The following is a 57,671-nucleotide window of genomic DNA, read 5'->3' on the forward strand; positions in this document are numbered from 1 at the left end:
GGGCAGAGCAGATCAATTAAAATCTATTGGAACCAAGGACCTCTCGACTGCGCTCGAGGGGACAGGTTCCAGGTAACCCAAAAACCGCTATAGGTTCCTTATTCAAATACCAATTGTTCGATGCAAGTCCAATCCTTGTCCGTTCAAGGGCAGAGCAGATCAATTAAAATCTATTGAAACCAAGGACCTCTCGACTGCGCTCGAGGGGACAGGTTCCAGGAAACCCAAAAACCGTTATAGGTTCCTTATTCAAATACCAATTGTTCGATTCAAGTCCAATACATGTCCGGTCGAGGGCAGAGGTGATCTATTAAAATCTATTGGAACCAAGGACCTCTCGACTGCGCTCGAGGGGACAGGTTCCAGGTAACCCAAAAACCGCTATAGGTTCCTTATTCAAATACCAATTGTTCGACTCAAGTCCAATACATGTCCGTTTAAGCGCAGTGGGGACCTACTAAAATCAATTTGCATCAAAGACCTCTCGACTGCGCTCGAGGGGACAGGTTCCTTATTCAAATACCAGTTGTTCGATATACCCTATTGGCCTACTATTCAAATCAAGTCCAATGCATGTCCGTTCAAGCGCAGTGAGGACCCACTAAAATCATTTGAAACCAAAGAACTCTCGACTGCGCTCGAGGGGACAGGTTCCAGGTAACCCAAAAACCGCTATAGGTTCCTTATTCAAATACCAGTTGTTCGATATACCCTATTGGCCTACTATTCAAATCAAGTCCAATGCATGTCCGGTCGAGGTCAGAGGAGATCTATTAAAATCTATTGAAACCAAATACCTCTCGACTTCGCTAGAGGGGATAGGTTCCATTTTTGGCCGATATTCCCTTAAACAACCTCAAGCCTATAAAACTGCTCCAATTGGGAGTTACAGCTAAAATTGACATTAAGATCTTTGACAATTCCCGTTCCAACACCATAAACCCATCCATGAAGGGAAAGGTCTTGACTTCTTTCCCATGCATTCTGTACGATTGAGGTTTTCGCCAAATTATATACCTGTTCCATGGTGTTGAATTCGACAAATCGGTCAAAAAGATCAGCATCTTTTTTTATTACCCCCAACGCAACTTGGTGTTGCCTATAAACATCCCTTATATGACGGATCCAATTATCCGCCAAACCATAAGATTTACCCCCCAAGGCAGCCTTTACGCCACCACACCCATAGTGTCCGCAAACAATGATATGTTTGATCCTAAGGACATTGACAGCGTAGTCAAGGACACTTAGCATGTTCATGTCGGAGTGCACCACCATATTGGCAATGTTCCGATGTACAAAAACCTCCCCCGGTTTCCCCCCTATGATCTCATTAGCGGGTACACGACTGTCGGAACATCCGATCCATAATAATGGTGGCTGCTGTCCTTTTTCCAGTTTTTTGAAGAATTCCGGATCACTATCCAATTTGGACCGAACCCATTCCTTATTATTTTCGATTAAACTTTTATAAAAATCTGATTTCATGCTATTTTCTTTTTAATATCAATGCTCCATTTGAAATACTTGATGCCCAAAATATTTTCTAAAACTTTCCGGATTGTCCAAGGTTTCCTTTTCCGCAATCATTTTAATATTGATGTTATTGTTTTTCGCCTTGATTGAAAATTCATCCAAATACTCCAGGATATCATAATCCAACACCTTGGTTTTCCTAAAATCCAATTCTAGATAAGCCCCTTTTTTCAAGGCATCCAACTCCTTAATGATACGTCCCTTGTTGATGAAGGTAACCTCCTCGGCAAAGTTGATATGAAAAAGATTTTTTTTCCCTTGGTACTCTTTTAGCAGTAAATGGTGCGAATTATAGTAGGATTTTAAAAGAACGGTGATCAGTCCTATGGTCAGTCCTATCATTATCCCTTTTAACAGATCAGTGGTCACAATACCAATAACCGTTACGATAAAGGGAATAAACTGGGTCTTTCCCAATTTATACATTTGGACAAAAGACTTGGGATTGGCCAGTTTATAACCGATCAAAAGAAGAACGCTGGCCAAAACAGCTTGAGGTATAAGGTTGAGCAATGTGGGTATCACAATTACACTTAACAAGATCAGGAGTCCGTGCAAAATAGCTGAAAGTTTCGTTATTGCCCCACTCATCACGTTCGCCGAACTACGCACAACCACTTGGGTTATGGGTATACCACCAATCAAACCTGAAACAGTGTTCCCGACCCCCTGTGCAATCAATTCCCTATTTGTAGGGGTCTGTCTCTTCATTGGATCTAGCTTGTCCGAAGCCTCGACACTCAACAAGGTCTCAAGACTGGCAACGATTGCGATGGTAAAAGCAGTAATATACACTGCGCTATTGCTTAAAGCGGAAAAATCAGGTAGGGTAAACTGCCCCATAAAAGAAGACACATCCTTAGGGACGGGTACACTGACCAATTGACTTTCATGAAGGGCAAAAAAACCGGATGTTCCCAAAGTAACATAGACAATGATTCCAAAGACCACAGCGATCAATGGGGCTGGAATGAGCTTGAATATTTTATTCTTTTTGGCGAGGATACCATCCCAAACCACTAATATACCCAACGAAATAAACGTAATCAATATGGCACCCGGCGTTATCTGATCGTGAAGTCCACTTAAATTGATCCTATCGGTGTTCACTTCACCACTAAACCCTATTGCTAAAGGTATCTGTTGTATAAAAATCATGATTCCTATCGCACTCAGCATTCCCTTGATGACTGCTGAAGGGAAATAATAACCAATGACACCCGCACGGAATATACCCAGTAAAATTTGGATGATTCCAGCTAAAATTACGGCAGTAAGGAAAAGCTCATAGCTTCCCAATTCGGTTATGGCGTTAAAAACGATTACCACCAAACCGGCCGCAGGTCCACTCACCCCTATTGACGAACCAGATAGGTAGCCCACCAAGACCCCTCCTACCAAACCGGCGATTAGTCCGGCAAACGGAGGTGCCCCACTGGCCAGGGCTACACCTAAGCATAAAGGCAATGCGACAAAGAAAACAACGAGACTTGCTGGAATGTCTTTTTTCCAGTGTTTAAATAAATTCATGGATTTATAAGTTTAGAATATAAGGTATCGAGACCATCCCGGATCAGTAGCAAACGGGTGGTCGTATTAGTTAAAAAAGCAGCGATGGCCACTTACCTTGACGTTCTGTTTTACGGTAAGGGCGAGGTGAATTATTACCCTATATATTCCGGAGGTGGAGTGGGTTGGGAAATTCGTATTATTTGAATATTCAAATTTAAATTGGTAGCTATAATGCCCCTATTTTCATTTGAGAAATCCTTCAACAAAAGTATTTGCCCATTTGGAAGATTATTAAAATCAAGTTCATCAACATCGGCTTCTGAATCATCTTGATGATCCTGATGATCCAACTCCAATACCATGGCGGTATCCGAAGCATATTTTATCGTAACCCCCTGAACCAGTCCCAACATAAAAATGAGGAACAGAAAGCTTGATAGCATATGTTGCGTCTTAATTTTCAATTTTTTACAACAAATATTAATATTCATTAAATTATTCACATCAAATTTATAATTATATCGAATTTTTTACATAAAAATGGTGTTAAATAGAATGTTAATTATATTATTCCTAAAATCAAGTATGTATTTTGGAGGTACAGGAATATTTTGAATATGTAAAGTCAGAATTCTTTAATTTCGACCTTTAAAAAAGGTTGTACAATGGGGAAACCCGTCGTTATCCTGCCTATTTCAAGGGAATGGGACTACACATGCATCAGGATACGGTAATGGCCCTAAGTGAACAGGGCTAAAACATGGGGTATTACATTGGGATACCTAAGTACCTATATGTTCAAAGGAATGGACAACCCCATGGATATTCACAGAATCAATTCCCGCCTATTTTTTTGAAATAAAAAATAAACACAACAGGCTATCAATAAAGCCATGGCAGCCGAAGCCCCATAAATGGATTTATAATTATCGGAAATGGATTCCATAAACGAGGATAGGAACTGACCTTCGAAAACACCCATGGAAAACAATCCCAGATTTTGATATGTAATACACTCAACTAACATATGGTGTAACAACGGAATGGCAAACCCAAAACCAGTACCGATAAAAACGCCTCTTAACACCAAAAAGGGCAAACTTGACGTAGTTGCCAAAACCAAATAGCCCAACACAAAAAACAAAAACCCAGAGCTACCGTTTTACCTCCTCCCAAAGCCTTTACCATTTTAGGTATTTGGCTGGAGGTAATAATGGAAACTAGAAATGAAATGACCGGCATCGAAACCGTAAGACAATATTCGCTAGAGCACTAGCTATAAAGAAAATCATCGTCAAACCGGCCTTCTTGGTTTACTTTCTTATCTTGTAAAAATATTTCAGTGGATATATCCGTCGATAGTAACCATTTGGTGCTATCGGATAAACGTTTATCCAGATACCATGTTCACCAACCAAAATACTCGAAATGAAAAAATACTTATCCCTGATCATGGGAATTTTAGCTTTGGGAGCCGTAATCTATAGTTTTATCGGTAATGCACCCACAAGCAAAATAATCGGGATGGAAGTAAATATTTGGGTTTACAGATTATTTTGGTGCATTCTTGCCATTGGGTTGTTAAGTGGGTATTGGAAAATGAAAAACAAATAATCTTTTTCAAAATAGTTTCACAAGGTCCTAAAGTGATGACATCCATCAATACGCCGATCATCATGGTTTAATTATCTTCTTTAAAAAAGCATGACCCTAGAAAAACAAATCGCAAAAACGTTCAATTTAGAAGGAGATAATTGGGCAAAACATGCCAATCCTTGGTCTATTTGGACAAGGTTTGCGACTTTGCCCTTTTTAATTTTAGCCATTTGGTCTAGGATTTGGATCGGTTGGTTTTGTTTACTCCCTATTCTACTTCTTATTATTTGGCTAAAAATTAATCCGACCCTGTTTAAAAAACCCAAGAATTTCGATAATTGGGGTTCAAAATCGGTATTGGGAGAAAAATATTGGAGCGAACGAAAAAAAATATCCGTTCCCAGGCACCATTATCTTCCCATTCGCATCCTTACACTATTGCAGACTATTGGGGGTGTAATATTGATCATTGGTCTCTGGAAACTCAGAATCGATTTAACAGCTATCGGCACAATCTTAATCTATATGGCCAAGATGTGGTTTCTAGATCGCATGGTCTGGATCTTTGAGGACATGAAAAATGAGCGCGCATCTTCACATAAAAACAATCCTGAATAACTACTAAACCGAAAAGAAGGCGTATAATAGCTTACACGATCATTGCTGAGATATTACGAACCATGGAACAAACCCCATCTAAAACTACTAGTGACCCTGCACTTAACGAACATTACACACTTTATGTCTTGTTGAAGGACAAAACCGTATTCGAATCCGAATTACGGCAAAACGGAATCCTATGGCGATCCGACTTTGATAATCAACCCAACATCGATGATGGAATCCGATATTATCTAAGTGAAATCGATATGCAAAAGATTGACCAGATCATTATCGAAAACGGAATTGAAGCGCAAAAAGACACTCCATTGGCGAATGATTTCAAAGACAAGAAGAAAGTAATGAAAATGTACCTTGTCGTTGCTATGGCGGTAGTGGTCCTTTTACTTCTTATGGTACTCGTTGAATATCTATCGCATTAACCCCCATACACTGTAGGACCTTAAAGAAAATACCCCCACTTTCTAGGTTACCAATACTATCGATTATCGGGCTATTTCAACAATTTGCACGCCCGAGTTTGCTTACTACCCCTTTTTATAGGAAATTTGGCCACCAAAGAAGGTTTTAGCCAATTGTTATTCGACATCGGCTATTCAAAAACAAACCCGTTTGCACAACATTTATGGAGAAAGAAATAATTTCCGAATATGAATTTGAAAGCAAACAGTCCAATTTAGGCTTGGAGATAATCCCCTTAAAAAAGGTCATTGATTTCTCCAATCAGAATGGATATGATCCGCATCGCCTGAATTTTTATCAACTTATTGTTATCACAAAGGGCCGTGGGATCCACGAAGTGGATTTTGAAACCATTGCCTATGCCGAGAATACGGTTATACCGGTGGCCATGGGACAAGTACAACGTTTTACAAACAACCCCCAGCTAGAAGGTTATGCGGTGCTTTTTACCCCCGATTTCCTGATCAAGGAAGAGCAGGACTATCATTACCTTTACGATTATACTATTTTCAACCACGCCATTAACCCTCAAAGCCATATCGCAAACAAGGAAGTACTGACGCTCTTGCAGGAAATGATTACCGAACAACAAAAGGGGCTGCTTTTTGACTCCGGTGAATACCAACGCAATCTGCTTAAAAATTTTCTGATCCAAATAGAACGCAACAAACGGGAACGGGTTGAAATAGTGTGTAACGATTCGCTCAACCTATACATGAGGTTTCGAAAAACACTGGAAGAAAACATCAACTATAAAATACGGGTTGCCGATATTTGCCAAAAGCTGAATGTAACCCCCAAACAAATAAACAAGGCCCTAAAGTTATACACGAACACTACCGCAAAACAATATATCGAGGACCGGGTGATATTGGAGATCAAACGCTTATTGGTCTATTCCACGCTCACCATAAAAGAAATTGCCTATGAAATTGGTTTTGACGACCCTACGAATTTCACCAAATACTTCAAGGCAAGGGTAAACACGTTACCCACCGATTACCAAAAACAGCATCCTTTATAAATTTACCATAGGGCGGCAGTTTTTTACCTTTTCGCCCCCTACCTTCCACTGTACTTTTGTTCTGTAAAATTTAAACATTAAAAAATTACAGTTATGAAAATTGCAATAACAGGGGCTACAGGCCAATTAGGAAGCATTGTTGTAGAACAACTGAAAAATAGGGTGTCTGCGGATCGTATAGTAGCATTGGCCCGCAATACGGAAAAAGCATCGGCCCTAGGGGTTGAAGTCCGTAAATTTGACTACAGTCAACCGGAAATCCTTACCGAGGCCCTACAAGGGATCGATCGCCTACTCCTCATTTCAGGCAGTGAAATCGGTAAACGTGCAGAACAGCATATCAATGTTATAAACGCAGCAAAGGAAGCCGGGGTTACATGGATCGTTTATACCAGTCTCTTACATTTGGAAACCTCAAGCCTCAACTTGGCAGGGGAACATTTAGCCACGGAAAAAGCACTGAAGGAATCGGGTGTCGATTATACCCTTCTTCGCAACGGATGGTATTCCGAGAACTACACTGCATCAATTCCCGGAGCAATGGGCGGAGGTGCCTTTTTAGGTAGTGCCGGGGATGGGAAAATAGCATCGGCCCCACGTGCGGACTATGCAGAGGCCGCAGCCCTTGTAATTACCGATGAACGCAATAAAGGAAAAACCTTTGAACTGGCTGGGGACACCTATTATACCTTGACCGACTTGGCGGCGATAATTTCCGAACAAAGTGGAAAAACCATTCCCTACAACAACATTCCGGAAGAGGAGTATGCCCATATCCTTAAGAACATTGGCCTACCTGAAGGTTTGGCCTTAGGTTTGGCCAGTTGGGACGTTAGCGCCTCAAAGGATGACCTATTTGATGATTCCCATGAATTATCCAAAATTTTAGGGAGACCGACAACACCAATCGTTGAATCCGTAAAAATGGCCTTAGACTTGGCATCGGTCTAAAATCCGGTCTTATAAACAAAAAGGGGCAGTCGATATTCGGCTGCCCCTTTTTTATTGCCCAAATCATATACCCCTAAATTGTCCTTCAATAAACAATCCTTTTTTATTACCTCCATACAATTTTAAAAAGCGGTATAATTATTGATAAAATTCCTACAAGATTTCAATATCAAAAAAAGGAACCAAATGAAAATAATTTTGCTGACCCTAACGCTTTGTGGACTTTCTTTTACCACAATGGCCCAAAACGCAAGTGTAGAACAATCTACTTACGGAATCCAGACTGGATTTCTGGGAATTTGGGGACATCAAGAGACAAAATTATCCAATCTAGTCGCACTGCGGACAGAACTTGGTTTCGATACAGGCATTTGGGGCGGTAGTTACTATGATAAAACCGGGTTTCTATTAACTCCGGTAATCACCCTAGAACCACGGTGGTATTACAATCTAAACAAAAGAGTGGGAAAGTCCAGACGTATTGACGGGAACAGCGGAAATTTCGTTTCCCTAAAAACAAGTTACCATCCAGATTGGTTTGTCATTTCCAATACCGATAACATCAGTGTTATAAGTGATATCTCTATAATTCCAACTTGGGGTATACGAAGAAACGTTGGTGAACACTTTACATATGAAGTCGGTATCGGAATCGGGTATAGATATATTTTTGCCAAACAGGCCGGATATTTAGAAAACGAAAGCGAAACAACTGCCAATCTGCATGTACGGTTAGGATACAGGTTTTAATTTAAAACGGTGTACAACTTCAATTAAGACCCCATCATTCATACTGAATATTAAGTCCCTCAAATTTGGTTACCTCCGAATATTATCAGAAATTTATGGGAGGTAATGAGATGATGTGCAATACCTAAATCCCCAAATTAGGCGTATTGCATAAAACGGTTTAAAATCTACGAAGAGGTTCGAATTACCAAATTCTTTTGAAACTGAAAATATATTGTATACCCATGGAAAATAAGAATCTACTTTTCCTATCCGTTGGACTTGGTATCTGTTCTGCCACCCTTTTGATTGAACGATTCGTCTTTACCATTCCCGATTGGGCGGCCATTGCGCTACTCTTATTGGCTAGTATAGCCTTGATCATCCATATTTTCACTTATAAAAGAAACCACCATAAACATTGATGGTTTTGTACGGAATCGAAAATATTCCGCCCATCTTGAAATAGTATTTAACGGCCCTAGCAGTCACACTACTGAAGGAGACCAACCTTAAAATATATTCCGGTCCCAATTTCGACAAGTTCGTTGAAGTCAACACCTCCATACGGTTCGTAAAGCGTATCGAAATGTTTTCCTGCCTACTTTCTTTTTAGTAGCAAATCAATGGCATAAACCAAACAAAAAGCCCCAAGAATGGTCTTGGGGCTTTTCGTTGTTTTCAAATCAGGGGATTATTTTCCCCCGTCCAATTTATCCTGCAATTTTTTTAATTCCGCCCATTTTCCTTGATCGGCCAATTTAGCCTGTTTTGGCCATGAACCTGGTTTATGCATGGTATAACGGGGTCCGGCTTCCTTTAAGATTCCTTCAAGCTTTGCAGCCGAGGTCGCACTTAACTTTTTAAAAGTACCGATACCTTTTTCCGTTAAAATAGAGGCTATCTTCGGACCTATCCCCTCTATTTTTTTCAGATCATCCTTTTTGGCCTTCTTTACGGGTTTTTTCACGGTTTTCTTGACCGTCTTTTTTACCGCTTTTTTTACGACCTTCTTTTTCTCTCCCACGGTGGTTAAATCGACCACCCCATTGTCTATTCCTTCATAGGGCGAGGGTACATAAGCATCCGCTGCGTGGTCATTGAACCATCCTTTGTCTTCACTCAAATAACGATACTCATAGCGTTTACCGTTCTTTAGTTTTATACGCTTTACATAAGTATCCCCTTCTTTTTCCATTTGGCATGAACTATCATTGGTCTGCCAATCGTTAAAGTCACCCAAAAGTAGAATGGGGGCCGTACTTGGAGCCTCATGCTCCGCAATCGTAAATGTTACCTCAGTTTGTGAGCCTTTTGTTTGTTTTGTTAATGCCATCTTTATAGTGTTTAATAGTACTATAAAAGTACCATAGAAATTCCTCCTATTCAAAAGATTAACGTAACAAATTGTATATTTAATTTTAGGGTATCCTAATTCACGTTCCTTTTGGGATGTAACACTGAAAAAATTCAATTAAAATACCACATGATCCCGCTTATCATCCTTACCGTACCCCCCAAAAAACCATACATTGCCCTACTTCGCGATATAGGTATCCATCACCATGATTTTTTCTTTCAATGCCTTGAACTTTTTGGTCTTCAATACCGGTAAGATCGATTCCCGAATATCATATCCGTAGCTTTAATACACAAAGGATGATTCTCCTTTTACAATTAACCTGTCATTCCGATTGAAGAACGAAGAGGAATCACACTAGCATAGGAGTATGGGATTTCCCGTCGCTCGTTCCTCCCTCCGTCGAAATGACAAGGTCCCAGGTGCTATGGATGCCTTCCTAAAACCAAAGTGGAAACCCTTTGATTTGCCACGAAAATAAAAATAGGCCGTAAAACCCTTTAGTAAACATAAAAACAGGTCTTCCATAGTTTTTAATAAAGAATGAAGCCCTCTTTATGTTAGCCTGTCATTCCGAATGAGGCACGAAGAGGAATCACACTAGCTTAGGAGTATGGGATTTCCCGTCGCTCGTTCCTCCCTCCGTCGAAATGACAAGGTCCCAGGTGCTATAGACGCCTTCCTAAAACCAAAGTGATAAAGCGAAGATGTTATGCCGTTTTATTAATGGGACAATCGCAAAAGTTTTGTATGAATTATACTAGAATTGCATGGAAATTAATCAATTTATTCGGCTTTTTGTTTCAATACTTTTTTCCATTGATGAAAAAAGTATCCAAAAAAATCTAGGCTGATTTTCCTTTTCTTGAAATCTACGGAATTTCCACTGCCACAGCGCCCAGGCCGCTTTCATTAGCGTGAAATGCTCTATGGACGCCTTCCTATTGCCTATGTGTAAATTCCTCGATTTACTGCGAAAACTAAAATAGGCCAAAAAACTTATCGATAAACTTCCCAAACCAAATGAAGACATTGATTTACAACGAACTGTCCGAAACTTGAGATGGTATATTTCGGAATCGGCCTCCTTCTGTAGTGCAGGCGATAGGGCCGTAAAGAATTATTGAAGCCTTGGAAATAATTTAGGCCCTATCGGCGGTCACAAAATTCCTTCTATTTTGTGGGCACCTAATGAAGGAGTGTCGTTTCTTTTGTTTCGTTTTCTTTAGACAAGTAAAGAAAATGAAAGAAGAAAGCATTCATGAACCTCCTTCGTCGGTTTAATTGGACAAGTAAAGAAATCGAAGATTCACGAAAATCGATAAAAAAACAATAATAACCACTTGAGTAAAATGAAAGAAGAAAGCATTCATGAACCTCCTTCGTCGGTTTAATTGGACAAGTAAAGAAATCGAAGATTCACGAAAATCGATAAAAAAACAATAATAACCACTTGAGTAAAATGAAAGAACATTGAAAATAGATTCGAATTATGGTTCCTGTCTAAGAAGGTTCTTTCCCATACCGATGACAGATGGATTAATTTACTCATTGCTTTAATTTCAGCTTCTTTTCTTTTTTGCATCGCCCAAAAAAGATTAGGGCCGAAAAACTAAGGTAGAATATACCTTGGTTTAGAGGAGCCAGCCGTAGCCTGGCCACTTTGTTGAGACCCATATTGAGAAAAGCACGTAAATCCACTGCCACAGCGCCCAGGCCGCTTTCACTAGCGTGAAATGCTCTATGGACGCCTTCCTATTGCCAATGTGTAAATTCCTCGATTTACTACGAAAATAAAAATAGGCCGTAAAACTTATCGATAAACTTCTCGAACCATATAGAAACATTGATCTACAAGGCTCACATTCTTTTAAAAATCAGCCTGTCATTCCGAATGAGGAACGAAGAGGAATCACACTAGCATCGGAGTATGGGATTTCCCGTCGCTCGTTCCTCCCTCCGTCGAAATGACAAGGTCCCAGGTGCTATGGATGCCTTCCTAAAACCAAAGTGGAAACCCTTTGATTTGCCACGAAAATAAAAATAGGCCGTAAAACCCTTTAGTAAACATAAAAACAGGTCTTCCATAGTTTTTAATAAAGAATGAAGCCCTCTTTATGTTAGCCTGTCATTCCGAATGAGGCACGAAGAGGAATCGCACTAGCTTAGGAGTATGGGATTTCTCGTCGCTCATTCCTCCCTCTGTCGAAATGACAAAATACGCCGTAAGATTACAAATCATGTTTAATTGTAGGACAAAATCATTACTGAAAACGGAATCGTGGCGAGTAAAGAAACACCATTGATTCCCGACTTTAGCAATCAGTGGAAAATAATGAAAACCTACCTTCCCGCAAACCCCAAAAAACCAGACATTGCCCTACTTCGTCATATAGGTATCCATCGTCATGATTTTTTCTTTCAATGCCTTGAACTTTTTGGTCTTCAATACCGGTAAGATCGATTCCCGAATATCATATCCGTAGCTCGATTTACTGGTAAGAATGATCGGCGGACTCTGCACCCTTTTAAAAACGTTTTTTTGAATGGTATCATAGAACCATTCCAGATCCCTCAAAAACTCCTTCGGGTCATCAATATGCCATCGCAACATCATGTCTAACCCAATACCCAGTTTTTCATGCAGGTTCCCCTCGACATACCAGGTCATGATATCCTCAATACTCTTTTTTCTAAAATTGGTTATCCCTTCCAATAATTTACAATGGTATCCGAATTTCATCGGATCTACCTGGTTGCTTTTCAATTCGGCGGTCGGTTGTATCTGCGCTTCCCCAAATCGCCATAAGGCATCGGGCAATAACAGTTCGGGAATGATTTCCTTTCCGAATACCTCATCGTTGATGTAGTGGCACATATCGGCAACTTCGGTTTTGGTCAAATCCCCAATGGGTGTAATCGCACCTCCCCAATCGCCGTACAGCGTGGCATACCCAAGGGCGATCTCCACCTTATTGCCATTGTTCGTAAAGAAGTACCTGTATTTGGCGGACAGGTTGGAAAGTATGGAAGCCCCACGTATTTTCGCCTGTACGTTCTCCAGATTGAATTCACTCAACGGTTTCCCGTCCAACTGTAAAATATGGGTGTTTGACTTTACCATGTCTTCAATCGGAAGTATCAAGTATTCAATTCCCAAATTTTCAGCCAGTGCCTTTGCCGCCCCTTTGGTCTTATCGCTATTGTATTGGGAGGGCATATTCACACCAACGACCTTTTCCTTCCCGAAGGCCAACACCAAGAGGGTCGCCACCAAGGAACTGTCGATACCGCCGCTTAATCCGATGACAAAATGGGGGTCATCGCCCAACATGTTCCTCGAATTTTTCAATCCGTTGAAAATGGCGAGGAATTTTTCCCTAATGGTATTACCCATAGGCCTTTTTTTAGGTAAAAAGGAAGCCTTTTCATCAATGACCATTAAATCCTCTTCCCAACCTTTTTCGGATAAGATACACGGGTCGCCCTCTTCATTATAGACCGTGGACCCCCCGTCGAAGGTAATCACGTTCTTCCCGTTGTTCTGTACCCCGACACAGTTTACATAATAGTACTTTACAAAGGATCCCGATTGTTCCCTTAAATACTTTACACGCCGGTCCCTCGCATTGTTTTTCATAAAGGTCCATGGAGATGCCGATAGGTTTACAATGCTTTCCGCCCCGGCTTCAATGAGTATTTTGGTGATGTTTATGGGTTCTCCGTCGGCCCTATAGTCATGGCACCAAAGATCTTCGCACAACTCCATTCCAATAGGGATTCTTTGGTCGCCTTTCGAAATCAAAAACGGGGACAATAGTTCACTCAGGTCTTTTCCATAGTCAATGGCGACATCGAATAAGGAGAAAAAATAGCGTTCATCATCGAAAAACCGATAATTGGGCAATAGGGTCTTGGGTTGCACCCCCATGGGCAGTATACCGTTCTCCTGAACACGATCGGCATAGGTGCCGTTTTGCATCACATATACGGCATTGTATTTTCTACTACGCCCATCCTTGTTGGGATGATGGCCCTCGGTGGACCCATTTACATAAATATTGCCATAGGCTATGGCGATGTCATTGCTGGCCGCCAGAAGTTCCTCGTTATAACTCATAAGCTCTTCGCAATACGCATCCTCAAGGAATTTATCGCCCAATAAATAACCGCCCACACACATTTCGGGAAAGCAGATCAAATCAACGGATTGCTCCTTCGCTTTCTGGATCATGCGTAGCATGTTGTCTACATTCAATCGGGGTCTCCCGGGAACCACATCCATTTGTCCCAAGGCTATTGTAAGTGTATCGGTCATTCTTGTGTCGGATTAAGAAAACGTATTTCAGTTTACAAAAGTAAGGAATCGATACACACCGAAAGGCTATGGGCAAATACCCTACCCAACCCGTTATCGTTTTTTTTAAAAGTTAATCGCTATCGATGCGGTCACCTCATTTATTTATAAGAAATTTATGGTAGCATACTGGTGTGGTCGGCACCTGGACAATAGCCCTCCGCGCTGCACCAAAAAAAACTAAAGACACCATGAAATATGGCATTTCCACTATTCTTTTCCTGATACTGATACATAGTTGCTTCGCCCAAAATCCTTTTATTACCCATATGTATACCGCCGACCCTTCTGCAAGGGTCTTTAACGACACCCTATACGTGTACCCCTCACATGATGAGGATACGGCTACTGGGTTTTCGATGAAGGACTGGCATGTATTTTCGACTACCGATATGGAAAACTGGACGGACCATGGGGTAGCTTTTTCCCTAAATGATATCAGCTGGGCCGAAAAAAAGGCCTGGGCTCCGGATTGTATCCAAAGAAACGGCAAATACTATTTTTATTACCCTGTCGAAAAAAGTATGATCGGCGTTGCCGTAAGCGATAAACCCACCGGTTATTTTAAAGATCCGCTCAATGCTTCATTGATCAACATAAACACAAAAGGTGTGGTCTGTAACCGCGATTTTATAGATCCGGCCGTTTTTATCGACACTGATGGCCAAGCTTACCTCTACATGGGCCAATTGGTCGTAAATGCGATAAAACTCAACGAGGATATGATCTCTTATGATGGGGATGTTCATTTGCTTGAGGGAACCGATGACTTTTTCGAAGCCATTTGGATGCATAAATACAACGGCACGTATTATCTCTCTTATGTTGGGGCAAGTGGGGAAATAAAGTACTGTATGAGTAATGACCCTTTGGGACCCTTTGAATATAAAGGTGTAATACTTCCCAAAATGAACAGCGGCACCAACCACCACTCGATTGTTGAATATAAGGGGCAATGGTATATGTTCTACCATAATTCCGATCTATACTATAGCAACCACCCCGATGTACCTGAAAAATTCGGTTGGGGCCATGATGGAAGTCCACATCCTTATCGCCGTTCTATATGTTTCGATAAGTTATATTACAATGAGGATGGAACCATTATACCCGTAATACCGACGAAATAATCAAACGGATGACCATATAGTACTGTGTATATGTAATGACGGGGGAATGGTGTACTTTGATTCTTTTTTTAAGACTTTGAAATCCCGACAAACAACCTTTTTGCACATAGCATTTTCCTAACAACTATCGATACGGTATAAGGCAGTGTTTTTTCAAAATTCAATCAAAATTAACCTCTCAACCCCTTATCGTTTTTTTCTCCAGGTTATCCAGGCTGAATTACCTATCGTAATATTTTGTAGGAATCTTACAATAAAATACAATAAGGACAACGGAATTTATGTTAGTATATTCTAACCAATACTTTATACCCGTATGACCGAAATATCGAACGCCATTTCCGATTTGGTATATAAAAAATACGACAAGATCAGAATCGCACAGGAACTTTTAAAAAGAGGATATTCGACCAAGGAGATCAAGAGTGCTTTGGATAAAAGTAAAATAGGAAAAACGAACATCAATGCGATAATTGGAATCCTGTTGATAGTAGTCGGACTCTTGGCTAATTTGTATACCAAATCAACGTATTTCAACAATCACTTTCGATTTGATTTTTTCTCACAGGCAGACTTTATGCTCTTTAATGAAAGAATATTGAAACCGACCATTACCCTATCCATGATTTTTTTGGGTATTAACCTTATCCTGAATAGAGCTAACGTCCATAAGATTGTCAAGGTCTTTTTGTTTATCCTCCTGGGGATATTCACCGTTACCATCACCGCTTACTATTCTTCCCTCGCCTTTGTCTTTAGTTTAATATCCTTGATGTTGGTATTTCTTATTGAATTACCCCAAAGAACCAAAAATCCTGAAATAGCGATAATATTCCCTTATTTAAAAAAGGTCTGGAAAGGCAGTGCTGGTTACATTTTTCTGCTATTGGGTACCGTTTTAGTGCATTCGGCAGACATACAGTTCAACTATGTGAGTACAGGCGAAAGAACCTCAAAAGCCGTATTGGGAATCCTAGATTATATCTTGATTTATTCCACGCCGATTTTAGGGTTGGTAGGTCTGGCGACAAGTTTATTGGTGAGCATTGACTTTTCGAAATTCAAAATTGCGTTCTACGCTTTAGCCACCATTGCAGCACTAGTCCTAATCGTCTGCCTATTGCATTCCGTCTTTCAGAATTTGATTTATGGATGTTCTATTCTGTTGATTACTTCCGTTTTTATGTATCTCAAAAACAAGAAATCACCAATTAAAAAAAATACTGTAATTGAGCCTCAACCTTAAAACCGATATTACAATAATCCTAACCCAGATCACCTTTTAGGACAATAGGCATTCATCCCGAAATATATCCGCCCCAACTTGCCTGCCTCTTATTATTGTCAGAAATTTACAATTCGAAGCATATGTCGGGTATCAGCATCAATGATACCCCCTGCTTTATATACGAAAAAGAGTCTCTATACCACGAAAAAAGTAACAGGATGAAAATTGCAATAATCGGAACAGGAGGAGTAGGCGGATATTTTGGTGCTAAATTGGCCCAAGCAGGATTTGACGTAACCTTTTTGGCACGGGGGGAACATTTAAAAGCGATACAAAAAAACGGATTACATGTAAAAAGTATTCTTGGGGACTTCCATACCGATCATTTAACCGCAACCGACAGTATCCCTAAAATCGGAAAATCCGATTTGATCATCCTTTGTGTTAAGGCATGGCAGATCAAGGAAATCAGTACTGATTTAAAAAGTCTAATCCACGATGACAGTATGGTTTTACCCTTACAAAATGGAATCTTGGCCTCAGAGGAATTAAAAGAAGCGATCGACGAAAAACATATCCTTGGTGGGTTATGCCGAATAATCTCCAAAATAGAAGCCCCCGGAACCATCAACCATTTTGGGGTAGATCCCATTATCGTATTTGGAGAACTTATTGATACCGATGCCAAACGATCACAAGAATTAAAAGCCCTTTTTGCCAAGGCGGGTATACGTTCGGAAATATCCAAGGATATTGCCTCCGATCTATGGGGAAAATTCTTGGCAATTTGTGTCAGTGGCCTGTTAGCCGTCACAAAAACAACGTATGGCGAAATAATGGAGATCAAGGAGACAAGACAGATGATGTCCGACTTACTGACGGAGATCTATGTGTTATCCCAAAAAGTCGGGGTACATCTTAAATCGGACATTGTGGACAAAACAATGGCTTTCATTGATTCCTTCCCGTATGAGACCACGTCATCATTAACCCGTGATGTTTGGCAAGGCCGCCCCTCTGAAATTGAATATCAAAACGGGACGGTCGTAAAATTCGGGGAAAAATATGGCGTTGATACCCCCATAAATAAGTTTGTCTATAACTGCATTTTACCCATGGAAATCAAAGCCAGGAAACCAAGGTCATAAGTCGGGCCATTAACGGAAAACACCAAAAAGAGTGGGATTACCGTACCCTTCCCTGGTCCAAAGTAGGGCTGCCACAAAATGCATTAATTATAAAAACGACTATTTACGTTAGCCTCCCTACAAACCCTAGTTTCGGGGGGGCACGGATTTTCTTTTCGGTTTGTATTTGCTAAATTAGATGCTTAAAATACGTAACACCCCCCTATACTAAGACGTTGGTCAATGGTATGACCCGTCCAGGAATATAAGGACAAAAGTTTGTCGTCTATAACGACAAGTAGTGATAGCACTACGACAATCCATGCTAAAACGATAGTAACAACATGAAAAACAATACGAAATTAACCGGAAAAAACGTTCTCATAACCGCTGGTGCCCAAGGAATTGGCGAATCGATCACCAGACACTTCATTGATAACGGTGCCAATGTGGCTATCCACTATTTTTCCAGTGCCGATACCGCGAACCAATTGGTAGCATACGCCATTGGCAAAGGACAAAAAGCGGTTGCCATTGGTGGTGATTTAACCCAAGAAGCCGATGCGAATGCCGTGGTCGAAAAAACCGTAGCGGCGTTTGGTGGATTGGACATCCTGATCAACAACGCAGGTTCCCTGGTTGCGCGTAAAATGCTGAGTGAAATGGAGGCTGGGTTCTGGCAGAAGGTCATGGACATCAACCTCACCTCCATGATGTTTGTAACACGGGCCGCAGCGCCTTATCTAGCCAAACATGATGACAGTAGTATTGTAAATCTGGCATCACTCGCCGGGCGTAAAGGCGGTCACCCAGGGTCTTTGGCCTATTCCACCAGCAAAGGCGCCATTTTAACGTTCACACGGGCACTTGCTTCAGAATTAGGTCCCCAAGGCACAAGGGTCAATGCCGTTGCCCCTGGATTGATCCTAGGCACTTCATTCCACAATACCCATACGACCAAGGAATCAGCAGCTGCTACAATAGCGGGCATTCCCATCCAACGGGCAGGTAACGCGGCTGACGTAGCCCGAGCGGTTGTTTATCTAGCCTCCGAATACGATGGCTTTATCACCGGTGCTACCCTCGACATCAATGGCGGTGTCTTTAATATGTAGTGTGCCCTTAAAAAATTTGGCCTTATTGATCAAAACCTATGCGAACACTACCACCAACACCGGAAAAAGTAGGATTGATCCGTGCTACCTGAAATTGACACCACAAAAACCGCCTTTTATGGCGGTTTTGTTTTTTAGATACTTTTTGAGGTTATAGGCTAATGACCCTAATACGAATAAAATTAACACCCCCTTTACGGATATCTGTAAGGCTTTGTAAAATATTGTTTCGATATTTATTAGATGAAAATTAATTTGGATATAAATGAATATAGAAGGGCTCCCTAAGACTATAAAAAAACAGGGTTGCCGGTTATCGGTTATATTTTAGGTTTATCTATTTGGGCTTGTTTACTTCATTTAATTGTAGGAAATTTATAGTGCTACTTTTATTTAGGGTTACAGCTATGATGCTTCAAAGATTTCCTCTTAAATCCAAATCATGACAAGAAAAGTATGACAAAAAACAATTGGACAAGGGAAGAAACTATCGTCGCTTTTAATGTGTATTGTAAAATACCCTTTAAAAGTAGTAGTAAGACAAACCCAACCGTTATAAAATATGCAAATATAATTGGAAGGTCACCTTCTGCATTAAATATGAAGATTGGCAATTTTGGAAGACTTGACCCAGAGTTAAAAAAACAAGGAATTAAGGGTTTGGCTAATGGAAGTAAACTTGAAGAAGAAGTTTGGAATGATTTTAATGGAAATTGGGAGGAATTAGCTTTCGAAAGTGAAGTATTGATAGCTAAATTTCAAAACAACGAAATTGAAACAGGAAGCTTTGAAACATTTCCTGAAGGAAAAGACAAAGAATCCACAATAAAAGCAAGAGTAAATCAGAATTTTTTTAGAAGTACTATATTATCAACTTATAATTCAAAGTGTTGTATTACAGGATTATCAATTCCAGATTTTTTGGTTGCAAGTCATATAAAACCTTGGTCAAAAGACAGAGAGAATAGAACAAACCCTCATAACGGATTATGTTTAAATTCAATTCACGACAAAGCGTTTGACAAAGGTTTTATTACAGTTACACCAGACTTCAAAATTAAAGTTTCAGATTATTTTGATGATTATTTAAAAGAAAAATCCGTTAACGAATTTTTTATAAAATATGACAATCAAAATATTATCAAACCAGAAAGATTTGTTCCCTCACAAGATTTTTTAGAATATCATTATCAGAATATCTTCATCAAATGAATACTTTACAAACAATAAACACTGAATATTTAAGAGCCTCAAGAACAATAGAAACTGTTCTTGTATCAAAAGTTGATTCAAACAAAATCTTCTTTGTTTATAATTATGAAGGAAACTCGTTTAGAGTATTTAAAAGTCACTTGGATTTATTGCATTTTTTTCAGGATAAAACTGAAAGTGATTTTCATTTTTGTACCGATGATGAACTAGACCAGTTTTTATCAACAATTAAAATTACAGGATAAAATTTTATACTCCATTTACATTATTAGGCGACACACAATTATTTCTAAGTGATAAAAACATAGGGCAATTAGAAGGCTTTAGAATAATAGACAGTTCTAACTAGGAGGAGCTTGCAATATAATTTACCATTGTAAAAATAAAATCATAAAACAAAAAGGTGGTTAATGAAAGAAGGTCAAAAACTTTGGACTAGAGACGAACTAATTTTAGCAATAAATCTTTATTGCAAACTCCCATTTGGTAGATTACACAGGACTAATCCACAAGTAGTTCATTTAGCAAAACTAATAGGCCGAACACCAAGTTCAATAGCATATAAATTAGTGAATTTTGCTAGCCTAGATCCAAGTTTACAAGCACGAGGAATAAAAGGTGCTTCCAATACAAGTAAATTGGATAAGGCTATTTGGAATGAATTTTATAATAATTGGGAAGAATTGCCTTATGAGAGTGAGGAGGTTTTATCCAAATTAGAGAACAAGTCAATTGAAAAACTCAACAATATTGATTTAGATGATCTCCCTAAAGGAAAAACAAGAGAACAAGTAATTAAAGTGAGGGTAAATCAAGCTTTTTTTCGTAGCTCAATTTTAGCATCCTACAATAACACCTGCTGTATTACTGGATTAAACCAAAGCGAACTATTAATCGCTGGACATATAAAACCTTGGAGTACCGATAAGAAAAATAGATTGAATCCTAGAAACGGAATTGCTATCAACGCCCTACACGATAAGGCATTTGAACGTGGTTTAATTACTATAACACCCAATTACAAAATCAAAGTTTCAACTACTTTATTGAAACAAAAAAAAACCGATTCTCTAGAGAAATACTTTTTCCAATATAATAATAAAGATATTTTTTTGCCATCAAAATTTTTACCTGACATAGAATTTTTGAAATTTCATAATGAAAATAGATTTCTACGTTAAGAAATGAAAAAAACACCCTACAACCATCTCTTTTTTATTACTGGATAATCGTAAAAAAACACCCTCCACGTAAGCCAATTATATGGTGCTAAAACTGAAAATAAGTACCTTTACCATACGATGTAACGGATTGATCAGCATATGTTCTACAACGCCAAACACCATCTATGTACACCATTCACAATAATCAAAAACCGAGGCGCTATTGAGGAAAAGAAAAAAGGTTCTACTTACTATACTGACCCTCTTGATCATCGGTTTTTTGATTCCACAGCATTTAAAAATGCCGGTAAAGGGAGCTACAAAATCCGATTATAACCCAAAAACGTTTTGGTTCTATCCTTGGGGAAAATCGGTTACCCACAAAGGGGTTGATATTTTTGCTACCTCAGGAACAGCAATCAACGCGGCCACTTCAGGTCTGGTGTTGTATGCCGGGGAAATACGTATGGGCGGAAAATTCGTTTTGGTCCTTGGTCCCAAATGGAGACTGCATTACTATGCGCATTTAAACAAACTAAAAACCTCATCATTCTCCTTCGTGACCAAAAATTCAATCCTCGGAACCGTCGGAACCAGTGGCAATGCCGCCGGAAAATCACCCCATTTACACTATTCCATTGTAACCATGGTGCCGTACGTTTGGAGAATGGATTCGGACAAACAAGGCTGGAAAAAAATGTTTTATTTAAACCCTATTGAATATTTGGAATTATGACCCCATCTAAAAGAGAAGACGTATCCGAAAGTGAAAAAACCTATCTTAAAACCTTAATCGAAGAACATATAACCCTTAACACCATTCACTTTGGCAAAAAGCCCAGAGGGGTCATACGATACGATAAAAGACCCAAGATGTACGGGGGCGATGGCACCGTATACCTCCTACAGATGTTCGAGGAAAAAGAAGAGCTGGTCCATAACCGGATCGGGGCCTATATGATCTTACCGACTTCCAAGGATTCCGTTGGTCTCCATACGCACGGTTCCCGAAAAGAGCAAGAGCTGTATGTTATTATAGCAGGCAAAGGCCAATACCTTGAAAAAGATTCTTGGGAAAGCCCTGAAAAAACATACAACGTAGAACGAGGCAACATTACCAGTATGAGAGGCAGTGGGTTTCACGGCATCAAAAATATCGGGGATTCCCCCCTGATCATTTTTGTGATTACCACCTACGAAAGTAGGGCCTAGCACCAATCTCGCAAATGCAGCTCAAATCCTTGAAATTAGAAAAAGAAAGCATAGGACGAATATACTTTTTAAAATCAGCCTGTCATTCCGAATGAGGTACGAAGAGGAATCGCACTAGCATAGGAGTCTGGGATTTCCCGTCGTTCGTTCCTCCCTCCGTCGAAATGACAAGGTCTTATGTGCTATGGATACCTTCTTAAAACCAGTATGGAAATACCTTGATTTGCTACGAAAACTAAAATAGGCCAGAAAACTTATCGATAAACTTCTCGAACCATATGAAAACATTGATTTACAACGAACTGTCCGAAACTTGAGATGGTATATTTCGGGGTCGGCCTCCTTCTGTAGTGCAGGCGATAGGGCCGTAAAGAATTATTGAAGCCTTGGAAATAATTTAGGCCCTATCGGCGGTCACAAAATTCCTTCTATTTTGTGGGCACCTAATGAAGGAGTGTCGTTTCTTTTGTTTCGTTTTCTTTAGACAAGTAAAGAAAATGAAAGAACATTGAAAATAGATTCGAATTATGGTTCATGTCTAAGAAGGTTCTTTCCCATACCAACGAAAGATGGATTAATTTACTCATTGCTTTAATTTCAGCTTCTTTTCTTTTTTGCATTGCCAAAAAAAGAAACAAAAAACGCTAGGCTGATTTTCCTTTTCTTGAAATCTACGGAATTTCCACGTCCACAGCGCCCAGGCCGCTTTCACTAGCGTGAAATGCTCTATGGACGCCTTCCTATTGCCAATGTGTAAATTCCTCGATTTGCTACGAAAATTAAAATAGGCCGGGAAACCCTTCGATTAGCTTTTAAAACCGAATGGGGCATTGATTCGCAACGGCTGACATTCTTTTTAAAGTCAGCCTGTCATTCCGAATGAGGTACGAAGAGGAATCGCACTAGCATAGGAGTCTGGGATTTCTCGTCGCTCGTTCCTCCCTCTGTCGAAATGACAAGGTCTTATGTGATATTGATGCCTTCCTTCATCCCTTATGGAAATACCTTGATTTGCTACGAAAACTAAAATAGGCCGGAAAACCCTTCGCTTCGGTTTTACCCCCTCGCTAGCACAATGAGCCTATACTGATTTATACCAAAGTATTGTGCGTGCCATCATGGTTCTGAATAAAATACCTATAGTGTCCTATTAATCACTCCCCCCTTTTTTCAACCATTCACTTCTATGACGTAATTGCTTTTTAGAAACCTTGGCCCCTTCCTTTTCCAACAGGAAAAGACGGTATTTGGGGTTGGATGCTAATACGACGTTGGTTTCCTTTTGCACACCGTAACGGTTAAAGGTGATTTTCAGGGTATCCCCTACTTTCAGTCCTTGAATATAAGTGCTAAAATGTTGTCCGTCAGGAAAACCCTGCCCATTGATAGCGGTAATCTCGTCCCCCTTATCCAATCCCGCCACATAGGCAGGCGTACCCATTTTAGGGTTGGAGCGTATCTCCCCATGACCATCCCCGTTCAAGGAAACCGAGGCCCCAAAATAAGGATCCTCTGCATCCTGTGCCAAGGTAACGCCCACAGTCTTTAAAAGTAACTTGTAGTCGGGCATGCCACTCTTGTAGATATAGTTATCAAAAAAAGTATCGGCAAAATTTCGGCCCGCATAGTCGGCCAAGGCTTGCTGAAGATTATCCAAGGTATAGGGTTTTTCAGATTTTCCATAGGCGTTCCAAACGAATTTCATAAAATCGTCGAGGTTCAAATTTTCCACCCGCAGCGATAGATCCAACGCAAGGCCGAGAACACTTCCGTAGGAATAATAGGAGATAAATGTATTTTCCCGATTTACGGGATCCACGGTGGTAGCCGCATCAACAAAGGGTGCCTGGTAACTCATTTCTATGGGATTGAAAAACTGACGTGCCGGGGAGTTCCATACATAATTGAACGTACCGGTAATGCTTTCGATATAGGCCTCTGGGGAAATAATACCCGCCCTGCAGAGGTTCAACCGCGTATAATAACTGGTAAACCCTTCGGCAAACCAAAGGGCTCCAGTCATATTCGCTTTTTCAAAATCAAAAGGCTCCAACCCTTTCGGACGGATACGCTCTACGTTCCAAGCATGGAAAAACTCATGGGATACCGTACCGATATTCCCTTCCGCACCACCATTGGCCAAACTGCGTGTGCTCGTTAGGATGGTGGAGTTTCTATGCTCCATACCATCACCCGAGGCATTGGGGACATAACAGGCCAAAAACGTGTAGGTACCATAATCAAAATCGGGCAATTCGCCATAGACCTCCCGCTCGGCCAGTACGACTTTCTTTACATTTTCGAAATAGGCATCCAATTCCTCCTCCGTACCATTGTGGTGGAGTACAAAGCGTATCTTTTGTTTTTTTCCATGGTCCTCCACCTCAAACTCCCGAACGGAAAAATTGCTTATTTCCGTAGGACTGTCCATAAAATAATAGAGGTTCGGGGCCGAATAGGTCGTGCCGGAAACCAAAGGCATTTGTGTGGCTACCTTCCATTTTAAATCTTCCCGAACTTTAAAATCCACCTCGATTTTACGATCTTCCAAAGCTGGGGCGTACATAAAGGTCGCCGGTATGTTCAAATGGGCATGGGTTTCATCCACTTGTGAATACGTACCCCCACCCCTATTGGCAAATAAAATATAACTAATGGTAATTGTGCCATCGTGACCTGTAACCAACCATTGGTACGGGTCTGGGCGTAAAACTTCCAATACTTTCCCCTTGCTGTCGATCGCCTTAAAAGCGTACACATTCTTGCCAAATTCATGCAGGGCATAACGCCCGGGGGAAGAACGGCTCATCCGAAAGGCCACCGTATCGGTTTTCAGCTCGGGGAAGGTTCCTTGTACCACCGCTTCGTGGTGTACGGCATTGTCAAAAGAGATTTCGTAGCGGTTGGTTTGGGCACACAACATACTACCAAATAGGAAAATGGGAAAGAGGAATTTCATTACTATGTTTTTAATAGGACGAATATACTATTTAAAATCAGCCCGTCATTCCGAATGAGGTACGAAGCGAAATCGCACTAGCATAAAAGTATGGGATTTCCCGTCGCTCGTTCCTCACTCTGTCGAAATGACAAGGTCCCATGTGATATGGATGCCTTCCTTCATCCCTTATGGAAATACCTTGATTTGCTACGAAAACTAAAATATGCCAGAAAACTTATCGATAAACTTCTCGAACCATATGGAAACATTGATTTACAAGGCTGACATTCTTTTTAAAGTCAGCCTGTCATTCCGAATGAGGTACGAAGAGGAATCGCATTATTATAAGATTTCTCGTCGCTCGTTCCTCCCTCCGTCGAAATGACAAGGTCTTATGTGATATGGATGCCTTCCTAAAACCAGTATGGGAATCCCTTGATTTACCACGAAAATAAATATAAGTCGTTGAGGATTATGGGTAATCACACGAACAATCAAATATAAATAGCACGCTAAGGTGTAAGCTTCCACGAAAAAAACCGAATAAATCCATTCGTCTATATTTGCAAAAAACTTTGGAATGGATATAATTCTTCAACCTTGGCCCTGGTATGTCACCGGGCCATTGATCACTTTGGTTATGCTACTGCTGTTCTACTTCGGCAAATCGTTCGGTATGTCATCGAACCTTAGAACCTTATGTAGTATCGGAGGGGCCGGTAAATATGCCGATTTCTTTAAATTCGACTGGAAAGCCCAACGCTGGAACCTAGTGGTCGTCCTTGGTGCTGTCTTAGGTGGATTTATTGCCGTGAATTTCCTGTCCGACGGGTCTAACATTGCGCTTTCGCCAGATACACTAACCGATTTGGAGACCTTAGGGTTCCAAAATGCAGGTGCGGCCATATTGCCCCCGGAAATATATGACTGGGATGCGGTCTTGACCGTTAAGGGCATGTCTATCCTCATTATTGCCGGCTTTTTGGTCGGCTTCGGTACCCGCTATGCCGGAGGTTGTACCTCGGGCCATGCCATTTCAGGATTGAGCAATCTGCAAAAACCTTCCTTAGTGGCCGTTATCGGCTTTTTTATCGGTGGTCTGATTATGACACACTTCATCTTACCCCTAATATTTACGACATCATGAAATTATTGAAATATCTATTCGTCGGTGTGGTTTTCGGAATCATATTGGTAAAGTCCGAAGCAGTCTCCTGGTATCGCATTTATGAAATGTTTAAATTCCAGTCCTTTCATATGTACGGCATCATAGGATCGGCCGTATTCTTGGGGATCATCGGTGTAGCCTTGATGAAACGCAGTGGACTCAAAAACATAGAGGGACATAAAATAAATATCAACCCCAAAGAAAGAGGGTTTACCCGCTATCTTCTCGGAGGTAGTATTTTCGGATTGGGATGGGCCCTGGCAGGTGCATGTCCAGGACCCATGTACATTTTAGTGGGAGCAGGCGTCTTTAGCATGCTCATTGTAATCGCTGCGGCCCTCCTTGGTACCTTCGTTTATGGGGTGCTGAAGGACAAGATACCGCATTAGGTCACCCCATTACCACTTGTACAGAATGTTCTTTTCCGGCTTCCAATATGGGCACGATTTTCGAATCGATTTCCGACCCGTTCACCAAGATGCGTTTTACGCCCTTACTGATATGGTTGGGATTCTGTACTTCGATATTATACGTGGCCCCACGATATTCCCGTGTCATTTTGAATCCGTCCCATTTTGCAGGGATACAGGGATCAATGACCAGTCCGTCATAATCGGTTTTTACACCGAGGATGTATTGGGTAATCGCAAAGAAGTTCCACGAAGCGGTTCCTGACAACCAAGAGTTTTTGGCCTCCCCAGGTTTGGATGCTTCCTTTCCGGCGATCATTTGGCAATATACATACGGCTCCACACGGTGCAGTTCCGAAATATCCTCCAAGAAACTCGGGGCTATTTTGGTGTAGTATTCATAGGCTTGTTCTCCCCTACCCAAAACGGTTTCCCCGATCATGATCCATGGGTTGTTATGGCAGAAGATACCCCCGTTTTCCTTATACCCTGCAGGATAGGTCGATATTTCCCCATATTCAATGTAGTATTTGGTGAAGGCGGGACTGTTCAAAACAATACCGTAGTCACAGTCCAAATGCTCTTTTACGGCATTCAACGACTTTTCTACCATCCCTTCTTCCTGTCCGATCCCGGCCATGGTACACCATCCTTGTGATTCGATAAAGATCTTGCCTTCCTCGTTTTCGTTGGATCCTATTTTCTTACCGTAATAATCATAGGCCCGTAGGTACCAATCACCATCCCAACCGTCTTTCTTAACGGCTTCGATCATGGCATCCACATGGGTTTCGGCTTCTTGGGCCTCGGCATCCTTCCCTATGCGTTTGCACAGTTTTACATATTCCTTTCCATAGACCACGAAAAGTCCGGCAATCATCAGTGATTCCGCCGTGCTTCCTTTTTTGTTCCCTGTGGTCTGGAAAGACTCATTAGGATCTTCGGAAAAACAATTCAAATTCAGGCAATCGTTCCAATCGGCACGCCCGATAAGCGGTAATCCATGAGGCCCTAAATTGTTTACTACATGGTAGAAAGAGGCTTTTAAGTGGTCGAAATGCGGTTTGGCGCGTGATGCATCATTATCGAAAGGCACCATTTCATCCAACAGTGAAAAATCCCCTGTTTCCTTGATATATTCCGTGGTGGATAGGATCAACCATAAAGGATCATCATTAAAATCGCCCCCAACGGCCGAATTCCCCTTTTTGGTCAAAGGTTGGTATTGGTGGTAGCACGAACCGTCCTCGAACTGCGTTGATGCGATATCAAAGATACGTTCCCTGGCCCGTTCCGGAATTTGGTGTACAAAGCCGATCAAATCCTGATTGGAGTCCCTAAAGCCCATTCCACGTCCGATTCCCGATTCAAAGAAAGAAGCCGAGCGCGACATATTGAAGGTGACCATACATTGGTATTGGTTCCAGATATTCACCATACGATCCAAACGATCATCCCCGGAATCTATATTGATCTTGCCTAGAAGTCGGTCCCAATAGGTACGCAGTTCCTCATAGGCCACATCGATTTTTTCAACGGTATCGAATTTTGCCATCATGTCCTTGGCCGGATTCTTATTGATAACCCCTTTGCTTTCCCATTTATCTTCGGGAGCCACTTCAACATAGCCTAACATAAAGATAAAATCCCGGGATTCACCCGGTTGCAATTCCACCTCAATATAGTGCGATGCGATAGGCGACCAACCATGGGCCACGGTGTTCTTTGGAGTTCCGTCGTTAACGACATCGGGATTATCAAATCCGTTATACAGGCCTAAAAACGATTCTCGATCCGTATCATACCCATCTATCGGGGCATTTACATTATAAAAGGCATAGTGGTTACGCCGTTCCTTGAATTCGGTCTTGTGGTAAATGGTAGAATCCTGTACTTCCACTTCCCCAGTGGAAAAGTTACGTTGGAAGTTGGTCATATCGTCCTCGGCATTCCACAGGCACCATTCGATAAAAGAGAACAGTTTCAGTTTTTTGGTTTCCGAAGAAGTGTTCTTTAAGGAAACTTTTTGAAGCTCGCCCCAAAAGCCCAAGGGTATGAATTGAAGGATCTGTGCCGCTACCCCATTCTTGGAACTATTGAATTTGGTGTAGCTCATACCGTGACGGCACTCATAACTATCCAATGGGGTTTTCACAGGCTTCCAACCTGGCGACCAAGTGGTATCCCCATCCTTGATATAAAAGTACTTTCCCCCATCGTCAATAGGCACATTATTATATCTGTAACGCGTTAACCTTCTAAATTTGGCATCCTTATAAAAGGTATACCCACCTCCGGTATTGGAGGTTAAGGAAAAGAAATCCTCATTACCCAGGTAATTGATCCATGGGTAAGGGGTCTGGGGGTTTGTAATTACATACTCCCTGTTCGTATCGTCAAAATGGCCGTATTTCATGTGTAAATGTTAGTGTTAGTGTTTGTGATGTTTGAGTATCTACCTTCTTAGAAGGAATACCCTCCGATGCACCAATGTCGTGTTGCGTCAAAGGATATTCTTGGATCAAGTCATTGTATTTTTGATTTTCATTCCTGAAGCCTTCGCTCTTTAAGTTCCAGGGTGATCTCATCCAATTTCTTTTGTGTCAATGGATATAAGAACATTAATCCCGCTGCCAGCACGGTGATCAAAGCGGGTACCCAACTCATCAGCATGATGATTCCGGGGATGGCCCCTTGTATGGAATCGGCATCCTGTCCGCTGTAATGAAACGCACCCAAGATCATTCCGATGATCGCCCCGGCAATACCTCCGCCGAATTTGGTGGCAAAGGAACCTGCCGAATAGATCAGTCCGGTAGCCCTACGGCCATTCTTAAACTCGGAATAATCGGCAGCATCACCCAACATGGCAAAAAACAAGGTTGGGAAAATGGCAGCGGCAAATTCGGAGATAATACCAATGGTGAATATGGCGGTAATATCTTCAGGACCGCAAAAGAACAATAGGGCATTGACCCCACCTGAAAACAATAGCGCATAAATAAACAGGTTGCGTTTGCCCAGCCTATTGCCTAAAGGTGCTGTAGCCATGGCACCCAATACCGAGGCGACCATAAGCCCGATCAAGAAGGAGGCCCCCAAAAGCTGATCGTTCAGATAATGCGTAAAGTAAATAATGACAATCCCCTGTTTGATGGAATTGTAGACGTTGAACAATAACCCGATAACCAATAACACCAACCACGGTTTGTTGGCAATAAGGTCTTTGAAATCCTGTCTAAGATTGTTCTTTTGTTCTTTCGGGGGTTGTATTCGCTCTTTGGTAGAATAGAAGGTCAGGAACATTAAGATCGCAAGAAAAACAGACATCAGGTACATGGCATTGCTATATCCTTGTTTTTGGTCGATAATGGTAATCTTGTCCTTGGACAGGTTTGGCTCCCCAGCAACGATAAAGGCATAGTCCTGATTGGCCTGCATGGAAAAACTCTTGCCATGGGTAGGCGTATTTTCTCCTGTGACCACTTGGCTATCATCCCAAGTGAACAAGGCAATCCCGTCTTCGGTCTTTATATTTACATTCTCCACATCGGTATGTGTGGAAACAACCACTTTATAAGTATCATCATCCAATTGATCAATGGCAATGGTTGGATCGACATTACCATAATAGGCCACGAGGAACAACAAGGCTCCCTGTACCAACATACCCCCACCAAAAGCACCGACCATGCGATAAGACCCCAAACTGGTGCGTTCTTTGTCGTCCCCTGTCATGACCGCCATCAACGCCCCATAAGGCACATTGTTGGCCGTATAGATCAACGTAAAAAAGATATAGGTAACATAGGCGTATACGATCTTTCCGGTCTCGCCCAAGTCCGGACTCGTGAACAAGAGGGACAGAATGGCGGCCAAGGGTATGGCGGTCCATAAGATCCAAGGACGGAATTTACCGTATTTTGATGTTGTACGATCCCCGATAATGCCCATGAGCACATCGCTGATACCGTCGCTAAAACGGGCTACGAGCATCAATACCCCAACGGTAACTGGACTCAATCCGAATACATCGGTATAAAAAATGAACAAGAAAGTGGCTACTCCCCGCCACGCAATATTCGCTGCACCATCCCCTAGGGCATACCCTATTTTTTCTTTAATGGAAATCTTTTCAAAAGTAGACATGGATTTTCAGATTGATTATATGTTAAAAATAATCAATCCGTATAGCGCCCACTAATGCAAATTAATCTATTAGTGCGCTAAAATCTAAGTGTTTATACTTTGGGAATTCGGCATTATCCCTATAAAAAATAAGGCTATAAAAAAACAGGGCGTGGTTTAAATCACACGATTTCAGCACTTAAACCTGCTTGCAACAAACGGCTGCATCGTGGTTCCAAATCTTTGTATTCGCCTGTTTTCACAGTACATTTACCATTGTAGTGAACAATCAAAGAGCATTGTTCGGCCTGTTCGGGCGTGTGCTCACAAACATCGATAAGGGTGTCGATAACATGATCGAACGTATTTACCTCATCATTAAAAAGTACAATTTCGTTTTGCTTTACTGTTTCTTCCTCAAGCAGTAATTCTTCCGAAATTTTTTCCTTAGTACCCATAATTCAATATTTTAATATCGGAATAACCTTCCCTAAAATACATATTTTACGGCAACCCAATTATTTTTTTCCTGATTTTTTTCAAACCGAAGGCCGAATTCATTACATTTTTCAGTGATAAGAGGGATGTCCTCCTTATAAAAACCACTTAGGAACAACTGCCCGCCCCCAGTCAGGCATTTGGCATATTCGGGAATATCGGAAAGCAATATATTCCTGTTGATATTGGCGATGATTACATCGTACTTTTGATCTTTCAACAAGGAAGCATCCCCTTCGTAAACCTTTATATGCTTACCATGGTTTCGCTCCACATTCTCCATGGCATTGAGGTAACACCAATTATCGATATCTATGGCATCTACGGACACTGCCCCCCTCATTTCGGCCAGTATGGCCAAAACCCCGGTACCACTTCCCATATCAAGGACCGTTTTGCCTTTGAAATCATGGTCTAAGATAAATTGCAACATCATATGCGTGGTCTCATGATGTCCCGTACCAAAACTCATCTTGGGTTCTATGACGATATCGTAGGTAACGTTGGACTTTTCATGAAAAGGAGCCCGTACCTCACAGACCTCCCCTACCGTTATGGGCTTAAAGTTCTGCTCCCACGTGGCATTCCAATTTTCCTGTTCTATTTCCTTCACTTCATAAGTGATGTCAAAATCCGGGTTTGATAGAATACCAACCTCGTTCAACATATCAGCCTGCCATTCCTCTTTTTGTATATACGCCTGAATACCGGTTTCGTTCTCGACAAAACTCTCAAAGCCAATAGCACCCAGTTCGGCAATCAAAATATCCGAGGTGGGTTGCAATGGGGAAATCCTAAAATTGTATTCTATATATATGGTATTTGACATGCGTAAGGGTTTCTAGGAAAAGAATGCCCCTTAAAGCAAATTTAAGGGGCATTTACAATATATAAATTAAAACTTAGATCGCTTTAACGATAGCAATGAAATCATCCGCAACCAATGCGGCACCACCAATAAGGCCTCCGTCTACATCCGGTTTGGAGAAAATCTCCTCCGCATTGGAAGGCTTAACACTACCTCCATAAAGAATGGATACGTTGTCGGCAATAGTCTGGTCAAAGGCAGTCGCTATGGTCTTACGTACAAAAGCGTGCATCTCCTGGGCTTGTTCTGGGGAAGCTGTTTCTCCAGTACCAATGGCCCATACAGGCTCGTAAGCCAAAATAATACTGCTCCAAGCGCTGGCATCCAATCCAAAAAGTGCATTTTTCAATTGACTTTCGACCACACTAAAATGGTTATCGGATTTACGATCGGCCAATTCCTCACCAAAACAGAACATTACAGTCATGTTCTTGGCTAGGGCAGCCTTTACTTTTTTCTCAAGAATCTCATCGGTTTCACCAAAATAGGCCCTACGTTCGGAGTGACCCAAAATAACGGTATTGACACCTATGCTCAATAACATATCGGCTGAAATCTCACCCGTATAGGCGCCACTTTCAGCAAAATGCATGTTTTGGGCAATGACCTCTATGGTAGAATCCTCCAAATGGTTTACGGCACTAGCCAAATTTACAAAGGTTGGGGATACCATAACCGTTCCAGTTGTATCTGGCAATTTAGCGGAAACCTCAGACAATAATGCCTCGGTTTCTTGCATGTTCTTATTCATTTTCCAGTTACCTGCTACTATTTTTTTCCTCATGATTTACTCTTTCTTAATTGTTTTACAATCTCTTTATCACTGGCCTTAATGGCCTTATATAATTTAATATTCCCTTGTGCATCCAAAACCATATATCTAGGGATCCAATCCAAATCGATATCCTTGAAAAGATCTGACTTCCAACCCTCGCTGGCCCAAAAATGTGACCCATTCGATATGCCAAATCGCTTGATGCCTTTTTTCCAACTTGCCGCATTCCTATCCAAGGAGATGTATACAAATGCTATTTCGGGAAACTCCTCTTTCAATTTCTTGACCGTGGGCATACCCACGACACAATCCTTACACCAAGAGGCCCAAATATCCAAAAGTATGGTCTTGCCCTTATGTGCCTTGATCAAGGAATCGAAGGTTACCTTATCACCGATCAAACTCACCAATGAATCATTCAAAGCGGCCTGGGAAAAGGTATGCTCCTGGGCACGGGTCAGTAGAACGGTTAAAAAGGTTATTAAAATAAGTGTTTTCCTAAGGTACTTCATAAAATCAAAATCTTAAATCTTCCAAATCATTATGGTGAACCTTCTGTGTTATGGTCCCTTTTTCCAACGTCAATACCCCGGGATTGGAGCGTACTATGGTCTTTAAAGCTGTTTCATCGGTAAAATAAAAGGAAGTGCCCAGGTTGTATTTCTTGACCCATTCTGCCGATTTTTCCGGACTTGAGGCTGACATCCCAATGACTTTATATCCTTTGTCCTTGGCCTTTACGATCGTCTCTGCCAATTTTGGAAAGGCGTCCGCATCACTTTTTGAAAGGTCATAGGAAACGATCATCATCAACTTTGGTTCCTCCAATAATGCAGGGGCAAAATCCTCCCCATTTTGCTCAATGGTAAAGTCATGGATCGGTGGTTCATATCCTTTTACGATTTCAGTGGTCTCCACATCGATGAATTCCCCATCAACCGAAGGGTAATCCCCATGGGTAACAATCACTTTTTCCGTTCCATCCACATTGAACTTCCAAGCGTACTCGAATACGGCTTCTTGTGCATCTTCCGGCATGACCATTCCTTCCTTGATATTCTCCCCAATCTTATAGGGTCTAAAATCGATTACTGGAAGGTGGCGCAATACATGATTTGCGAATAAGGCACAGGCCACTAAGGCCATTGCGGTTACAACCCTTCTTGTACCCGAACCGAAAATAGGCTTTAAATACTTTTTCCCGACAAGTAGGATGATAATGAACACCAATAACACCATATCCTTCGTAAAGGAGCCCCAGGGTGTCAAATTAACGGCATCACCAAAGCAACCACAGTCGGTTACTTTATTGAAATAAGCCGAATAGAAGGTTAAAAATCCGAAGAATACGATCATCAGGAATAAACTCCATAAGGTGAACTTGAGCCTAAAGCCCAGCAATAACATAACCCCCAGAAGAATTTCAAAAACAACCACAAAAAGTGCAAACCCTAGTGCGTAAGGCATTAAAAAGGTAAGATTAAGAACCGCCTCACTAAAATATTCCTCCAGTTTAAAGGTAAAACCAACAGGATCGTTAAGTTTTACAAAACCACTGAATATGAATAAAAAGCCAACGAATATTCTACTAAAACCCACTACGTATTTCATTCGGAATCCTCTTTTAAATGAATCATTGCGAAAACGGCATAATTTACCATGTCCTGATAATTGGCATCGATACCCTCACTGACCAAGGTAGCGCCCTTATTGTCCTCTATTTGTTTTACCCGCAACAACTTCTGCAAGATCAGATCGGTCAAGGAACTAACACGCATATCGCGCCAAGCCTCCCCATAGTCATGGTTTTTATCCTCCATCAATGATTTGGTGACCTTGGCATGCTTGTCGAACAAGGTCACGGCTTCCTCCTCCGATAGATCGGGTTGGTCTACCACGCCTTTTTCAAGTTGTATCAGGGCCATGATCGAATAATTGATGATTCCGATAAATTCGGAACGTTCATCCTCATCCACCTTTTGAACCTCATTTTCCTGAAGTCCTCGAATCCGTTGTGCCTTAATGAATATTTGATCGGTAAGGGAAGGTAATCTCAGAATACGCCATGCGCTGCCGTAGTCTTTCATCTTCTTCTGGAATAAATCCCTACATATTTTAATTACGGCGTCGTATTGTTCGGAAGTCTGCTGCATGTAATATTACTAATTTGCGTAAATTTCGCCTAAAATATTTTAAACCTCAAAGTTCGTGTTTTATGTTTGGTTTATCAAACTTTATAGGGGCAACTTTGAATCTTACTTTTGTCGTATGACCTTGAATTGCAATGGAAACCTTATTGATTTGTCCACCCCCAAAGTTATGGGCATACTCAATCTAACCCCCGATTCTTTTTATGACGGGGGAAAATACCGTGAAGAACGGCAAATCCTGACCCAAGTAGAGAAAATGCTTCTGGAGGGCGCCACCTTTATCGATGTAGGTGCCTATAGTTCCAGACCGGGAGCGGCGGCGGTAAACACGGAAGAAGAACTTTCGAGGATTACCCCCATTGTCTCCAAGCTCGTTAAAGCCTTCCCCGATATCATTCTGTCCGTTGACACCTTTCGCAGTCAAGTGGCCGATGCCTGTTTGGGTGAGGGGGCTGCTATCGTCAATGACATTGCAGCAGGCCTGCAGGATCCCCAGATGTTCAAGGTGGTCGCCAAACATCAGGTACCTTATATTATGATGCATATGAAGGGTACCCCACAAAACATGCAACAGCATACCGATTATAAAAACTTGATCACCGAAATGTTATTTTATTTCTCGGAACGGATCGCCAAGGCAAGGGAACACCATATCAACGATATCATTATCGATCCCGGGTTTGGCTTTAGCAAGACCTTGGAACAGAATTATAGCCTTCTCCAAAAAATGGATTTATTGCAAACCCTGAACCTCCCTATTTTAGTGGGCATTAGCAGAAAATCGATGATATACAAGGTATTGGACAAAACGCCCCAAGAAGCATTGAATGGCACTACGGCACTGCATATGGTGGCACTACGGAATGGGGCACAGATCCTTAGGGTCCACGATGTGGAAGCTGCCATGGAGTGTATACGATTGAATGATCTGCTAACTAAATAAACGAAGCGTATTTTGTTCATCAAATTTTGTTAATTTTACAAAAACGGCTAGGATTGGATTTTTTGAATTTTCTCGACTTTAAGATTACCGACATTATCGACATTATCTTAGTCGCCTTACTACTTTATTATATATACAAACTTGTTCGCGGGTCGGTTGCCATCAATATATTCATTGGCATCGTCATCATTTGGGGGTTCTGGAAACTTACCGAGTTGTTGGACATGAAAATGATAAGTAGTATGGTTGGCGGTTTTATGCAGGTAGGGCTGATTGCCCTAATTATCGTATTTCAACAGGAAATACGAAAATTCCTCTTGATGGTCGGCTCTACAAATTTTGCGAATAAACGAAATTTCATTCGCCGGTTCCGTTTCTTAAAACCGGATGACATAACGGCAAGTACTAATATCGATCCTATCCTAAAGGCCTGTGAGGCCATGGCGCGGACAAAAACCGGTGCCATTATCGTTATCAAACGAAATAACTCCCTCGATTTTGTAAAATCCTCAGGGGATAAGATGTTCGCCGAGGTCAACCAACCCTTATTAGGTAGTATTTTCTTTAAAAACAGCCCCTTACATGATGGCGCTGCGGTTATCGAGGATAATTATATCGTAGCCACCCGAGTAATCCTACCGGTTTCGAACGAACGCAGTATCCCTTTGCGCTTTGGACTACGTCATAGGGCAGCGGTCGGTATTACGGAGCGAACCGATGCTTTGGCTCTTGTAGTCAGTGAGGAGACCGGAAATATCTCTTACATCAAAAATGGGGAATTTGTATTGTTCGACGATCTTGTGGAATTGGGCAATATGATAAAGGAAGATTTGGTTTAGGCCGCTTCCTCTTCCATAAACTGGGATTCATAAAGCTTATTATAGTACCCACCTTTTTTGAGCAACTCACCGTGTGTTCCGGCCTCAACGATCTTACCCGCTTCCATGACCAAAATCTTATCGGCCTTTTTTATAGTAGCCAAGCGGTGGGCAATGATCACAGACGTTCTTCCCTCCGTAATTTTATCGGTAGCACGCTGTATCAATTGTTCGGAATAGGTATCTACCGAAGAAGTGGCCTCGTCCAAAATAAGGATACTGGGATTACTGACATAGGCCCTGAGAAAGGCTATTAACTGACGTTGGCCACTGGATAGCATGGAGCCACGTTCCTTTACATTGAACCCATACCCTCCAGGAAGGCTTTCAATAAATTCATGGACCCCGATTTCCTTGGCCGCCGCCTCTACATCCTCAAGACCTACATCTTTGTTCTTGAGTGAAATATTATTGACAATGGTATCGGCAAAAAGAAAAACATCCTGCAATACCACGGCGATGTGCGATCGTAAAGCTGCCAATTTAAAGTCCTTACTATCAACACCATCAATCAATATCTGTCCTGAATTAATCTCATAAAAACGATTCAGTAAATTTATGATCGTTGATTTACCGGCACCTGTTGCCCCAACAATGGCAATGGTTTCACCCGCCTTCGCCTCGAACGAAATACCATGAAGGACTTCCTCGTTTTTTAAATAACCAAAATGTACATCGGTAAAGGTAATATCACCCCTGACCTTGGTATTGTCCCCATAGGTTCCGGAATCATCCATCTTACTTTCAGTATCCAAAATGGAAAAAACCCTATTGGCCGCAACCATGCCCATCTGTAAGGTGTTGAACTTATCGGCAATTTGTCGCAAGGGTCTAAAAAGTATCTCGATACATAGGATATAGGCAAAAATAGTACCCGCCTCACTGCTAGAGATATTGGCGACATTCATGAGTCCCCCATACCAAACCACCAAACCAATGGCCAAAGAACTTACGATTTCGGCGATGGGAAAGAATATGGAGTTGTACCATACCGTTTTCAACCATGCCTTTTTATGCTTTTCATTGATTTCCCTGAATTTTTCACTCTCAATCTTTTCCCGGGTAAACAATTGTACGATTTTCATTCCCGCGATCCTTTCCTGTACAAAGGAATTTAGATTGGCCACTTCGGCCCTTACCTCGATAAAAGCAACCTTCATGGCCTTTTGAAACAATCGTGTTGCATAGAGGATCACTGGCAAAAGGGAAAATACGATCAAGGCGAGTTTCCAGTTCATATAAATCATCAATGCGGCAGCGGCGAACATTTTCAACAAATCAGCAACAATGACAAAAAACCCTTGACTGAAGATTTCCCCAATACGTTGCATATCGGCCACCGCACGGGTTACCAAAACCCCTAGGGAAGAATTGTCAAAATACGTCATCCTAAAATTCAGCATATGTTGAAACAGCCGAATACGGACATCCTTTATCACCGACTCCCCCAACCAATTCGCGTAATAATTAAAAAACAATTGGAAGGTGACCTGCGCCAAGAGCACAACCAACATCGCTATCACGAGAAAAAGCAATTTCTCCGGATTGGATTTCATGATGGCATCGTCGATAAGCATCCGTAATAAAAACGGGGTCATCACTGCAAAGGCCGAAAGTAGAATGGCGGAAACAGCTACACCATAAAAGGTTAGCTTATAGGGTTTCGTATACGTCATTAGACGCTTGAACAAACCGGTATCAAATGCTTTTCCTGTTTCTTTACTCATATTTTTGTAATGCCTCTGGGTAGCTAATTTTGGTCAAATATAATCCTTTTGCGGGGACAGAAGGCCCAGCTAACGACCTGTCCTTGCTTTTCAATACGTTTCTAACATATTCCAAATCCGATTTCCCGATTCCGACTTCGATAAGGGTACCCACAACGGCCCTGACCATATTGCGAAGAAAGCGATCTGCCACAATCGTAAACACCAATTTATCGGCATCCACGGTCCATTCCGCCCTTTTAACATCACAATTAAAGGTTCGTACATCGGTATTCGATTTTGAAAAACACTCAAAATCACGGTGTTCCAGCAGCAACCTTGCCGCCTCATTCATCGCCTGAACATCAAGACGATGCCTCAAATAGTGGGCACTTTCCGAATAAAACGGATTCTTTTCCTGCGTTATCCAATACTCATAAGTGCGTTCAATGGCATCAAACCTGGCGTGGGCATCTTCCTTAACCGCACGTATTTCGGCAATGGCAATATCATCGGGCAACAAGGCATTCAACCGGTAAACCAATTCATCCGCATCAAACTCCCCGTCAAAATCGAAATGGGCATACATTTGTTTGGCATGCACCCCCGCATCCGTCCTACCTGCACCGACCACGGATAAGCTTTGGCGCAACAATTTGGACAATCCATCTTCCAAAACTTCCTGTACCGTAATGGCATTGGGTTGTATTTGCCAACCGTGATACGACTTCCCGAAGTATGAAAAAACGATGAAATATCTCAAGTGAAACGCCTATTTTTGTGGTGTTCAAAGATACTTCGTTCCTTCTAAATACAGGGGCCAAACCCATATTTTTAAGCTTAATTTAAGTTTTATGACCAAAATACTTTTGCTATCGGACACCCATAGCCATATTGATGATGCCATTATAAAATATGTGAAGCAAGCCGATGAGGTTTGGCATGCCGGTGATATTGGTAGTTTAAAGGTCACCGACAGCATTGAGGCCCTAAAACCCCTAAGGGGTGTTCACGGAAATATAGACGACCATGTGATCCAGAAGGAATTCCCCTTGCACCAGCGATTCAAGTGTGAGGACGTTGATGTTTGGATCACCCATATCGGGGGATACCCCCCAAAATACAACAGTAACGTTTACAAAGACATAAAGGCGAATCCGCCTAAATTGTTCATCAGTGGGCATTCACACATATTAAAGGTCATGTGGGACAAAAAATTGGGGCTACTGCATATGAATCCCGGGGCATGTGGAAAACACGGATTTCATCAGGTACGTACCATGTTGCGTTTTGTGATTGACGGAAAGGACATCAAAGATTTAGAGATTATTGAATTGGGCAAACGTTAAGTTTACTCTATTTTTATGGTACAAATCAAGAGATACACCAAAACACTTAAATCAAAAGGAAGCATAAAGCTCCCATTAAAACCTTAAAGAATGAAAAAAATACCTTTGTACTCCCTAATGCTTTTATGCCTTTTACTTACCACCCCGGGCCGGGCGGAAGTGAAATTGCCCGCCATTGTATCTTCCGATATGGTTTTACAGCGCAATGCAACCGTAACGCTTTGGGGATGGGCCGAAGCTGGTAAAAAAATTACCATCAAGGCCTCATGGCTGAATACCCCCCTACAGATAACAACCGATAAATCGGGAAACTGGAAAACGGGGATACAAACCACTAATGACAAAAAACCGCAAACGATAAACATAACTGGGGATGGTTCGAATATTTTACTGGAAAATATTCTTTTTGGGGAAGTCTGGCTTTGTTCGGGCCAATCAAACATGCAACAACCGCTGAACGGCTATACCGGGCAACCTGTATTTGGGGCATTGGAAGCCATTTCCTCATCCAAGAATCCAAATTTACGACTGTTCACTGTAGATAGGATCGGTTCCAAAACCCCCTTAAAGGATGTTGAAAAATATACCGGATGGCAAGCCGCAAGTCCTGAAACCGTTAAGGATTTTAGTGCCATAGCCTATTTTTACGGACAGCGATTACAAGAAATCCTAGACGTACCAGTCGGAATGATCCACACCTCTTGGGGAGGAAGTAGCGTACAGGCGTGGCTAAGTAAGGAAGCCATGGAGAACTATCAAAAAGTGGACCTTGATGGGTTAGACATCACAAAACGCACCAACCATATTCCTACGGCCCTATACAATTCGATGATCCATCCGTTGATTCCATACACCATTAAAGGAGCGTTGTGGTATCAAGGCGAATCGAACCGCGAAGAACCGGAAAATTACAAAAAACTCTTTCCTGCCATGGTAAAAGACTGGAGAACACGATGGGACCTTGGTGATTTCCCTTTTTATTATGTGCAAATTGCCCCATTCATATACGATGGCAATGAGGTTTTCTCCACTGCCAACAATTCCGCTTTTATTCGTGAGACACAATTACAATGTTTAGACCTCATCCCTAATTCCGGTATGGCCGTCACCATGGATATCGGTGACGACTATTGCATTCATCCTCCAAAAAAGAAAGAAGTTGCCGACCGCTTGCTTTACATTGCCTTGAATAAGACGTACGGATTCAATACCCTGGACTATGTCGGGCCGACCTTTGCTTCTTTTGAAGCACAGGAAGATGGACTCCTTTTAAAATTTGACAACGCCGATACAGGCCTTTTTTCTTATGAAGGTTTGCAAGGATTTGAGATCGCAGGAAAGGACAGAGTCTTTTACCCTGCAGATGCAACCATCATTGACCGTAAAAACGTACTGGTAAAGAACACTAAAGTACCAAACCCTGCCGCCGTAAGGTATGCTTGGCGCAACTGGGTCGTGGGTACGCTGTACGATACCAATCTTCTACCCGCATCCTCATTCAGGACCGACGATTGGAACGATGCTACAAAAGCTACTGATTAGGAATCATTTCGAAACAAAAAGATTTATTGAAAAATAAAAAACCCCGATGCTTCCATCGGGGTTTACACGCACTAATACTACTAAGATGTTAGGCTTAACGCAAACGATCCACAGATTTTACAAGATCCTCATCCTTCTTAATAGCCCTGTTGGCCAGGACCAAAAAAACGATAGAAAATACAGGAATCAACATCCCAATACCCTTCTCAGAGACCAAGGTCTCTCCGGATAAGTTTAGCGATCGGTAAACGAAAAATCCTAGTAAAAAAAGATTCAATATCATGTTCAATCTGTTCAACACAAATTGATTTTGTCGTTTTTTATACAAGAATACGGCAATCAATGCCAAAGCTCCCGACCCATAAAAGATGGTGGAAACCAAAATATCGTTTTGGGCAAAAAATTCCATTCCCTTGGCATCCAACCAAAGATAGGCCACAAAAGGCGCCACGCCACCCAATAAGGCGACAAGAACAAGATAAATGGTCTGAATTCTTTGAATCATTGCTTTAATAACGATTTTCAATGGCAAAAATACATGTCTTTTAAAAAATATCCCCGAATAATTGAAAATAATTTGTAATATTGTTGCGTTATTAGTTATATCACTTACCAATACGGGATTCTTCCCTTAGTAAAACCCAAGTAATAATACACTTCTTAATTTTGTCTAAAGACGTATAATTTATATCACATTTAATGTTTGAGATTTCAGATTTAAAATCAAAAAAGCTTCCTGAACTTCAGGAAATAGCGAAAGGCTTGAAAGTACCTAAATTCAAGTCCATGAAAAAGTTGGACCTTGTATACCAAATTTTGGACGTGCAAGCGGCAAATCCCAAAGCCACCGAAGAAATAGCCTCGGTTTCCATTGAAAAAAAGCCTGTGGAAAAAAAACCAACTGAAAAGAGAGTCGCTGAAAAGAAACCAGCGGCAAAAAAACCAATAGAGCGTCCAAAACGAACGCGGGTCGCCAACGATAAGAAAACCGAGGGCAATACGACCACCGAGGACACAAAAATGGAAGCCCCTAAAGCTCCCACCCCCAGTGCCCCAAACACCCCCGAAGCTCCTGCAAAGAAACCGCAAGGCGAAAACAGCAGACCAAACCCTAGGGCCAACAACGGACAGAATGCAAAAAAAGGTCCACAACCCCATAAAAACCAAATTGCAAAAAAACCTACCCATCAAAAAAGTGGGCAGGATAAACGCAATAGTAATTTCGACAAAGACCTAAAGAACCGTTACAAGGAACCAGAATTCGAATTCGATAGTATCATCGCCAGCGAAGGTGTCCTTGACATCATGCAGGATGGCTATGGTTTCTTACGTTCTTCGGATTATAATTACCTATCCTCTCCGGATGATATTTATGTATCACAATCACAAATTCGATTGTTCGGACTTAAAACCGGGGATACCGTACTAGGAAATGTACGCCCACCCAAAGAAGGTGAAAAGTATTTTCCCCTGATCAAAGTGAGCAAAATCAATGGTATTGATCCCCAGGTCGTACGCGACCGTGTTTCTTTTGAACACTTGACACCTTTGTTTCCTGAGGAAAAATTCAATCTTGCCGATCGTCAGAGCAGTATCTCTACCCGTATTATCGATATGTTCTCACCTATAGGAAAAGGACAAAGGGGAATGATCGTATCCCAGCCCAAAACCGGTAAGACCATGTTGTTGAAAGACGTGGCAAATGCCATTGCGGCAAACCACCCAGAGGTATATTTAATTGTCTTGCTTATCGATGAGCGACCAGAAGAGGTCACCGATATGCAACGTAATGTACAAGGAGAGGTCATTGCCTCGACCTTTGACAAGGAAGCCACTGAACACGTACGTGTTGCCAATATTGTTTTGGAAAAAGCCAAACGTTTGGTTGAATGCGGACACGATGTGGTTATCCTATTGGATTCAATTACCCGATTGGCCCGGGCCTACAACACCGTACAACCGGCCTCAGGTAAGGTATTGAGTGGTGGTGTTGATGCCAACGCCCTTCATAAACCAAAACGATTCTTCGGAGCTGCCCGTAATATTGAAGACGGCGGATCACTATCGATTATTGCTACGGCATTGACAGATACCGGCTCTAAGATGGATGAAGTTATCTTTGAGGAATTCAAAGGAACTGGTAACATGGAACTTCAGTTAGACCGTAAAATCAGTAACCGAAGAATATTCCCAGCAATCGATCTTACTTCCTCCAGTACACGTAGGGATGACTTACTACTTGATGAAAGCACCATTCAGCGTATGTGGATCTTGCGTAAATACCTTGCTGATATGAATCCTATCGAAGCCATGGAATTCATTGAACAACGTATTAAACAGACCAAGAATAATGATGAGTTCTTAATGACCATGAATCAGTAGTCATTACAAAACATTTTTTTTACATCCCTTTGGCCACAAACCAAAGGGATTTTTTTATGCCCATACCCATATGGAATAGGGATGGATTGTTATTGTTTTCAATAGGTTCTAGGTAATACCAAAAGAATCCTATCCCAAAATAGCGTGATTTTTTTGTCCGTTTATCCTTATCATTTGAGAGCACCCGCTTATAAATTCGAATCCGTTTTTATGTTACTGCCGTAATTTTAATATCTTTATGTCGCAAAGAATGCTCTCCCCCACTTACTTTGCTTGAACATTTTATAACCTAAATCCTATGTCATGATCAATGCAAAAAAGTTTTTGTCCCATTCCCTTATGCTTTTTATTGTCCTTTTCAGCTTCTTGAGTTGTGAGGAAGAAAAGAAAAAGGAAGTAGCCCCCGAAGTTTTGGCCCCAGAACAAATTGTACATGTGGAACAAGCCAAGGAAATGTATGATTTCTATACCAAAAGGCGAGCACCCTTGATCCAACGTTACGAAGATTCTATAAATCGCAGGAAGAACGGCACCAAAATACAGCAAAAAAAGAAAGCCAAGTCGGATTCGGATGAGGCAAACGCGGAAAAAAAGTTTGATGTGGCCCGTTATGTCTCCTATGACTACAAAACCCTAAAACAATACTTGGCCTATATTGAACAAGAGGCCGAAAAGGCCAATGTCGAAATCTCAGGTCTTCGTATCTATTTCTCAAACTATCCCGACAAAGCATTTTTTGATGGCCAGGATAAGGATTCGGTTTTGCACCCAAGACAGAATTCCGTATTGCTATCCCCTACCTTAAAAAAAGGAAAAAGGGATTATCTTTTTTACATAGGGGAAGACAAGGCCCAACAGGAAGCCATATTGCTTTCCGATAGCTTTAAACCTATCAAAGCCATCAAAGGAATGGGCAACCTAGGGAATGTAGAATCGAAATCACATGCCTCTTTCATGCCAAGCCTCCCAAAATCCACAGTAAATACCACCTTAAACGCATCGTTTTATGCTGGAACAAGCTTGACCATGAACAAAGGTACCGGAGCACCCCCACCATTCCCTGAAGAGGATTAAGCCCGTATATTGATGTACGACTTTCTAAAAGATAATTATTTCATCCCGCTTTATGGGATCACCTTATTGATTTCCCTACTGCGCTATAACCGTTATTATAGCAGTATCCTGAAGTACTTTCCCCTCATCATCATTTACACCATGGTGTCGGAAATATTGGGATTCTTTATTAGGGACTTTGATGATTTCCAGATTGTGTATATTGAAAAGTATCAGTACGCAAACTATATTATTTTCAATATATACGACCTGGTGTTCTTTTTCTATTTCTATTTTATATTTTGGAAAGTAGTAAAGCGCAAAAAACACAAGGATATCATCAAGTATGGCGCTTTGGTTTACATTGTGGCGTCCTTGATCAATCCGTTTATCCATAACGTATTGATCTTCCCACAGTTTTACGCATCCACCATCGGATCCATAGTATTGATCATCGCCATTTTCCTCTATTTTCGGGAAGGTGGGATTCAAAAAGGGAATAGACACAATCTACTTACCTGGATAAGTTACGGACTTTTGATATTCAATATTTTCTTTCCTGTAATCTCGCTCCTTTCCTATTACAATTTCCCCATCTACGACAAATTGTATCTAAGGCAATTCCATTACCTTCTGATTATTGCAACGTACGTCTTTTTCATCATCGGCTTCGTACTTATGAAGCCCATGCGTGCCTTAGCGGAAGAATCATAAAACAAAAAATGCCCAGACGGAAACCATCTGGGCATATCTATAAACCGTAGAAAATCTTACAATGCAGCAACGTGCTTTGCCAATTTGCTCTTTAAGTTGGCCGCCTTATTGGCATGGATAACATTTCGTTTTGCCAACCTATCGATCATACTAACAACCTCAGGCAACAATTTCGAAGCATCGTCCTTATTTTCTTCACCGCGCAACCTCTTAATAGCGTTACGGGTTGTTTTGTGCTGGTACCTGTTGCGTAAACGTACAGCTTCGTTTCTTCTAATCCTCTTTAATGCTGACTTGTGATTTGCCATCTTTTCTTTAAATTATGTTTTTAAGACATTTGCCTTTTTACTTGGTAGTCCGTAGGGGAATCGAACCCCTGTTACCAGGATGAAAACCTGGCGTCCTAACCCCTAGACGAACGGACCTTATTTTCGGAACAAAAAACTACTTGTTGTTCCAATCCCAATCATTCAATATTACCTTGTAGTCCGTAGGGGAATCGAACCCCTGTTACCAGGATGAAAACCTGGCGTCCTAACCCCTAGACGAACGGACCATTACTCTGCACAAAATGCGGATGCAAAAATACAATTATTTTTAACTATCGCAACACCTGCTTATTATTTTTTTACTTAATCGCGAATATAACCATTTTTATTATAGAAAATAAAGCCTTTTTCAATCTAAAAAAACGATTCTGCGATCATTGTAAAAAGATTTTATCAATTATCAATAAGCCTTGGCGAACAAGACCCTACGGGCGGAAGGATCACCGGTGACCATACAATGCCCGGGTGTGGTATCCCCTTCAATGGGTATACAACGGATGGTAGCCTTAGTTTCTTCCTTAATTCTATCTTCCGTGGCCACGGTACCGTCCCAATGGGCAGAAATAAATCCGCCTTTTTCCTCCAAAACCTTTTTAAACTCCCCATAACTATCCACCTCGGTAATATGCTCTTTCCGGTAGTCCAAGGCTTTGTTGAATATATTTTTCTGCATATCCTCCATCAGGAACTCGATTTTAGCGATTACCTCATCCATGGGTACGGTTTCCTTTTCTAGAGTATCACGACGGGCCACTTCATAGGTGCCATTTTCCATATCACGTTGACCAATAGCCAAACGTACGGGAACCCCCTTCAACTCATATTCATTGAATTTAAACCCTGGTTTATAGGTATCCCGATCATCATATTTAACCGAAATACCCTTAGCCCGTAATTCCTTTACCAAAGGATCGACTTTTTTCGAAATGGCATCCAATTGGTCAAGTCCTTTATAAATAGGAACGATAACAACTTGGATGGGTGCCAATTTTGGAGGCAACACCAAACCATTGTCATCACTATGGGTCATTACCAAGGCCCCCATCAATCGGGTAGACACTCCCCAAGAAGTCGCCCAGACATATTCTTGTTTACCTTCCTTCGATGCAAATTTCACATCAAAGGCTTTGGCGAAATTTTGTCCCAGAAAATGGGAAGTTCCGGCCTGCAAGGCTTTTCCATCCTGCATTAATGCCTCTATACAATAGGTCTCTACAGCCCCTGCAAAACGCTCACTTTCCGTTTTTACTCCTTTTATCACTGGTACAGCCATATGGTTTTCGGCAAAATCGGCATAAACGTCCATCATTTGCTCTGCCTCTTCGATGGCCTCCTTTTCTGTGGCGTGGGCGGTATGTCCTTCTTGCCATAAAAATTCAGCCGTGCGCAAAAATAGTCGGGTACGCATTTCCCAACGCACTACATTGGCCCACTGATTGATCAACAAAGGCAAATCACGATAGGATTGTATCCATTTTCTATAAGTATCCCATATAATGGTTTCGGAAGTTGGCCTAATAATCAATTCCTCTTCCAGTTTCGCATCCTCATCCACGATGATACCACTTCCATCCTCGGCATTCTTTAAACGGTAATGGGTGACTACCGCACATTCCTTGGCAAAACCTTCAACATGACTTGCTTCCTTACTTAAGTACGATTTCGGGATAAGCAATGGGAAATATGCATTTTCATGCCCGGTTTCCTTGAACTTCTTATCCAAAGCCGCCTGCATTTTTTCCCAAATGGCGTAGCCGTACGGTTTGATGACCATACACCCTCTAACCCCTGAGTTTTCAGCTAAATCAGCCTTTACAACCAGCTCATTATACCATTTGGAATAATCCTCACTTCTCTTTGTCAATTTTTTACCCATTATGCGTAGTTTGGCACAAAACTTGTGTTATTATTATGTAAATAGTTCGGTAAAACTAACTATTTTTAATATGTTCAACAATAAAAATTGAAACCATGATACATTCTCTACCCCTCTCAAGATTTCGCACTGCGTCCCTTCTTGTTCTTGTAGGCATTTTGGCAGTCTCCTGCGGTTCGTATGAGCAAGCCTCATACTACGACAATGACGGGATTTACGCTGACGACAACGTTCGTGTTGTCGAAAGGGCCCCACAACAAGTAGAGAAGCAAAAGGAACATGACCCATATCAGGATTATTTTGGGCAAAAAGCCAATGAATATGATGAAATACTCGAAAGTGAAGTATTCACAGATATCGATTCATATTCCAGTGAATCCGAATATGACAGTATTCCCGAAAAAGGTGATTTGACCGATTATTACCAACCCGAAAATGACTACGAAGGTTATGGTGCCTGGGGTGACAATACCACTGACATAAGCATCAATATCTATGGCGGCGGTTATAACAACTATGGTTATGGAGGTTACTATGGTATGGGCTGGAACGACCCTTGGTTATATAACAACTGGGGTTACGGCGGATACTATGGCTCTTATGGATGGGGTGGATATTACAACCCATGGGCCTGGAACAATTGGGGTTACGGTGGATACTACGGATATGGTTACGGATATGGATGGGGTAGCTGGTATTCCCCCTACGGTCGTTATGGCCACTATGGCAATAGCTATTACAACAGACCTTATTCCCGATACGGATACCCAAGAAGTTACGCCTATAATAGAAGCAGACGAGGATACTACAACACCAACAACCTAAGCAGCAATGGTTCGGCCAGGGCGCTTAGAGGAAGATCCAATGCAACTACACGAAGTACTTCCCCTAGATATCGAAGTAACAGCACCACAGCAAGGACCAGTGGCGTGCGAAGCAATAGCACAGCAAGAAGTTCGAGCACATATAGAAGTGGTTCAACATCACGAAGAACCGTAGGTGTTGATCAAAATAAGGCATACCGCACCAGTAGAAGTACACGTGCCACCCCAAGATACAACTCATCATCCAGGTCGAGCTCGTACTACAACAGAAGTACTGCTCCAAGTAGTAGCACTTACCGAAGTGGATCTACAGGTACCCGAAGTTCATCAAGGGCTACCACACCCAGAACATCAACATATAAAAGTTCTGGAAGCCGTACCGGTACCTCCCGTTCATACAGGAGTTCTGGAAGCAGCTCAAAAAGCTCACAATCGTACCGAAGTACTGCTCCAAGATCAAGCAGCTATAAATCCTCTGGCAGTTCCAGTAGCCCAAGTAGCAGTAGCTACAGAAGTTCTGGGTCATCCAGATCATCATCATCGTCTTCGGGACGATCATCTTCAAGCTCATCAAGAAGTGGAGGAAGGGGTCAATAAGTCAAATAAAAATCAATACCGAGATAAAAATCATTTACAATGAAAAGATATTTAACTTTCATAGTGCTATTGGCTTGCGCGATGGCAAGTGCCCAAAATATGAATGACGTATTGCGTTACAGTCATGAAAATCTACAAGGAACGGCCCGATTCCAAGGAATGGGCGGCGCTTTTGGGGCCTTGGGGGGCGACCTCTCCGCCCTGAATATAAATCCCGCGGGCTCTGCCGTATTCAGCAATAGCCAGTTTACTATATCGGGCTCTAATTACAGCACGGACAATACATCGACCTATTTTGGCAGCAGCCTTGGTGCCACTGACAATGACTTGAATATAAACCAAGTTGGTGGGGTATTCGTTTTTAGAAGCAGAAGTGACTCTGACTGGAAGAAAATGGCCATTGCCATCAATTATGACTTGGTAGAGAGTTACGATGATGAGTTCAGGGTTTCCGGAAACAGCGACCAAGGCCTTGATAATTACTTTTTATCCTATGCAGGCGGTGTTCCGTTTGGATCCATCTTATTACGCAGTAATGAATACATTGAGGACGGTTATTTGGATATTGGTGCCACCCAAGGCTTCCAGGACCAACAAGCCTTCTTAGGGTATTACGGAGGTATCATAGACCCTGTAGATATGGATGACGCCACAACTACTTATATTAGTAACGCCCTATACAACACGGTAAGCCAGGATTACTCTCGATTTACATCCGGGTACAATGGAAAATTCAACGTTAACTTTGGCACCCAATACAAAGACAACCTTTACCTAGGGGCTTCCTTGAACTTCCATACGGTTTTTTACGATCAAATCGATGAACTGCGCGAAACCAATTACGATACGGATTCCCCCATCCAAAGAGCGGAATTTTCAAACTTTTTACACACAGAAGGTTCCGGATTCTCATTTAATTTGGGGGCTATTGCAAAGTTAAATCAAAATATTAGGGTCGGTGGTAGCTACCAATCCCCAACATGGTATCGATTGACCGATGATTTTTCTCAACGGATCAATTCCACTTTGGCTGCTGAGGACATTAACTTCATCAACCATGATATTGTGAATCTTTTTGAGGCCTATACGATTAAGACACCCGCCAAACTGACAGGAAGTGTAGCCTTGGTTTTCGGTAAGGACGGACTTCTAAGTTTCGACTATAGCTATCAAGATATGTCCCAAGCCGAATTGAGACCAGAGGGTGACTCCAGTTTTTCGCAGGTCAACTCTACCATCGCCAATAGTCTCGATGGGGTTTCTTCCATGAGACTGGGGGGTGAATATCGCATTGACCAAGTGAGCCTTAGGGCGGGATATCGTTTTGAACAAAGTCCGTATGCCGATGGCAACAACATAGGGGATTTAAACGGCTATTCAGGAGGTATTGGTTATAATTTCGGAGGAAGTCGATTAGATCTCGCCGTAAACAGAATAGAACAGGACTACAATATGCAATTGTTCGATGCCGGGTTTAGCACACCTGCTTTGATCAACAAGAAAAACACCAATGTAACCTTAAGTTACACCATGAATTTTTAACCTAAGGACATCCTATAAAAAAAGCCCCGGACATTAATGTCCAGGGCTTTTTTTATTAGTGCTAATCTCTTTTTATCGCTTCAATGTAAAATGGGTCCGTAATGATCGTGCCACGATCACGCCTTCCTCATCCCGTGAATATTCCATCTTAAACCAATAATCCGACGAAGGCATGGGGCGACCATTATAGGTTCCATCCCATCCTATGGTAGTGGCATCCAACTGTTTTATCAATTTACCGTACCGGTCGAAGATATGTACGACAGGATCGATAAGGGTCTCAATACCCAATATATTCCAGTAATCATTATAACCATCCGTATTCGGTGTAAAGAATTTCGGATAACCCACCACTAAGAAATCGATAGGCTCTGTTATACCACAACCATTGGTGTCATTGATGATAACGGAATTGATACCTGGAGGCACATCATTGAATATAGGGTCTTCTTGAAAATCACCCCCATTGATAGCATACTCATAGTCCCCATTACCCACGACATTGAATTGCACATTGTTGCTATCGGCCAAATCATCCAAAACTGTCACTTCATTCCCAGGTTCGAGAACAGGCGTTCCATAGAAGGTAATCAAAATACCTCCTATATCGGCTACTGTTGCCGGGGTTCCAGAAGCGGTTGTGATCTCAGCAAAATAACGACCTGAATTGGGACTTATTACCACATATTCCGCGCCATACGTACCTGTTCCTATAAGGGTGTCATCTATTGTACCATCATCATCATAATCCACGGTCCAGGTCACATTTGTAATATCCGGACCTGCTGGAGAATTCAAAGCGGTCAATACAATATCGGGATCCCCTTCACAGGCCACGATATCCAATCCTAAAAATTCATCACGTAATGTACAATCCAAGGCGTTATCCTGGTCGGCATCAACCGAACTGCCGGTAAAGGTCAATGAAAATTGTTCAGGATCATCGTCAAAATTGGTATTGAAGTTATTGATAAGGATATAGTAGATCTCACCTGGGCGTACATCCAACCATTCATCATAGGTGTTCTGGCTTCCCTTTACAAAGGGTCCGCCTTCAACCCCATTCTCGGGGTTGACACCTATCCCTGTAAAATTGGTGTCGTTAACCTCGTAGTTACATCGTATGGGATCGTCACCACTACTTATTATAGAACAGAAATTTTGTCCACTGGTCTGATCATAAGGACCATAAACCGCGAAATCCCACTCAGCAGTCGGGGTTCCCACACCACCTACCGGCAATGCCTCGATATCAAAACCTACCTGTCCCCCTGTACCGGCCCTAAAAACGAACCAAGAGGTATTGTTCTCAATATTGGCAGAACTAACACTACCTTTTTCCAAACAACCACTTTGACGAATTACATCGGGATCAAAATCATCGACATCCCCACTACCATCCACAAAGGGCATGATAGGTTGACCATCGGCACAAACGGGAATGGCACTTCGACAATCTGGAGAGTTTTGGGCATTTAACACTGTGGAAAACAGCAATAAACAACCAAGAACAAAAATAAGTGTTCGCATAAAAAATGGGGCTAACATTATACCTGTAACAATTAGTATAACTCTAACACCCCTATTTTATTATATCTTGACGAAATTTTATGCAGTTTATCGATAAAATACCCGCTAATTCCTAATTTACTGTAAGCTATCTTTTTATAGAGAAGTGGTTATTGACATACTTCGCGTTCATTCGTTGTCCGCTGGAATCGATATAACTCAATTCAAACCAATAATCCGATGAGGGCAATGGACGCCCATTATAACGTCCGTCCCATCCCGTATGGGTTTCATTGAGCTGTTTTACCAATTTACCAAAACGGTCATAGATATTTACAACGGGATTCCCTAGTTCGGAAATACCCACAATTTGCCAATAGTCGTTTCGACCATCACCATTGGGTGTAAAAAATTTAGGAAAACCTACGACTGTAATCTGTTCCGTTAGGGTTCCACAGCCATTCCGATCCGTAACCGTCACCCTATGCAAACCAGGAAGTACATCCAAAAACACATTGGATGCCTGAAAATCCCCATCATCCAACTGAAATTCCAAATCCGAAGTAACATTGGTCAATACGGTCACCGTATTATTCGTTTGTAAATCATCGATCAACACATCGGTAATCACTGGTGTTATCGACTTGACAACCTCTATGGTCCTAAAATCACTACAGGTCAACCCTCCTATCGAATTTGTTGCGGTAACCGTATAGGTTCCTTCTTGGGACACTTCAAGACTCGATGTGGTTTCCCCGGAATCCCATACATAGGTGTAATTGGGATTTGGCGGTAAGGATTCCCCTATGACCACGCTTAATAGTTGGTCGCAAAGATAAACCTCCGTATCAAAATCCATTATGGGGGATTCGAGATTAGTCAATTGAAAATACTGTGAAGCATCATAACATTTGGGATTGTCTATTGAGGTAACCCGCGCATAGATCGTTCGGGAACCACCGCCAATTTCAAGGGTTTTAGGCAATACACCCACACCATTGGCAGCATCTGCCATTGTATTATGGTAACTCACGATAAATTCTGGAGGATTTTGGGTTCCCAATACCTCGATATCCTTTTGGGAAAGATCATAACTCCTAGCCCCAGAGCACGATGCATCATCGGTAATAGGATATGCCACAGGCAAGGTCGAATAAAACACTTGAACATCACTAATCACCGTACTGCCATCGGGCATCCCCACATTCGCCCTGTAGGTACCGCTAGTAGTAACTTGAAGTTCTGCATTATGCTGCCCTACAATAGGTTGAAAACCAAGTCCGTTATCTTGATACCAATCATACGCAATGGCCGTACCCAAAGTAGCATCGAGCGTAACAATATCATTTTCACAAGCTGCTATGGGAGGTCCCAATAAATTACTGATAATGGAACAATCCAGTGCATCATATGGATTGGTCACAAATATATTCCCTGAAAATTGAATTGAAAATCCTGAATTACTGTTACTGAAATTATTGATCAACAAATAGTAATCCTCTCCCGGTTCAACCTGGAGCCATTCTTCATACTGCACATTGGACAAACCCCCTGTAGGGTCTTCTCCCATCCCAACAAAAGCGTCCCCATCCTTATTGTCAAAAAAGTTACAACGCACGGGATCCCCCAAGACATTGCAATCGCTCGTTTTATATAACGCAAAATCCCAGTCCTCCGATGTATCAAAACCGATATTAAAACCCAATTGTCCTGATGCCCCGGTCCTGAATCGATACCAGGCCGAATTCGACTCTATGGCCCCTGTAGTCGTTGCCTCCAAACAGCCTGTCATTTGTGCCCCATAAAAATCATCGACCCCAAAATCCAGGGTACCACCATTCACTGGGGTATTGTTACATATAGGTACGGCATTGACACAGTCAGGGGCAACTTGCGAAAATACGCAGGAAACCCCAAACAAAAAGGCTAAATAAATCCAACTACTCTTATGATTCATTCGTTGTTTGAACTTCTAGTCCATAAAAATAAAAGGCCGAATTCCTTAACACTAATTTATGTTGTGTAATAGGGCCATTACACTATTAAGTGCCATATAATGTATATCTTTGCCGTTCTCAAAAGTTTTTTTAAATGAAAATGGATAGCACATTGGAAGAGCAATATGAAGAAATCGGAAATGACCATGTCTCATCTGCCGAAGACACCCCATTACGTGATGATGCGTTCGTATTGAGCGATAATGAGAAGATAGAACGAATTAAGACGAACGTACGGGAAATCATGCTCACTTTGGGCCTTGATCTTGATGACGATAGTCTTATGGGCACTCCAAATCGAGTTGCCAAAATGTTCGTAAAGGAAATTTTTAGCGGCCTAGACCCTAAGAAAATGCCTAATTCCTCTACGTTCGACAATAAATACAAATACGGTGAAATGTTGGTTGAAAAGAACATCACAGTCTATTCAACCTGTGAACACCATTTACTGCCCATAGTTGGTAGGGCCCACGTGGCATACATTAGCAACGGTACGGTTGTTGGTCTTTCAAAAATGAATCGCATTGTCGATTATTACGCCAAAAGACCCCAAGTTCAGGAACGTTTGACCATACAGGTCGTCCGTGAACTTCAAAGGGTATTGAACACCGAGGATGTAGCTTGCGTCATCGACGCCAAGCACCTCTGTGTAAATTCAAGGGGAATAAGGGATATCGAAAGTAGCACCGTTACCGCGGAATACGGGGGCAAATTTAAAAACCAGGCTCTCCGAAGTGAATTTTTGGAATATTTGAATCTAGAAACCAAGTTTTAACCTTCTTCCTTTATAATGCAATTGTACCAGGAACAAACCCTCAGGATATCCAATTCCCTTACCGGTAAAAAGGAAATCTTCAAACCCATCAATGAAGGCCATGTCGGCATGTATGTTTGCGGACCTACGGTCTATAGCAACGTACATTTGGGAAACTGCCGGACTTTTATGTCCTTCGATATGATTTTTAGGTATTTACGCCATTTAGGCTACAAGGTCCGTTATGTGCGTAATATTACCGATGCCGGACATTTGGTCGATGATGCGGATGAGGGCGAGGACAAGATTGCAAAAAAGGCTCGATTGGAAAAAATCGAACCCATGGAAGTCGTACAACGATATACCGTGGACTTTCATTACATTCTGGATCAATTCAACTTCTTACCCCCTAGTATAGAACCAACAGCTACGGGACATATCATTGAACAATTGGAAATCATCAAGGAAATCCTTAAAAAGGGATATGCCTATGAAGTCAATGGATCTGTATATTTCGATGTAAAGAAATTCAACGAAAAATACGAATACGGCAAATTGAGCGGTAGGAAATTGGAGGACATGGTCGCCAATACCAGGGAATTGGCAGCACAGAGTGAGAAAAAGAATCCGCAGGATTTTGCCCTTTGGAAAAAAGCCGAACCCCAGCATATCATGCGTTGGCCATCACCTTGGGGAGATGGGTTTCCGGGATGGCACTTGGAATGTACTGCCATGAGTACTAAATATCTCGGCGAGACCTTTGATATTCACGGTGGCGGAATGGATCTGAAGTTCCCACACCATGAATGTGAGATTGCCCAGGCCGAAGCCAGCAATGGCCACTCCCCCGTCAATTATTGGATGCATGCCAACATGCTGACCATGAATGGTAAGAAAATGGCTAAATCGACAGGAAACAATATACTTCCTGGTGAAATATTTTCTGGCGATAACGATATACTTAGCAAACCATTTACGGCTTCCGTAGTACGGTTTTTTATGATGCAGGCCCATTACACTAGCATTTTGGACCTAAGCAATGATGCCCTTTTAGCTTCTGAAAAAGGATTTCATCGATTAATGGATGCGATTGACAACCTCAAGGATCTGCCAACCGCGGAAGTTTCCAATTTTGATATTCCCGAGTGGCGGCAAAAATGTTATGACGCCATGAACGATGATTTCAACACCCCTATTCTTATTGCCCATCTGTTTGAAGGTGTTAAGCATATCAATCTGATCAAGGAGGGGAAAGAAAAAATTACCGCCGCAGACAAAGTCCTGCTGCAGCAAACCATCAACGATTTCGTATTCGATGTTTTAGGTTTGGAACACAAGACAGAAAGCAACCAAGATTCCAATAAACTTCAAGGTGTTGTTGAACTGCTAATCCAATTGCGCAATGAAGCACGTAGCAATAGGGATTTTGCTACTTCCGACAAGATCCGTGACCAATTATCCGCCATGGGCATTCAATTGAAGGACGGCAAGGAAGGCACTACGTTCAGTGTTTCCTGAATCGAACAAAACCGTAATGGGTATGGCAACAAAAATCACGATAAAAAAAATACTGATTGCACCCTTTGTGCTATTGGTGCGGTTTTATCAATATGCCATTTCACCCTATACACCTGCGACCTGTAGATACAGTCCAACCTGCTCCCAATACACCGTGGAAGCTTTGAAGAAGCACGGACTCCTTAAAGGTGGATGGTTGGCTTTGAAGCGCATCTTCAGCTGTCATCCGTGGGGAGGAAAAGGATATGACCCGGTACCTTAAACACACTGGGAAATATTTAATGCCGTATTGGAAATTCAATCAGATGAACAAATACCAACATCGGCATAGGAAGTACTTTGCACTAAATACTTATCTTAGCGATTCAAATTTTACATATGCACTTTTTAGGCCTTATTTGGAATCCGAATGAAACACTGTTCAAAATCGGTTTCCTTCAGATAAAATATTACAACTTACTATGGATCACCGCTTTTGCCCTTGGATGGTTCATCATGAAACGTATTTTTACGAGTGAGAAAAAATCCATTGAGCAACTGGACTCCCTTTTCATTTACACCGTACTTGCCACCATGCTTGGTGCCCGCCTAGGTCACGTTTTCTTTTATGATTGGCCTTATTACCAAAACCATATTGCCGAGATTCTCTTGCCCATACGGGAAAGTGCGGGCAGCACCCTTTTCGGCTTTATCAACGGGTATGAATTTACCGGATTTACCGGACTGGCCAGCCATGGTGCCGCCATAGGGGTGATTATTGGGATGTACCTATATACTAGAAAATTCCCTGAATTTAAACTCCTTTGGATTTTGGACCGTATCGTTATTCCCGTCTCCATTGGTGCCTTCTGTGTTCGTTTGGGCAACTTTTTCAATTCGGAGATC

Annotated in this window: 51 protein-coding genes and 2 tRNA genes (1 of these 53 running past the window's edge); 30 read left to right on the top strand and 23 right to left on the bottom strand. The window is 41.7% G+C overall.

Going from position 1 to position 57,671, the window contains the following annotated elements:
• Positions 1-846: 846 nt before the first annotated feature.
• From can to HPE56_RS09255, 3 genes are all read right to left on the bottom strand, one after another.
• On the bottom strand, positions 847-1,488 hold the full coding sequence (gene can, locus HPE56_RS09245; RefSeq protein WP_188243495.1) for a carbonate dehydratase: 642 nt from the start codon (positions 1,486-1,488) through the stop codon (positions 847-849).
• A gap of 18 nt (positions 1,489-1,506) precedes the next feature.
• Positions 1,507-3,066 carry a SulP family inorganic anion transporter gene (locus tag HPE56_RS09250; RefSeq protein WP_188243496.1) on the bottom strand — a complete coding sequence of 520 codons (1,560 nt, stop codon included), beginning with the start codon at positions 3,064-3,066 and terminating at the stop codon, positions 1,507-1,509.
• Between the two features lie 134 nt (positions 3,067-3,200).
• The gene (locus HPE56_RS09255; protein WP_188243497.1) at positions 3,201-3,491 is read right to left on the bottom strand and encodes a hypothetical protein; all 291 of its coding nucleotides are present in this window, start codon (positions 3,489-3,491) and stop codon (positions 3,201-3,203) included.
• Between the two features lie 985 nt (positions 3,492-4,476).
• Here HPE56_RS09255 and HPE56_RS09260 point away from each other — a divergent pair.
• The 7 genes from HPE56_RS09260 to HPE56_RS09290 all read left to right on the top strand — a co-directional run bounded on the left by HPE56_RS09260 (position 4,477) and on the right by HPE56_RS09290 (position 8,856).
• Positions 4,477-4,662, top strand: coding sequence for a hypothetical protein (locus tag HPE56_RS09260; protein ID WP_188243498.1), 186 nt, complete (start codon positions 4,477-4,479; stop codon positions 4,660-4,662).
• A 90-nt stretch (positions 4,663-4,752) separates the two neighbouring features.
• Positions 4,753-5,262 (top strand): DUF6653 family protein, encoded by a 510-nt coding sequence (locus HPE56_RS09265; protein ID WP_188243499.1) that lies wholly within the window; start codon positions 4,753-4,755, stop codon positions 5,260-5,262.
• A gap of 62 nt (positions 5,263-5,324) precedes the next feature.
• Complete coding sequence (locus tag HPE56_RS09270; protein ID WP_188243500.1) at positions 5,325-5,687, top strand: hypothetical protein; 363 nt, start codon at positions 5,325-5,327, stop codon at positions 5,685-5,687.
• A 203-nt stretch (positions 5,688-5,890) separates the two neighbouring features.
• Positions 5,891-6,751 (top strand): helix-turn-helix domain-containing protein, encoded by an 861-nt coding sequence (locus HPE56_RS09275; protein ID WP_188243501.1) that lies wholly within the window; start codon positions 5,891-5,893, stop codon positions 6,749-6,751.
• Positions 6,752-6,844: 93 nt separating this feature from the next.
• Positions 6,845-7,702 carry an SDR family oxidoreductase gene (locus HPE56_RS09280; RefSeq protein ID WP_188243502.1) on the top strand — a complete coding sequence of 286 codons (858 nt, stop codon included), beginning with the start codon at positions 6,845-6,847 and terminating at the stop codon, positions 7,700-7,702.
• 186 nt (positions 7,703-7,888) lie between these two features.
• A complete protein-coding gene (locus tag HPE56_RS09285; RefSeq protein WP_188243503.1) occupies positions 7,889-8,452 on the top strand; it encodes a hypothetical protein in 564 nt (187 codons plus the stop codon).
• A gap of 224 nt (positions 8,453-8,676) precedes the next feature.
• Complete coding sequence (locus HPE56_RS09290) at positions 8,677-8,856, top strand: hypothetical protein (RefSeq protein WP_188243504.1); 180 nt, start codon at positions 8,677-8,679, stop codon at positions 8,854-8,856.
• A 269-nt stretch (positions 8,857-9,125) separates the two neighbouring features.
• On the opposite strand, the gene HPE56_RS09295 is transcribed toward HPE56_RS09290, so the two are convergent.
• Together HPE56_RS09295 and nadE are read right to left on the bottom strand one after the other, a co-directional pair.
• On the bottom strand, positions 9,126-9,767 hold the full coding sequence (locus HPE56_RS09295; protein ID WP_188243505.1) for an isoamylase early set domain-containing protein: 642 nt from the start codon (positions 9,765-9,767) through the stop codon (positions 9,126-9,128).
• Positions 9,768-12,171: 2,404 nt separating this feature from the next.
• Positions 12,172-14,109, bottom strand: coding sequence for an NAD(+) synthase (gene nadE, locus HPE56_RS09300; RefSeq protein WP_188243506.1), 1,938 nt, complete (start codon positions 14,107-14,109; stop codon positions 12,172-12,174).
• Positions 14,110-14,339: 230 nt separating this feature from the next.
• Here nadE and HPE56_RS09305 point away from each other — a divergent pair, with 230 nt between their 5' ends.
• The 8 genes from HPE56_RS09305 to HPE56_RS09340 all read left to right on the top strand — a co-directional run bounded on the left by HPE56_RS09305 (position 14,340) and on the right by HPE56_RS09340 (position 22,335).
• Positions 14,340-15,278 (top strand): family 43 glycosylhydrolase, encoded by a 939-nt coding sequence (locus tag HPE56_RS09305; RefSeq protein WP_188243507.1) that lies wholly within the window; start codon positions 14,340-14,342, stop codon positions 15,276-15,278.
• A 316-nt stretch (positions 15,279-15,594) separates the two neighbouring features.
• Positions 15,595-16,524 carry a hypothetical protein gene (locus HPE56_RS09310; RefSeq protein WP_188243508.1) on the top strand — a complete coding sequence of 310 codons (930 nt, stop codon included), beginning with the start codon at positions 15,595-15,597 and terminating at the stop codon, positions 16,522-16,524.
• Between the two features lie 200 nt (positions 16,525-16,724).
• A complete protein-coding gene (locus HPE56_RS09315) occupies positions 16,725-17,654 on the top strand; it encodes a ketopantoate reductase family protein (protein WP_188243509.1) in 930 nt (309 codons plus the stop codon).
• A 323-nt stretch (positions 17,655-17,977) separates the two neighbouring features.
• On the top strand, positions 17,978-18,748 hold the full coding sequence (locus tag HPE56_RS09320) for an SDR family NAD(P)-dependent oxidoreductase (RefSeq protein WP_188243510.1): 771 nt from the start codon (positions 17,978-17,980) through the stop codon (positions 18,746-18,748).
• Positions 18,749-19,204: 456 nt separating this feature from the next.
• On the top strand, positions 19,205-19,960 hold the full coding sequence (locus HPE56_RS09325; RefSeq protein WP_188243511.1) for an HNH endonuclease: 756 nt from the start codon (positions 19,205-19,207) through the stop codon (positions 19,958-19,960).
• Positions 19,961-20,370: 410 nt separating this feature from the next.
• A complete protein-coding gene (locus HPE56_RS09330) occupies positions 20,371-21,141 on the top strand; it encodes an HNH endonuclease (RefSeq protein WP_188243512.1) in 771 nt (256 codons plus the stop codon).
• A gap of 205 nt (positions 21,142-21,346) precedes the next feature.
• Positions 21,347-21,859 (top strand): M23 family metallopeptidase, encoded by a 513-nt coding sequence (locus tag HPE56_RS09335; RefSeq protein WP_188243513.1) that lies wholly within the window; start codon positions 21,347-21,349, stop codon positions 21,857-21,859.
• Positions 21,856-22,335 (top strand): cupin domain-containing protein, encoded by a 480-nt coding sequence (locus tag HPE56_RS09340; protein WP_188243514.1) that lies wholly within the window; start codon positions 21,856-21,858, stop codon positions 22,333-22,335. Before HPE56_RS09335 ends, HPE56_RS09340 begins: the two co-directional genes overlap by 4 nt.
• 1,150 nt (positions 22,336-23,485) lie before the next feature.
• Here the strand turns inward: HPE56_RS09340 and HPE56_RS09345 are convergent.
• The gene (locus tag HPE56_RS09345; RefSeq protein WP_188243515.1) at positions 23,486-25,294 is read right to left on the bottom strand and encodes a M61 family metallopeptidase; all 1,809 of its coding nucleotides are present in this window, start codon (positions 25,292-25,294) and stop codon (positions 23,486-23,488) included.
• 562 nt (positions 25,295-25,856) lie between these two features.
• Between HPE56_RS09345 and HPE56_RS09350 the strand changes: the two genes are divergently transcribed.
• Together HPE56_RS09350 and HPE56_RS09355 are read left to right on the top strand one after the other, a co-directional pair.
• Positions 25,857-26,423, top strand: a complete 567-nt coding sequence (locus HPE56_RS09350) for a YeeE/YedE family protein (protein ID WP_188243516.1) — start codon at positions 25,857-25,859, stop codon at positions 26,421-26,423.
• Positions 26,420-26,833 (top strand): DUF6691 family protein, encoded by a 414-nt coding sequence (locus tag HPE56_RS09355; RefSeq protein WP_188243517.1) that lies wholly within the window; start codon positions 26,420-26,422, stop codon positions 26,831-26,833. The genes HPE56_RS09350 and HPE56_RS09355 overlap by 4 nt, the downstream gene beginning before the upstream one ends.
• A 1-nt stretch (position 26,834) precedes the next feature.
• On the opposite strand, the gene HPE56_RS09360 is transcribed toward HPE56_RS09355, so the two are convergent.
• From HPE56_RS09360 to HPE56_RS09395, 8 genes are all read right to left on the bottom strand, one after another.
• Positions 26,835-29,270, bottom strand: a complete 2,436-nt coding sequence (locus HPE56_RS09360; RefSeq protein ID WP_188243518.1) for a GH36-type glycosyl hydrolase domain-containing protein — start codon at positions 29,268-29,270, stop codon at positions 26,835-26,837.
• A 128-nt stretch (positions 29,271-29,398) separates the two neighbouring features.
• Positions 29,399-31,003, bottom strand: a complete 1,605-nt coding sequence (locus HPE56_RS09365; RefSeq protein WP_188243519.1) for an MFS transporter — start codon at positions 31,001-31,003, stop codon at positions 29,399-29,401.
• Between the two features lie 161 nt (positions 31,004-31,164).
• Entirely contained in the window at positions 31,165-31,440 is a 276-nt protein-coding gene (locus HPE56_RS09370; RefSeq protein ID WP_109649409.1) for an ATP-dependent Clp protease adaptor ClpS, read from the bottom strand.
• 32 nt (positions 31,441-31,472) lie between these two features.
• Positions 31,473-32,309 carry a 50S ribosomal protein L11 methyltransferase gene (gene prmA / locus HPE56_RS09375; protein WP_188243520.1) on the bottom strand — a complete coding sequence of 279 codons (837 nt, stop codon included), beginning with the start codon at positions 32,307-32,309 and terminating at the stop codon, positions 31,473-31,475.
• Positions 32,310-32,382: 73 nt separating this feature from the next.
• Complete coding sequence (gene tpiA, locus HPE56_RS09380; RefSeq protein ID WP_188243521.1) at positions 32,383-33,132, bottom strand: triose-phosphate isomerase; 750 nt, start codon at positions 33,130-33,132, stop codon at positions 32,383-32,385.
• Positions 33,129-33,635, bottom strand: coding sequence for a TlpA family protein disulfide reductase (locus HPE56_RS09385; RefSeq protein ID WP_188243522.1), 507 nt, complete (start codon positions 33,633-33,635; stop codon positions 33,129-33,131). The genes tpiA and HPE56_RS09385 overlap by 4 nt, the downstream gene beginning before the upstream one ends.
• Positions 33,636-33,639: 4 nt before the next feature.
• Positions 33,640-34,734 carry a BT_3928 family protein gene (locus HPE56_RS09390; RefSeq protein WP_188243523.1) on the bottom strand — a complete coding sequence of 365 codons (1,095 nt, stop codon included), beginning with the start codon at positions 34,732-34,734 and terminating at the stop codon, positions 33,640-33,642.
• Positions 34,731-35,276, bottom strand: coding sequence for a DUF1599 domain-containing protein (locus HPE56_RS09395; protein WP_188243524.1), 546 nt, complete (start codon positions 35,274-35,276; stop codon positions 34,731-34,733). Before HPE56_RS09395 ends, HPE56_RS09390 begins: the two co-directional genes overlap by 4 nt.
• A 115-nt stretch (positions 35,277-35,391) precedes the next feature.
• Here HPE56_RS09395 and folP point away from each other — a divergent pair, with 115 nt between their 5' ends.
• Complete coding sequence (folP, locus tag HPE56_RS09400; protein ID WP_188243525.1) at positions 35,392-36,216, top strand: dihydropteroate synthase; 825 nt, start codon at positions 35,392-35,394, stop codon at positions 36,214-36,216.
• Between the two features lie 53 nt (positions 36,217-36,269).
• Positions 36,270-37,055: a diadenylate cyclase gene (locus tag HPE56_RS09405; RefSeq protein WP_188243526.1), complete on the top strand. Its 786-nt coding sequence runs from the start codon at positions 36,270-36,272 to the stop codon at positions 37,053-37,055.
• On the opposite strand, the gene HPE56_RS09410 is transcribed toward HPE56_RS09405, so the two are convergent.
• Together HPE56_RS09410 and truA are read right to left on the bottom strand one after the other, a co-directional pair.
• Positions 37,052-38,821, bottom strand: coding sequence for an ABC transporter ATP-binding protein (locus HPE56_RS09410; protein ID WP_188243527.1), 1,770 nt, complete (start codon positions 38,819-38,821; stop codon positions 37,052-37,054). The two genes, HPE56_RS09405 and HPE56_RS09410, sit on opposite strands and share 4 nt — an antisense overlap.
• Positions 38,814-39,563, bottom strand: coding sequence for a tRNA pseudouridine(38-40) synthase TruA (truA, locus tag HPE56_RS09415; protein WP_188243528.1), 750 nt, complete (start codon positions 39,561-39,563; stop codon positions 38,814-38,816). The genes HPE56_RS09410 and truA overlap by 8 nt, the downstream gene beginning before the upstream one ends.
• Before the next feature lie 91 nt (positions 39,564-39,654).
• Here truA and HPE56_RS09420 point away from each other — a divergent pair, with 91 nt between their 5' ends.
• Together HPE56_RS09420 and HPE56_RS09425 are read left to right on the top strand one after the other, a co-directional pair.
• Positions 39,655-40,149 carry a metallophosphoesterase family protein gene (locus HPE56_RS09420; RefSeq protein WP_188243529.1) on the top strand — a complete coding sequence of 165 codons (495 nt, stop codon included), beginning with the start codon at positions 39,655-39,657 and terminating at the stop codon, positions 40,147-40,149.
• 90 nt (positions 40,150-40,239) lie between these two features.
• Positions 40,240-41,691, top strand: a complete 1,452-nt coding sequence (locus HPE56_RS09425; RefSeq protein WP_188243530.1) for a sialate O-acetylesterase — start codon at positions 40,240-40,242, stop codon at positions 41,689-41,691.
• A 94-nt stretch (positions 41,692-41,785) separates the two neighbouring features.
• On the opposite strand, the gene HPE56_RS09430 is transcribed toward HPE56_RS09425, so the two are convergent.
• Entirely contained in the window at positions 41,786-42,196 is a 411-nt protein-coding gene (locus HPE56_RS09430; RefSeq protein WP_188243531.1) for a DUF4293 domain-containing protein, read from the bottom strand.
• Between the two features lie 194 nt (positions 42,197-42,390).
• On the opposite strand from HPE56_RS09430, the gene rho reads away from it, so the two are divergent.
• The 3 genes from rho to HPE56_RS09445 all read left to right on the top strand — a co-directional run bounded on the left by rho (position 42,391) and on the right by HPE56_RS09445 (position 45,840).
• Positions 42,391-44,073: a transcription termination factor Rho gene (gene rho / locus HPE56_RS09435; protein WP_188243532.1), complete on the top strand. Its 1,683-nt coding sequence runs from the start codon at positions 42,391-42,393 to the stop codon at positions 44,071-44,073.
• Between the two features lie 303 nt (positions 44,074-44,376).
• Positions 44,377-45,147: a hypothetical protein gene (locus tag HPE56_RS09440; RefSeq protein ID WP_188243533.1), complete on the top strand. Its 771-nt coding sequence runs from the start codon at positions 44,377-44,379 to the stop codon at positions 45,145-45,147.
• Positions 45,148-45,159: 12 nt separating this feature from the next.
• The gene (locus tag HPE56_RS09445) at positions 45,160-45,840 is read left to right on the top strand and encodes a hypothetical protein (protein ID WP_188243534.1); all 681 of its coding nucleotides are present in this window, start codon (positions 45,160-45,162) and stop codon (positions 45,838-45,840) included.
• A 56-nt stretch (positions 45,841-45,896) separates the two neighbouring features.
• On the opposite strand, the gene rpsT is transcribed toward HPE56_RS09445, so the two are convergent.
• The 4 genes from rpsT to proS all read right to left on the bottom strand — a co-directional run bounded on the left by rpsT (position 45,897) and on the right by proS (position 48,045).
• Positions 45,897-46,148, bottom strand: coding sequence for a 30S ribosomal protein S20 (rpsT, locus tag HPE56_RS09450; protein ID WP_188243535.1), 252 nt, complete (start codon positions 46,146-46,148; stop codon positions 45,897-45,899).
• Positions 46,149-46,190: 42 nt separating this feature from the next.
• Positions 46,191-46,265 (bottom strand) — tRNA-Glu (locus tag HPE56_RS09455).
• Between the two features lie 59 nt (positions 46,266-46,324).
• Positions 46,325-46,396: transfer RNA gene (locus tag HPE56_RS09460), tRNA-Glu, on the bottom strand.
• 173 nt (positions 46,397-46,569) lie between these two features.
• Positions 46,570-48,045, bottom strand: coding sequence for a proline--tRNA ligase (proS, locus tag HPE56_RS09465; RefSeq protein ID WP_188243536.1), 1,476 nt, complete (start codon positions 48,043-48,045; stop codon positions 46,570-46,572).
• A gap of 95 nt (positions 48,046-48,140) precedes the next feature.
• Here proS and HPE56_RS09470 point away from each other — a divergent pair, with 95 nt between their 5' ends.
• Both HPE56_RS09470 and HPE56_RS09475 read left to right on the top strand, forming a co-directional pair.
• The gene (locus tag HPE56_RS09470; RefSeq protein ID WP_188243537.1) at positions 48,141-49,466 is read left to right on the top strand and encodes a hypothetical protein; all 1,326 of its coding nucleotides are present in this window, start codon (positions 48,141-48,143) and stop codon (positions 49,464-49,466) included.
• A gap of 39 nt (positions 49,467-49,505) precedes the next feature.
• On the top strand, positions 49,506-51,008 hold the full coding sequence (locus tag HPE56_RS09475) for an OmpP1/FadL family transporter (protein WP_188243538.1): 1,503 nt from the start codon (positions 49,506-49,508) through the stop codon (positions 51,006-51,008).
• Between the two features lie 72 nt (positions 51,009-51,080).
• On the opposite strand, the gene HPE56_RS09480 is transcribed toward HPE56_RS09475, so the two are convergent.
• Both HPE56_RS09480 and HPE56_RS09485 read right to left on the bottom strand, forming a co-directional pair.
• On the bottom strand, positions 51,081-52,538 hold the full coding sequence (locus HPE56_RS09480; RefSeq protein WP_188243539.1) for a T9SS type B sorting domain-containing protein: 1,458 nt from the start codon (positions 52,536-52,538) through the stop codon (positions 51,081-51,083).
• 127 nt (positions 52,539-52,665) lie between these two features.
• Entirely contained in the window at positions 52,666-54,474 is a 1,809-nt protein-coding gene (locus HPE56_RS09485) for a T9SS type B sorting domain-containing protein (RefSeq protein WP_188243540.1), read from the bottom strand.
• Positions 54,475-54,608: 134 nt separating this feature from the next.
• On the opposite strand from HPE56_RS09485, the gene folE reads away from it, so the two are divergent.
• The 4 genes from folE to lgt form a co-directional block, all read left to right on the top strand.
• Positions 54,609-55,289: a GTP cyclohydrolase I FolE gene (gene folE / locus HPE56_RS09490; protein WP_188243541.1), complete on the top strand. Its 681-nt coding sequence runs from the start codon at positions 54,609-54,611 to the stop codon at positions 55,287-55,289.
• A gap of 15 nt (positions 55,290-55,304) precedes the next feature.
• A complete protein-coding gene (cysS, locus tag HPE56_RS09495; protein WP_188243542.1) occupies positions 55,305-56,786 on the top strand; it encodes a cysteine--tRNA ligase in 1,482 nt (493 codons plus the stop codon).
• A 22-nt stretch (positions 56,787-56,808) separates the two neighbouring features.
• Positions 56,809-57,048: a membrane protein insertion efficiency factor YidD gene (gene yidD / locus HPE56_RS09500; RefSeq protein ID WP_188243543.1), complete on the top strand. Its 240-nt coding sequence runs from the start codon at positions 56,809-56,811 to the stop codon at positions 57,046-57,048.
• Between the two features lie 116 nt (positions 57,049-57,164).
• Positions 57,165-57,671, top strand: the 5' portion of a protein-coding gene (gene lgt / locus HPE56_RS09505) for a prolipoprotein diacylglyceryl transferase (protein ID WP_188243544.1). 456 nt of this gene lie beyond the right edge of the window; 507 of the gene's 963 nt are visible here — the first part of the coding sequence; the start codon lies at positions 57,165-57,167; the stop codon falls past the right edge of the window.

The organism is Maribacter aquimaris, assembly GCF_014596745.1.
GTDB lineage: Bacteria > Bacteroidota > Bacteroidia > Flavobacteriales > Flavobacteriaceae > Maribacter_A > Maribacter_A aquimaris.

Excerpts from the sequence above, each read along its gene's own strand:
- HPE56_RS09280 (WP_188243502.1), top strand. The coding sequence starts at position 6,845 with ATGAAAATTGCAATAACAGGGGCTACAGGCCAATTAGGAAGCATTGTT.
- prmA (WP_188243520.1), bottom strand. The coding sequence starts at position 32,309 with ATGTCAAATACCATATATATAGAATACAATTTTAGGATTTCCCCATTG.
- HPE56_RS09425 (WP_188243530.1), top strand. The coding sequence starts at position 40,240 with ATGAAAAAAATACCTTTGTACTCCCTAATGCTTTTATGCCTTTTACTT.
- cysS (WP_188243542.1), top strand. The coding sequence starts at position 55,305 with ATGCAATTGTACCAGGAACAAACCCTCAGGATATCCAATTCCCTTACC.
- HPE56_RS09330 (WP_188243512.1), top strand. The coding sequence starts at position 20,371 with ATGAAAGAAGGTCAAAAACTTTGGACTAGAGACGAACTAATTTTAGCA.
- HPE56_RS09445 (WP_188243534.1), top strand. The coding sequence starts at position 45,160 with ATGTACGACTTTCTAAAAGATAATTATTTCATCCCGCTTTATGGGATC.
- HPE56_RS09320 (WP_188243510.1), top strand. The coding sequence starts at position 17,978 with ATGAAAAACAATACGAAATTAACCGGAAAAAACGTTCTCATAACCGCT.
- rpsT (WP_188243535.1), bottom strand. The coding sequence starts at position 46,148 with ATGGCAAATCACAAGTCAGCATTAAAGAGGATTAGAAGAAACGAAGCT.
- HPE56_RS09350 (WP_188243516.1), top strand. The coding sequence starts at position 25,857 with ATGGATATAATTCTTCAACCTTGGCCCTGGTATGTCACCGGGCCATTG.
- HPE56_RS09385 (WP_188243522.1), bottom strand. The coding sequence starts at position 33,635 with ATGAAGTACCTTAGGAAAACACTTATTTTAATAACCTTTTTAACCGTT.
- HPE56_RS09290 (WP_188243504.1), top strand. The coding sequence starts at position 8,677 with ATGGAAAATAAGAATCTACTTTTCCTATCCGTTGGACTTGGTATCTGT.
- yidD (WP_188243543.1), top strand. The coding sequence starts at position 56,809 with ATGGCAACAAAAATCACGATAAAAAAAATACTGATTGCACCCTTTGTG.
- HPE56_RS09475 (WP_188243538.1), top strand. The coding sequence starts at position 49,506 with ATGAAAAGATATTTAACTTTCATAGTGCTATTGGCTTGCGCGATGGCA.
- HPE56_RS09395 (WP_188243524.1), bottom strand. The coding sequence starts at position 35,276 with ATGCAGCAGACTTCCGAACAATACGACGCCGTAATTAAAATATGTAGG.
- HPE56_RS09430 (WP_188243531.1), bottom strand. The coding sequence starts at position 42,196 with ATGATTCAAAGAATTCAGACCATTTATCTTGTTCTTGTCGCCTTATTG.
- HPE56_RS09485 (WP_188243540.1), bottom strand. The coding sequence starts at position 54,474 with ATGAATCATAAGAGTAGTTGGATTTATTTAGCCTTTTTGTTTGGGGTT.
- tpiA (WP_188243521.1), bottom strand. The coding sequence starts at position 33,132 with ATGAGGAAAAAAATAGTAGCAGGTAACTGGAAAATGAATAAGAACATG.
- can (WP_188243495.1), bottom strand. The coding sequence starts at position 1,488 with ATGAAATCAGATTTTTATAAAAGTTTAATCGAAAATAATAAGGAATGG.
- HPE56_RS09365 (WP_188243519.1), bottom strand. The coding sequence starts at position 31,003 with ATGTCTACTTTTGAAAAGATTTCCATTAAAGAAAAAATAGGGTATGCC.
- proS (WP_188243536.1), bottom strand. The coding sequence starts at position 48,045 with ATGGGTAAAAAATTGACAAAGAGAAGTGAGGATTATTCCAAATGGTAT.
- HPE56_RS09285 (WP_188243503.1), top strand. The coding sequence starts at position 7,889 with ATGAAAATAATTTTGCTGACCCTAACGCTTTGTGGACTTTCTTTTACC.
- HPE56_RS09275 (WP_188243501.1), top strand. The coding sequence starts at position 5,891 with ATGGAGAAAGAAATAATTTCCGAATATGAATTTGAAAGCAAACAGTCC.
- HPE56_RS09305 (WP_188243507.1), top strand. The coding sequence starts at position 14,340 with ATGAAATATGGCATTTCCACTATTCTTTTCCTGATACTGATACATAGT.
- HPE56_RS09310 (WP_188243508.1), top strand. The coding sequence starts at position 15,595 with ATGACCGAAATATCGAACGCCATTTCCGATTTGGTATATAAAAAATAC.
- folP (WP_188243525.1), top strand. The coding sequence starts at position 35,392 with ATGACCTTGAATTGCAATGGAAACCTTATTGATTTGTCCACCCCCAAA.
- HPE56_RS09295 (WP_188243505.1), bottom strand. The coding sequence starts at position 9,767 with ATGGCATTAACAAAACAAACAAAAGGCTCACAAACTGAGGTAACATTT.
- HPE56_RS09360 (WP_188243518.1), bottom strand. The coding sequence starts at position 29,270 with ATGAAATACGGCCATTTTGACGATACGAACAGGGAGTATGTAATTACA.
- HPE56_RS09440 (WP_188243533.1), top strand. The coding sequence starts at position 44,377 with ATGATCAATGCAAAAAAGTTTTTGTCCCATTCCCTTATGCTTTTTATT.
- HPE56_RS09420 (WP_188243529.1), top strand. The coding sequence starts at position 39,655 with ATGACCAAAATACTTTTGCTATCGGACACCCATAGCCATATTGATGAT.
- HPE56_RS09370 (WP_109649409.1), bottom strand. The coding sequence starts at position 31,440 with ATGGGTACTAAGGAAAAAATTTCGGAAGAATTACTGCTTGAGGAAGAA.
- HPE56_RS09345 (WP_188243515.1), bottom strand. The coding sequence starts at position 25,294 with ATGAAATTCCTCTTTCCCATTTTCCTATTTGGTAGTATGTTGTGTGCC.
- HPE56_RS09265 (WP_188243499.1), top strand. The coding sequence starts at position 4,753 with ATGACCCTAGAAAAACAAATCGCAAAAACGTTCAATTTAGAAGGAGAT.
- HPE56_RS09480 (WP_188243539.1), bottom strand. The coding sequence starts at position 52,538 with ATGCGAACACTTATTTTTGTTCTTGGTTGTTTATTGCTGTTTTCCACA.
- HPE56_RS09340 (WP_188243514.1), top strand. The coding sequence starts at position 21,856 with ATGACCCCATCTAAAAGAGAAGACGTATCCGAAAGTGAAAAAACCTAT.
- HPE56_RS09410 (WP_188243527.1), bottom strand. The coding sequence starts at position 38,821 with ATGAGTAAAGAAACAGGAAAAGCATTTGATACCGGTTTGTTCAAGCGT.
- HPE56_RS09355 (WP_188243517.1), top strand. The coding sequence starts at position 26,420 with ATGAAATTATTGAAATATCTATTCGTCGGTGTGGTTTTCGGAATCATA.
- nadE (WP_188243506.1), bottom strand. The coding sequence starts at position 14,109 with ATGACCGATACACTTACAATAGCCTTGGGACAAATGGATGTGGTTCCC.
- rho (WP_188243532.1), top strand. The coding sequence starts at position 42,391 with ATGTTTGAGATTTCAGATTTAAAATCAAAAAAGCTTCCTGAACTTCAG.
- folE (WP_188243541.1), top strand. The coding sequence starts at position 54,609 with ATGAAAATGGATAGCACATTGGAAGAGCAATATGAAGAAATCGGAAAT.
- HPE56_RS09255 (WP_188243497.1), bottom strand. The coding sequence starts at position 3,491 with ATGCTATCAAGCTTTCTGTTCCTCATTTTTATGTTGGGACTGGTTCAG.
- HPE56_RS09270 (WP_188243500.1), top strand. The coding sequence starts at position 5,325 with ATGGAACAAACCCCATCTAAAACTACTAGTGACCCTGCACTTAACGAA.
- HPE56_RS09260 (WP_188243498.1), top strand. The coding sequence starts at position 4,477 with ATGAAAAAATACTTATCCCTGATCATGGGAATTTTAGCTTTGGGAGCC.
- HPE56_RS09315 (WP_188243509.1), top strand. The coding sequence starts at position 16,725 with ATGAAAATTGCAATAATCGGAACAGGAGGAGTAGGCGGATATTTTGGT.
- HPE56_RS09325 (WP_188243511.1), top strand. The coding sequence starts at position 19,205 with ATGACAAAAAACAATTGGACAAGGGAAGAAACTATCGTCGCTTTTAAT.
- HPE56_RS09390 (WP_188243523.1), bottom strand. The coding sequence starts at position 34,734 with ATGAAATACGTAGTGGGTTTTAGTAGAATATTCGTTGGCTTTTTATTC.
- HPE56_RS09470 (WP_188243537.1), top strand. The coding sequence starts at position 48,141 with ATGATACATTCTCTACCCCTCTCAAGATTTCGCACTGCGTCCCTTCTT.
- HPE56_RS09250 (WP_188243496.1), bottom strand. The coding sequence starts at position 3,066 with ATGAATTTATTTAAACACTGGAAAAAAGACATTCCAGCAAGTCTCGTT.